This is a genomic window from Bacteroidota bacterium, assembly GCA_039111535.1.
Taxonomy (GTDB): Bacteria; Bacteroidota; Rhodothermia; order Rhodothermales; family JAHQVL01; genus JBCCIM01.
Genome location: JBCCIM010000015.1, coordinates 1 through 57,671, shown reverse-complemented (window position 1 = coordinate 57,671; position 57,671 = coordinate 1). Strand labels below are relative to the sequence as shown.

45 protein-coding genes (1 of these 45 running past the window's edge) are annotated in these 57,671 nt (G+C 50.8%); 10 read left to right on the top strand and 35 right to left on the bottom strand.

Features of this window, described 5'->3' with window-relative positions:
- From AAF564_04380 to clpB, 13 genes are all read right to left on the bottom strand, one after another.
- Positions 1–222, bottom strand: partial view of an MBL fold metallo-hydrolase gene (locus AAF564_04380; GenBank protein ID MEM8484758.1) — the 5' end (the start) only. It extends 648 nt beyond the left edge of the window; the window shows 222 of its 870 coding nt (coding positions 1–222); it begins with the start codon at positions 220–222; its stop codon lies off the left edge, out of view.
- A 195-nt stretch (positions 223–417) separates the two neighbouring features.
- A complete protein-coding gene (gene pgeF / locus AAF564_04375; protein MEM8484757.1) occupies positions 418–1,158 on the bottom strand; it encodes a peptidoglycan editing factor PgeF in 741 nt (246 codons plus the stop codon).
- 64 nt (positions 1,159–1,222) lie between these two features.
- A complete protein-coding gene (locus AAF564_04370; protein ID MEM8484756.1) occupies positions 1,223–2,155 on the bottom strand; it encodes an HDOD domain-containing protein in 933 nt (310 codons plus the stop codon).
- A gap of 128 nt (positions 2,156–2,283) precedes the next feature.
- On the bottom strand, positions 2,284–3,162 hold the full coding sequence (locus tag AAF564_04365; protein MEM8484755.1) for a shikimate dehydrogenase: 879 nt from the start codon (positions 3,160–3,162) through the stop codon (positions 2,284–2,286).
- A gap of 64 nt (positions 3,163–3,226) precedes the next feature.
- Positions 3,227–5,134 carry a sodium:proton antiporter gene (locus AAF564_04360; GenBank protein ID MEM8484754.1) on the bottom strand — a complete coding sequence of 636 codons (1,908 nt, stop codon included), beginning with the start codon at positions 5,132–5,134 and terminating at the stop codon, positions 3,227–3,229.
- A gap of 288 nt (positions 5,135–5,422) precedes the next feature.
- Positions 5,423–6,163: a LytTR family DNA-binding domain-containing protein gene (locus AAF564_04355; GenBank protein ID MEM8484753.1), complete on the bottom strand. Its 741-nt coding sequence runs from the start codon at positions 6,161–6,163 to the stop codon at positions 5,423–5,425.
- A 4-nt stretch (positions 6,164–6,167) separates the two neighbouring features.
- Positions 6,168–7,259, bottom strand: a complete 1,092-nt coding sequence (locus AAF564_04350) for a histidine kinase (protein MEM8484752.1) — start codon at positions 7,257–7,259, stop codon at positions 6,168–6,170.
- 138 nt (positions 7,260–7,397) lie between these two features.
- Complete coding sequence (locus AAF564_04345; GenBank protein ID MEM8484751.1) at positions 7,398–8,168, bottom strand: tetratricopeptide repeat protein; 771 nt, start codon at positions 8,166–8,168, stop codon at positions 7,398–7,400.
- A gap of 53 nt (positions 8,169–8,221) precedes the next feature.
- On the bottom strand, positions 8,222–8,458 hold the full coding sequence (locus AAF564_04340) for a hypothetical protein (protein ID MEM8484750.1): 237 nt from the start codon (positions 8,456–8,458) through the stop codon (positions 8,222–8,224).
- Complete coding sequence (locus AAF564_04335; GenBank protein ID MEM8484749.1) at positions 8,458–8,733, bottom strand: hypothetical protein; 276 nt, start codon at positions 8,731–8,733, stop codon at positions 8,458–8,460. The genes AAF564_04340 and AAF564_04335 overlap by 1 nt, the downstream gene beginning before the upstream one ends.
- Positions 8,734–8,810: 77 nt before the next feature.
- Positions 8,811–11,060: a TonB-dependent receptor gene (locus AAF564_04330; protein MEM8484748.1), complete on the bottom strand. Its 2,250-nt coding sequence runs from the start codon at positions 11,058–11,060 to the stop codon at positions 8,811–8,813.
- A 167-nt stretch (positions 11,061–11,227) separates the two neighbouring features.
- Positions 11,228–14,830, bottom strand: a complete 3,603-nt coding sequence (smc, locus tag AAF564_04325) for a chromosome segregation protein SMC (GenBank protein MEM8484747.1) — start codon at positions 14,828–14,830, stop codon at positions 11,228–11,230.
- A 370-nt stretch (positions 14,831–15,200) separates the two neighbouring features.
- Positions 15,201–17,834, bottom strand: a complete 2,634-nt coding sequence (clpB, locus tag AAF564_04320) for an ATP-dependent chaperone ClpB (GenBank protein ID MEM8484746.1) — start codon at positions 17,832–17,834, stop codon at positions 15,201–15,203.
- 337 nt (positions 17,835–18,171) lie between these two features.
- Here clpB and AAF564_04315 point away from each other — a divergent pair, with 337 nt between their 5' ends.
- A complete protein-coding gene (locus tag AAF564_04315) occupies positions 18,172–18,858 on the top strand; it encodes a hypothetical protein (protein MEM8484745.1) in 687 nt (228 codons plus the stop codon).
- On the opposite strand, the gene AAF564_04310 is transcribed toward AAF564_04315, so the two are convergent.
- The 6 genes from AAF564_04310 to AAF564_04285 all read right to left on the bottom strand — a co-directional run bounded on the left by AAF564_04310 (position 18,842) and on the right by AAF564_04285 (position 26,296).
- Positions 18,842–19,099, bottom strand: coding sequence for a hypothetical protein (locus AAF564_04310; GenBank protein ID MEM8484744.1), 258 nt, complete (start codon positions 19,097–19,099; stop codon positions 18,842–18,844). The two genes, AAF564_04315 and AAF564_04310, sit on opposite strands and share 17 nt — an antisense overlap.
- An 887-nt stretch (positions 19,100–19,986) precedes the next feature.
- Positions 19,987–20,502: a hypothetical protein gene (locus AAF564_04305; protein ID MEM8484743.1), complete on the bottom strand. Its 516-nt coding sequence runs from the start codon at positions 20,500–20,502 to the stop codon at positions 19,987–19,989.
- 191 nt (positions 20,503–20,693) lie between these two features.
- Positions 20,694–22,397: an FG-GAP-like repeat-containing protein gene (locus AAF564_04300; protein ID MEM8484742.1), complete on the bottom strand. Its 1,704-nt coding sequence runs from the start codon at positions 22,395–22,397 to the stop codon at positions 20,694–20,696.
- A gap of 543 nt (positions 22,398–22,940) precedes the next feature.
- The gene (recJ, locus tag AAF564_04295) at positions 22,941–24,686 is read right to left on the bottom strand and encodes a single-stranded-DNA-specific exonuclease RecJ (protein ID MEM8484741.1); all 1,746 of its coding nucleotides are present in this window, start codon (positions 24,684–24,686) and stop codon (positions 22,941–22,943) included.
- Positions 24,687–24,840: 154 nt separating this feature from the next.
- Positions 24,841–25,143, bottom strand: a complete 303-nt coding sequence (locus AAF564_04290) for a hypothetical protein (GenBank protein ID MEM8484740.1) — start codon at positions 25,141–25,143, stop codon at positions 24,841–24,843.
- A 367-nt stretch (positions 25,144–25,510) separates the two neighbouring features.
- Positions 25,511–26,296 carry an energy transducer TonB gene (locus tag AAF564_04285; protein MEM8484739.1) on the bottom strand — a complete coding sequence of 262 codons (786 nt, stop codon included), beginning with the start codon at positions 26,294–26,296 and terminating at the stop codon, positions 25,511–25,513.
- Between the two features lie 366 nt (positions 26,297–26,662).
- On the opposite strand from AAF564_04285, the gene AAF564_04280 reads away from it, so the two are divergent.
- Complete coding sequence (locus AAF564_04280) at positions 26,663–27,112, top strand: mobile mystery protein A (GenBank protein ID MEM8484738.1); 450 nt, start codon at positions 26,663–26,665, stop codon at positions 27,110–27,112.
- Between the two features lie 3 nt (positions 27,113–27,115).
- Positions 27,116–27,706 carry a mobile mystery protein B gene (locus AAF564_04275; protein MEM8484737.1) on the top strand — a complete coding sequence of 197 codons (591 nt, stop codon included), beginning with the start codon at positions 27,116–27,118 and terminating at the stop codon, positions 27,704–27,706.
- Positions 27,707–27,759: 53 nt separating this feature from the next.
- Here AAF564_04275 and AAF564_04270 read toward each other — a convergent pair whose 3' ends face one another.
- The 4 genes from AAF564_04270 to AAF564_04255 all read right to left on the bottom strand — a co-directional run bounded on the left by AAF564_04270 (position 27,760) and on the right by AAF564_04255 (position 34,961).
- Complete coding sequence (locus tag AAF564_04270) at positions 27,760–28,878, bottom strand: glycosyltransferase family protein (protein ID MEM8484736.1); 1,119 nt, start codon at positions 28,876–28,878, stop codon at positions 27,760–27,762.
- Positions 28,879–28,904: 26 nt separating this feature from the next.
- Entirely contained in the window at positions 28,905–29,792 is an 888-nt protein-coding gene (locus AAF564_04265) for a UDP-2,3-diacylglucosamine diphosphatase (GenBank protein MEM8484735.1), read from the bottom strand.
- A gap of 265 nt (positions 29,793–30,057) precedes the next feature.
- Positions 30,058–31,740, bottom strand: coding sequence for a T9SS type A sorting domain-containing protein (locus tag AAF564_04260; protein ID MEM8484734.1), 1,683 nt, complete (start codon positions 31,738–31,740; stop codon positions 30,058–30,060).
- Positions 31,741–32,072: 332 nt separating this feature from the next.
- Positions 32,073–34,961, bottom strand: a complete 2,889-nt coding sequence (locus AAF564_04255) for a TonB-dependent receptor (GenBank protein MEM8484733.1) — start codon at positions 34,959–34,961, stop codon at positions 32,073–32,075.
- A gap of 273 nt (positions 34,962–35,234) precedes the next feature.
- Between AAF564_04255 and AAF564_04250 the strand changes: the two genes are divergently transcribed.
- Positions 35,235–36,452 (top strand): MFS transporter, encoded by a 1,218-nt coding sequence (locus tag AAF564_04250; GenBank protein MEM8484732.1) that lies wholly within the window; start codon positions 35,235–35,237, stop codon positions 36,450–36,452.
- A gap of 4 nt (positions 36,453–36,456) precedes the next feature.
- Here AAF564_04250 and AAF564_04245 read toward each other — a convergent pair whose 3' ends face one another.
- The 5 genes from AAF564_04245 to AAF564_04225 all read right to left on the bottom strand — a co-directional run bounded on the left by AAF564_04245 (position 36,457) and on the right by AAF564_04225 (position 43,405).
- Positions 36,457–37,215, bottom strand: coding sequence for a TIGR01548 family HAD-type hydrolase (locus tag AAF564_04245; GenBank protein MEM8484731.1), 759 nt, complete (start codon positions 37,213–37,215; stop codon positions 36,457–36,459).
- Between the two features lie 111 nt (positions 37,216–37,326).
- Entirely contained in the window at positions 37,327–39,411 is a 2,085-nt protein-coding gene (gene rho / locus AAF564_04240) for a transcription termination factor Rho (protein MEM8484730.1), read from the bottom strand.
- Positions 39,412–40,065: 654 nt separating this feature from the next.
- On the bottom strand, positions 40,066–41,355 hold the full coding sequence (locus AAF564_04235) for a Mur ligase family protein (protein MEM8484729.1): 1,290 nt from the start codon (positions 41,353–41,355) through the stop codon (positions 40,066–40,068).
- Between the two features lie 36 nt (positions 41,356–41,391).
- Complete coding sequence (gene tsaE / locus AAF564_04230; GenBank protein ID MEM8484728.1) at positions 41,392–41,820, bottom strand: tRNA (adenosine(37)-N6)-threonylcarbamoyltransferase complex ATPase subunit type 1 TsaE; 429 nt, start codon at positions 41,818–41,820, stop codon at positions 41,392–41,394.
- Positions 41,821–41,842: 22 nt separating this feature from the next.
- Positions 41,843–43,405: a response regulator gene (locus AAF564_04225; protein MEM8484727.1), complete on the bottom strand. Its 1,563-nt coding sequence runs from the start codon at positions 43,403–43,405 to the stop codon at positions 41,843–41,845.
- Between the two features lie 268 nt (positions 43,406–43,673).
- On the opposite strand from AAF564_04225, the gene AAF564_04220 reads away from it, so the two are divergent.
- Complete coding sequence (locus AAF564_04220; GenBank protein ID MEM8484726.1) at positions 43,674–44,204, top strand: ferritin; 531 nt, start codon at positions 43,674–43,676, stop codon at positions 44,202–44,204.
- Between the two features lie 74 nt (positions 44,205–44,278).
- Here the strand turns inward: AAF564_04220 and AAF564_04215 are convergent, their stop codons facing one another.
- From AAF564_04215 to AAF564_04195, 5 genes are all read right to left on the bottom strand, one after another.
- Positions 44,279–47,488, bottom strand: a complete 3,210-nt coding sequence (locus tag AAF564_04215; protein MEM8484725.1) for an efflux RND transporter permease subunit — start codon at positions 47,486–47,488, stop codon at positions 44,279–44,281.
- Positions 47,489–47,522: 34 nt separating this feature from the next.
- Positions 47,523–48,827 carry an HlyD family efflux transporter periplasmic adaptor subunit gene (locus AAF564_04210; protein ID MEM8484724.1) on the bottom strand — a complete coding sequence of 435 codons (1,305 nt, stop codon included), beginning with the start codon at positions 48,825–48,827 and terminating at the stop codon, positions 47,523–47,525.
- Positions 48,828–48,904: 77 nt separating this feature from the next.
- Positions 48,905–50,464 (bottom strand): efflux transporter outer membrane subunit, encoded by a 1,560-nt coding sequence (locus AAF564_04205; protein ID MEM8484723.1) that lies wholly within the window; start codon positions 50,462–50,464, stop codon positions 48,905–48,907.
- Positions 50,464–51,156: a TetR/AcrR family transcriptional regulator gene (locus AAF564_04200; GenBank protein ID MEM8484722.1), complete on the bottom strand. Its 693-nt coding sequence runs from the start codon at positions 51,154–51,156 to the stop codon at positions 50,464–50,466. The genes AAF564_04205 and AAF564_04200 overlap by 1 nt, the downstream gene beginning before the upstream one ends.
- An 82-nt stretch (positions 51,157–51,238) precedes the next feature.
- Positions 51,239–51,505 (bottom strand): hypothetical protein, encoded by a 267-nt coding sequence (locus AAF564_04195; protein ID MEM8484721.1) that lies wholly within the window; start codon positions 51,503–51,505, stop codon positions 51,239–51,241.
- Between the two features lie 173 nt (positions 51,506–51,678).
- Here AAF564_04195 and AAF564_04190 point away from each other — a divergent pair, with 173 nt between their 5' ends.
- The 5 genes from AAF564_04190 (at position 51,679) to AAF564_04170 (ending at position 55,781) form a co-directional block, all read left to right on the top strand.
- The gene (locus AAF564_04190) at positions 51,679–52,590 is read left to right on the top strand and encodes a hypothetical protein (GenBank protein ID MEM8484720.1); all 912 of its coding nucleotides are present in this window, start codon (positions 51,679–51,681) and stop codon (positions 52,588–52,590) included.
- 104 nt (positions 52,591–52,694) lie between these two features.
- The gene (locus AAF564_04185) at positions 52,695–54,575 is read left to right on the top strand and encodes a DUF5060 domain-containing protein (protein ID MEM8484719.1); all 1,881 of its coding nucleotides are present in this window, start codon (positions 52,695–52,697) and stop codon (positions 54,573–54,575) included.
- Positions 54,576–54,692: 117 nt separating this feature from the next.
- Entirely contained in the window at positions 54,693–54,848 is a 156-nt protein-coding gene (locus AAF564_04180) for a hypothetical protein (protein MEM8484718.1), read from the top strand.
- 2 nt (positions 54,849–54,850) lie between these two features.
- The gene (locus tag AAF564_04175; GenBank protein ID MEM8484717.1) at positions 54,851–55,231 is read left to right on the top strand and encodes a TlpA disulfide reductase family protein; all 381 of its coding nucleotides are present in this window, start codon (positions 54,851–54,853) and stop codon (positions 55,229–55,231) included.
- Positions 55,232–55,265: 34 nt separating this feature from the next.
- A complete protein-coding gene (locus tag AAF564_04170; protein ID MEM8484716.1) occupies positions 55,266–55,781 on the top strand; it encodes a protein-disulfide reductase DsbD domain-containing protein in 516 nt (171 codons plus the stop codon).
- Positions 55,782–55,829: 48 nt separating this feature from the next.
- Here AAF564_04170 and AAF564_04165 read toward each other — a convergent pair whose 3' ends face one another.
- Together AAF564_04165 and AAF564_04160 are read right to left on the bottom strand one after the other, a co-directional pair.
- Positions 55,830–56,798 (bottom strand): substrate-binding domain-containing protein, encoded by a 969-nt coding sequence (locus AAF564_04165; protein MEM8484715.1) that lies wholly within the window; start codon positions 56,796–56,798, stop codon positions 55,830–55,832.
- A gap of 167 nt (positions 56,799–56,965) precedes the next feature.
- A complete protein-coding gene (locus tag AAF564_04160) occupies positions 56,966–57,439 on the bottom strand; it encodes a HEAT repeat domain-containing protein (protein ID MEM8484714.1) in 474 nt (157 codons plus the stop codon).
- Between the last annotated feature and the right edge of the window lie 232 nt (positions 57,440–57,671).

The window sequence follows — 57,671 nt, the reverse complement described above, 5'->3', positions numbered from 1 at the left end:
GAAATAGATATCGTTGTTGTTTTCCAGCAACGCTTGCCCAAGGTGTTTCGCGCCAGTGCCGGCATCAAGCATCACAGTCCACCACTGGTCATTTTGGTTCACGCCCTCTACACTAACACAAGGTGTGTTGCCACCATATCGGACTGTATTAGGACCAGGAGAAGGCAGTGAGCCTCGCACGCCCCAGAACTTTACAACAATATGTTCTCCAGATTCGCTCAACGGTTAGATTTGACTACGCCAACAAATGCAATTAGGTGCTGTCTCCTGTGGAATGGTTAGCACATACCCGGATATGCCAGGCGTATTTGCTCCGTTTTCCTTGCAACAACGCATTACAGGTCATGACATCTTGCTTTATATAATCGTTCCGTATAGATCGGCAGAAGATTTTTAACACACAGAATTGGTCGCAGATCAGGTTTTCAAACCAATAAATCCCATAAGGCGCCCTGTTTTACCGTGCTCTGCGCGATGAGAAAAGAAGCGGTCGGTTTCTGTAAAGGTACAATGGGGTGAAATCTCGATGGCATTTTCCTGAATCCCAACCTCGAGCAGTTGAAATTGCAGCGCTTTCTTCAGGTCTACATGCGGTTTTTCTTTGCCGGGTATGCTGCATACAAACGCCGGCGCAAATTGGCTGGCAACTTCAGGCCCTACCTCAAACTGAGACGCAGATATACACGGACTTACGTAAGCCTTTAAATTTTCCAATGCAGCACCATGTGCCAGCATACGCTCGACAGTTTTCACGGTGATGCGGCCAACGGTGCCGCGCCAGCCGGCATGACAGGCGCCAATCACACGATTCACCGGATCTGCAATCAGGACCGAAGCACAATCAGCAGCACTAAGACAAAGTAGCAAATTGGGTGCGCGCGTAACCATGCCATCATAGCCAACATATAATCCCGGCGCATCTACATCCAGTACCTCTGTTCCATGCACCTGTCCTGTAATAGCCAACTGATCTACAGAGAACCCAGCGCGCTCGAAGAGGCGTTTTCTGTTCTCGTGTACGTCATCGCTATGATCAGCAGTGCTAAGGCCCAGATTCAGGCTATGGAAAGGTGGACCACTTACGCCCCCTTGCCGGGTGCTAAAACCGGCTACCACATGGGGCTCTTCTGCAAAAGTGTTTGGCTGGATATACAGCATGCGCCAGGCTGTTAAATATACGTCGAATCCAAAAAGTGGGTACTCACCCCTGCCCTGCAGGTTCTCAAGTGACTTCGTTCAAATATTCATCGACAACCGGCTGCAGGGCCAGCGCTTCTTCAATAAGAATCACCTTGCTGCCCATGTCAAATACGCCCTCTTCTATAAGACGATCCAGCACGGGTTCTTCTGCAAACACCTGCTCGGTAATTTTATGGTTAAAATCGTATCCCATGGTGTTGGCCAGCCTGTTGCTCATTACGATGATATACAGTAGGGCCCGTATCGACATTGGCAATTCCGAGACATCTTCAAGATCGTGATGACGCTCAACTATCGCAGAGATTGCTGGCGGGAAGTTTAGCTGGTTCATCAAGAACCCACCCGTTTCAGCATGGCTAAAACCAAATACCTGACGTTCCTTTTCCAGTATCTCCTCATCACTGATCAAAGGATCCATTGGGCTCTCGTAAAGCACGGCTGCTTCATCGGGAAAGTTGTGTAGCAGCACTATTTTGCCAAAATCATGCAGCAAGCCGGCGGTGAACGCTTCATTGAGCAATTCCTGTTTGTCGCGGGCACTGCTTGTAGGTAAAGAGGCTTTGGAACTCAAGTGTCGCGCAATAAACCCGGTTGCAATACTATGACGTACGAGATTCAGGAAAGGCACTGCTGTTGTCACATTCAGATTGGAGCGCAAATCAACAAGACTCATGCTCATCACAATGCCCAGGACTGCTTCCGGCCCCAATACGACCACAGCACGACGGATGCTGTTGATTTCAGATCGTACACCATAATAAGCCGAGTTTACAACACGCAATATTCTGGTAACGGCACCGAGGTCGTTCTGAACCACTTTTACCACCTCATCCAGGTTGATGCTTTCTACATCCCGCGACAATTCCATCGCACGCAAAAAGGTATGCGGCAACGTTGGGAAGTTAAGCTGAAAATTCCCCAGAGACGTACCTTTGGCCGATGCGGCTAATTTCATTCGATCGGTCGAGTTTGCGTTATTGAAGTGATGTTACAGGCAACTACCGGGTGAATTCCCTGGCTCATTGCACATAGACTTGCGGCTCTCCGAAAGTATCGGCTATTTAAGCAAAGGGTTAAGCGAAATTATAACCCGAGCTTTGTGCGTACCGCATGGCGTACGGCATCGAGCGGCATTGATTTATGGGTCCACTGCTGGTACGAAGCAGCAGCCTGCTGGATGAGCATTTCGAGTCCACCGAGGGTTTGCGCGCCCTGCTGCGCGGCATCATTTAACAACCGCGTTTTTTCCGGATTGTAGACCAGGTCATAGACTACCTGATGGCGAGAGAAGTCTTTTGCTTCGGGCCAGGGCGTCTGATCTGCATCATGATGCATGCCAACCGGCGTTGCATTAACAAGAAGCCGGCCATTGCGCACGGCATTTGTTGCTTCCGAGAAGGAGACCACCTGCAATGCACGTTGATTGTCATATGCAGCAAGGTCTTTAGCCAGTTGCTCTGCTTTACCCGTATTTCGGGCAACAATGGTAAGTTGCGCCGGCTGATAGGCCTGAAGAATGCCATAGGCAACCGCGCGGGCTGCCCCTCCAGCCCCAAACACAACCATTTCACCGCCTTCCAATTTGCCAGCATACGGAGCAAGGGGTTCAAGGAATCCGCGCACGTCGGTGTTGTCACCGTGCAAACTTTCTATTTCCCCGTTTTCATCAAACTGGCTAACAATGGTATTCACAGCACCAACAGCACGTGCCTGTTCGGAAAGGGTGTCAACAAGCTTATGAATTGCCTGCTTATGGGGAATGGTAACATTAGAGCCGACAAAACGCGCTGCCCGAAAGCCATCGAGCGCTTGTTTCAACTGGTCCGGGTGCACTTCCATGCACAGATAGGCCATGTTGATCTGCTGTAACTGAAAGGCAGTATTGTGGATTTCCGGCGACAGAGAATGGCCGAGTGAATAACCCAACAAAGTTACCAGACGGGTGCGGGCGTCTATTTTCATGGTATGTGGCGAACGAAAGCGGGTCAGTTGTACATCTTTCGCAGTGTCAGCAATACGTTTATGTCTATGACCGCTCCGTGATTGTCACATCGCCCAGTGCCAACAAACCATCTGATTCTTCAGAAATTTTATCGACGCGGTTAATAAGCGCGATCAAGGTTTCGCCTGGTTCAGGTTCTACAGGATCATCAGCAGTAAATACGTGCAAATCACCATTATTCCTGATGAGGAAAAGGGGAATTGCGTTATTGCCATACCGCATATGAAAGTCTTCAAACGTAAAGTCTTCCGTTAGTTTGCCGGTTTTGATGGATGCTCCGCTAATAAAACGGGTATTCAGCGAGGCGTAGGTAACGTCTTCCCCAAATAAATGCCGGCCCTGTACGTGCTGCAATACCTCTTCCGGATTCTGCGGTTCGGTATGCCCGCGAACCGGCAGGTGATACACTTCTGAACCATCAAAATATTCGTGGAAATTCAGGGTAGCCAGTGCGTTGATTTCCTCATTGGGGGTCAGCACCAGCATGCGCCCGAACTCGCCCAACTCAAGATCATCAACCACTTCTTTGGTCAACACATGGGTAAGCTTTGCATCCAGACCGGCCTGTTCAGCGTGCGCGATGTTGCGCGGGTCGGAATCCACAAGCATGACCTTGTATCCTTGCTCCTGGATAACCTTCGCCATGCGACGCACCCACGACTGGGCTCCAATAAACAGGTTGCCCTGCGGATTGCGTTCAGCGAGCTTTAACAACTGCGCAAGCGGCGTAGCAGTAAGACCGCTGATTGCTACCGTACCGATAATGACAAGAAAAACTATCGGGACCAGGCCACCACTGTTCTCCGGAAACACTTCTTCGAGCCGGAAACTGAACAAAGCAACAAGGGCAGCAGCCACGATACCACGGGGCCCAAGCCAGGATAAAAACACGTATTCACGCCAGTTGAGCTTGGCACCAATCGACGAAAACAGTACAACAAGCGGGCGGATAACCAGCATCAGTACAACCAGAAAAATGAGGGTTTGCTGGTTGATAAACTCGAGCTCTGTAATTTCAAGCCGGGCACTGAAAAGGATAAACACAACAGCGTACAAAAATACCCGAAACTCCTCTTTAAACAGAAAGACGCGCCGCGCCGGCACATAAGGTTGATTGGCGATGATGATGCCAAGGAATAGTGTAGCAAGCAAGCCCGTTGCGAGCAATCCTGATTCCTGCCGGAGCATTTCGGTGATCGCAAAGACACCAACGACAACCATCAGGGCGACGGCATTTTTAAGGTGGTCAGGGATGAGCCGGCGCTTGAACAACGTCACCAGTAATCCCGCACTCAGCACACTCACGCCCAGGCTGACAAAAATGACCAGGCAAAGTCCTTCGATCGCATGAAAGACTGCTTCCCCCATACTGCTTACTTCAAGGCCTTCTACAATAGGCGCATTGAAGAAAATCACGGTTTCGAGCACAAGTACAGAGATAATTGCACCAATCGGATCGATCATGGTGCCTTCCCACTTGGCTATTGCGCCAATGCGGCCTGAGGAACGCACATGACGAAGCAGCGGAATAAGCACAGAGGGCCCGGTAACAACAAGAATAGCCCCCAAAAGCACGGCCATGCTCAGGTCGAGCCCAATAATGTAAAACGCGGCGGCGGATATCAAACCCAGCGATATGACCACCCCGTAGGTGGTCAGATTTCGCACAGCTTTTTCAGAAGCCCTAAAATCCGCCAGATTGAAACGGAGTCCGCTTTCAAACAGGATCAGGCCTACGCACAGCGAAAGGAATGGATAAAGCAGGCTGCCAAGCAACTCATCCGGATTCAGCAGCCCGGTTACAGGGCCGGCAAGAAAGCCGAAAATGAGCAGCAAAAGTATAGAAGGTATTTTAAACCGCCAGGATAGCCACTGGGCAATAATGCCCAATACAACAATGGCTGCTAATCCTAGAAGTAGATATTCGTTCAAAACGAACCCCCGGGTGATGATCTTCTATGCTATCGATTAATAAAAAACAAAAAAATTGCGTAAGCGTCCTTTAAATCTCTCCTTGTGAAATAAGAAATTCAACCGACAGATTCCCTTTTTGCCCGGCTTCACGGTAATTCCCTACTTAATTACCGGGCACTTTACACAATTTTACCACGATTTGTATGAAGTGGTTACTCCCATTACAAAAACCCTACCGAGCACAACGCATATCGCCGGCTATACACAAATTTCAGGTAGTTTTAGCCCTCAATTTGTAACCACAACCTAAACAATGCGGTCGCGGACACGGGCTGCATACGATCGGCTCACCCGCACCCGTTCCCTGTTTCTCAGGGTCACATGGTATCCACCTTCGCCATCGCTGACAATATGGGCAATTGCAGACAAGGCAACAATGGCAGAACGATGTACCCTGACAAACAATGCCGGATCAAGGCGCTTTTCGAGGGCGCCAATGCCCTGACCGCTTACAAACGTTTTTTTCGAGGTATGCAGGTTTGAATAATCGCCGGCAGCCTCGATCCACAACACGTCATTGGTGGCAACAGGAAAAATCTTCTCTGCAACACGCACAAACAGGTGGCTGGCAAAAGAAGCAGGCGCTTTGATGGAGGCAAGAAAATGACGCATCGTCTCCTGCTCAAGCTCTACATGCTGATGCTTGAGCACCCGTTGTACAGCTCTGTCAAATCGTGCCTTATTATAAGGCTTTAGCAGGTAATCTATTGCACCCGTTTCGAAAGCGTCTATGGCAAACGCATCATTGGCGGTAGAAAAGATGATCTGGGGCAAGTAGGTGAGTTGCTCGATGACATCAAAGCCTGTCAGGCCGGGCATCTGAATATCAAGAAAAAGTAGATCTGGTTTTTCGGCATCAATACACTTGAGTGCCTCGCGGCCATTTGCACACTCTGCTATAACTTCGATGTCTTCGTAGTCGTCAATGAACTCCTGGATGATAGACCTGGCCAGGGGTTCGTCATCTACAATAATTGCTTTTATCATCTACTCAAGCCACTTGTAGCGGAACGGAAAAAGATACGCGAAATCCCATTGGACCAAGGTGTTCAGTTTGCAGAGCAGCAGCTGGGCCCAGGCGTTTTTCGAGCCGGCTTGTTGTATTTGAAAGTCCGATGCCGCTTTTGCTCCCCACCTGGTGGAGCATTTCTCCCCGTCCTTCATCTTCCACAACAATCTGCACCTCCTCAGCGGTCGCTGTAACGCGAATGGTGATTTCACCGCCTTCTTCGCGGCGAGCTATATTATGTTTGATTGCATTTTCCACCAGCGGCTGCAATACCATCGGCGGAATCAATACACGCTCCAGGCCCGGGGCTACTTCAAACGCAACTGCCAGACGGTCAGCAAACCGGTGCGATTCCAGGTCCAGGTACGCTTTCGAAAAAGCCAGCTCTTCTTCGAGCATCACTAAATCTTTGCGCGAGCTATCGAGCGCATAGCGGAGCAAGTCGCCTAGTTGAATGATCATGTTGCGCGTTTCTTCCGGGTCGCGCATGACCATTGCATTCATTGAATTAAGGGTATTAAACAGAAAATGTGGATTGATCTGCGCCTTTAGTGCTGCCAACTCACTTTCTTTCGCGAGGGCCTGCAATTCAGCGGCCTGCTTTTCTTTTAATCGTAAGCGCTGCAAAATGCGCAATGCATGATATAATGCAAACGCAACCATGTAAGCGGTAAGGTTGCTACCAAACACAAAAGAATAAGCACTGCGAATAGAGACCTGCACATCAGGGCCCGTGGTGTACCCAATCAGCCATAAAAACAGCGTCAGGCTTAACCACGCAAACACCGGCGCGATCACGATATGGGCCGCAATTTTTGCCGGCCAACGGAAAGCGTCCATCTCACGCACAACAAGCAGCCAGGGGGGTATGGTAAGCACACCCATAATGCCTGCAGCAAACATCTGCCCGATAAATACACCAACAAATTCTGTTTGCTGCCCACTGGCTGTCACCATAAAGCTGTAGAAGAGCGCATATAAAATCCATCCACAAGCACTAAGCACAACCGCGCGGGTTGTCATACGCGGTTTGGGGATTGCAACAGATTCGGTCATATCCGACGTGTTAAGCATACTGTTTCAAATACGAGGTCTCGGGTCAAAGTAGGTATTTCCAAGATTGATATTATACGACCAAAGACGTACGCCTGGCCGCAGCAGCAATGCCGGCAACCAGACGCACCGTCTATACAACTGCCCGTCAAAAACTTGCTATTGCGAAGCATCAGCAACTTTGGGCAACAATACATGCTTCACCCATCCATAATCAGGATTCAGTTCGAGCGCTTTTTCAAAAGCGGCCCGGGCCTGCTCGCTGGCGCCATTTGCCATATGCCCCTGCCCAAGCCAGGCATACGCTTCCGCGTGCCCCCAATCGGGCATTACCGGATCCGCAACTTCTTCTTTGGCAAACAGGTCTGCTGCCTGCTGAAATCCAAGCATTCCTTGCGCTGGATCGCCCCCAAACATTTTGGGTGTGTTGTAGTCGCTGATAGCAGAGACTAGCCTGACCCGCGGATTGTCTGGCGCCAATGCATTCGCCCGGGCAACCAATTTTGTCGCCTTTGGCCCAAGGAACATGGCCTGCATGGGTTTGAGGCCAGACTTCCACCCAATAACACTCCCGAGCAGGGCAATGCCTTCAACAAAATCTTCGTCTATTTTTATGGCTTTCTCAAGCTGCTTGATGCTGGCGTTGAGGTGCTTGAGTTGTGCATCTTTCTCAGGGTTCATGCCGGCAAGCCGATACCCGGCCAGCCCCATGTAGTAGTGCGCCAATGCCCGGCGCCCTTCATCCGCAGTTGCCCGCTCAAACATGGCGCGTGCTTCCATGATCTGGTTCTGATCATTGCTATTTTCGCCGGCAACAAGCTTTTCTTTTGCCTCGAGCAGCAAGGCATCGACATCCTGTGCCAGCACGGGCAGCGTAAAGAGGCCCAGCAGCAATAGCGTAAAAACGGATACGGTATAATGTTTTTTCATGATCGTTCTATTTTAGATTTCGATGCGTGTATGGCCTCGTATCAGCCACTTCTTTATTCCTGTGCGTCTTCTGCTTTGTAAAACCCGATGTGGTCAATGTTGTAGGCAAAATCGAGCGGTTGGAAATTGCTCACCATGAGCGCGATGGCTACGACATCCGTGCCCGTCCATGGCACCGGTGCCGACCACATCTGGCGAAAACTGGAAAACGGTAACTGCAGCGTCTGCTTGCCTTCGGTTGGCATGATCAGCGTTGCGTGATAGTCGAAATTTGTAATCGAAGGGATCATCAGTTGCACCCCGGCATCAACCACTTGCCCTCCAGGTCAATAGCGGGTCCATTAAATGGCGATGAATGTACTTCCTCAATGCTGTAGATTTTGCCGGCCACAATGGTCACAACGCCCTCGGTAACGGTCTGGGTGGCAGGGTCGAGTATTTTGGCGTTTTCAATAAGCAGCTCTTGCGCCCAACACGTGCCTGGCAGTATAAACAGGGTAAATAGCCCCAGCAATCCTGCTTGCATCGATCGAATCGTTGTGTTCATGCGATTTATAGTGTTCATGGTGTTATACGGTTTACAAAGCTGGTTTATGTACCTGCGCATTAAGCAATTCAATGGCATCATTGCCCCCATATTCTTTACCCGACGATCCGGTTAAAATTGATAGACACGCCGAAGTAAAGAAACCTGCGGTAATTGGACCGCCGTGGTGTACGCGTACTGTAGTCCGGAGCATATTCATAGTCGAGCACATTTGTGCGATTTAGCAGGTTGCTCACGGCAAGGTAAAAGGTGGCATTGTGCCCGGTACCAAAAGGTAGATAGTAACTCACCGTTGCATCCAATCGCTGAAAGGAGGGGAGTCGCTCAGAACCTATGTCCCCTTCAATGGGCCAGTAAAATGCGCCGCTTTCATCCGGCACGGCGTCGATTACCGGCGTAATGGGCCGGCCTGTTGCGTAGCGATACGTTACCCCACCACTCAGAAAACCTATCAGGCGCATTTTGCCGACAACAGTAAGGTTGTGGGTGATGTCAAAACCGGAAGGGCCCGTTTGATGGACAACTTCACGTCCGACTTGCCGGGCCTGTTTGCGTGTTGATTCCAGGTAGCTGTATGAAATCCAGCCATTGGCGCGGGTCTGCAGGAATCCTCCGTACTTGATAAAGGCATCCAGGCCAAACGCATCGCCATTGCCTTCATTGGTGAAATTTTGTGTACCGTGCTCAATGACGAGATTGTCGTATGGTTTGTAATACCCTTCCAAACGCATCATGAGTTGTCCTTGCTCGTGGTTGAGGCCGGCAATAAAATGCTGCGCGCGTTGGGGCATAAGAGATGGACTGCCGGTTGTTTCGTTGAAGCTATAGGCAGATGATATCTGGTGATAAAGCCCCCACGCCAGGCGAAAATCTGTGGCTTTGTTGAATGCATACCGCAAAGAGATCCGTGGGTCGAGGGTAAAGGCATTCGGTAATCCAAAATAGTCGGCCCGTAGCCCAACGCGCGCCGCAATGTGCCGGGTCGCTTTAAACTCCATCTCAGCGTACGTACCAGCCCGGCTACCTCGGTATGATTCATCCAGTTGCGAAACGGCAGCTTCGGGATCCAGAATATCGGTGTACTGTGGCACGCTGCCCTCGATGTTATTATTCACCTGCTCATACTCAGCGCCGAGAAATATCCGGTAGTCGTCGCTTATTTCTTTTTCCAGATCGGTACGCAGTTTAGCAGAGACATCGCTTGGCTTGAGATCGAGCACGCCCAGTTGCTGGTGCGTATTGTATCGATTGACGGAGAAACTGGAAGAAACCAGCCAATCCGAAAAAATGTCTGACCATTGTACGTTGTGGAGCCAATTGGCCGTGTTGCCTTCGAATACCCCATCAAAAGATGGTTCATCTACAAAGACGCCAACGCGGTCGTGGTTGGTATAGTTAAAAAACTTGAGCCGGCCTGTAGTGGAGTAGTTATAGATCACGCTAAGGTTTACATCTGTGCCCCTCGGAGTAAGGGAGAATTCATCCGCAAACCCGTTGACCTCCATCATCATTTTTGTAAAACTCTGATTACCGCTCACCCGTACGCCAAGCTTGCCGGGGATAAGTGGTACATCGGCCCCAATGGATGCTGCTGCCAACCCCAGATTGGCTGTATACGATGCCTGCTGTGGCAAGTCCAGGCTTTCCATGGACAACACACCAGAAAGGGCATTGCCGTATTTGGCAGAAAAACCGCCTGAAGAAAAGAAAGTACCGCCAACCAGGAACGGCGGGATTGTCCCAAATACTCCACCGGTTGGCGTTTCGTGTTTATAGGGATGGGCGACCGTCGCTTGATCCAGCAGCAACACCGTTTCACTAACATCACCGCCCCGTACAAAGAGGCCGGCGCCTTCATCAACCATGGCTACGCCAGGAAACGTCTTGATTGCAAGGAAGATATCTGCCGCGGCACCGGGTGTGGTTACAACTTCTAGCGATTGCAAGGTAACGGCTTCAGCATCCCCCGTGGAAAATGCGCTGGCCGTCACAACGGCTTCTTCCAAAGAAATCAGCGTTTCTTTGAGGACCAGGTCAAGCGATACGGTATCACCAGGCGCAAGCGTGATTACTGCAAGGGCCGGCTCAAATCCTATCATGGAGGCTCGAACCGTCTGCGCGCCTGTTTTTTGTGTAGAGAAGGAAAACCTGCCATCGAGGTTGCTGGCAGCACCGTCGATTGTGCCTTGCAACTGCACGTTCACATAAGCCATGGCCTCACCCGAAGCTGAAACCACACGCCCTTCTACAATCGCAGGCTGTTGCGCAAACGCATCTAATGGTCCCAATAGCCCCAATAGCGCAAAAAGCCAGTATGTAATTCGATACCGTAGAAAGCTAAACATAACAGGTGCGGGTTAATTGACAAGATCAATTTTAAGAACCCGTACGGTGATATGATCAGGATAGATGTGCTTGTTTCGACGAGTGACGGGAGCAATCGATGAATGACGGTCACGCTGCGCCGGCGCTCGAAAAAATCCTAAAAAGCTATACAGCGCCCGGTATTTGTTTACGATACCAGATCAGCTGCTTCGTCGAACTTAACGCCGAGGAGCTTCGAAACGCCTTCTTCTTGCATGGTTACGCCGTAAAGGCGGTCCGCCAGCTCCATGGTCCGGCGGTTGTGGGTAACCATAATAAACTGCGTATTGTTGGAGAACTCGCGGATCAGTTGCATGAACCGCTCAACATTGGCTTCATCGAGCGGTGCGTCTACCTCATCCAAGATACAGAAAGGGCTTGGTTTAACGAGGTAAATTGCAAACAGCAAAGCCGTTGATGTCAGCGTTTTTTCTCCACCCGACAACTGGGTGATGGCGCTTGGGCGTTTGCCTTTGGGTTTGGCAATGATTTCGATGGGAGACTCGAGCGGATCTTCCGGATTGGAAAGCAGCAAGTCGGCTGTATCATCTTTACCAAACAGCGTCGAGAATAGCCGCGCAAAGTTGGTGCGTACTTCCTGGAAGGTTTTATCGAACCGTTCAGCGGCAGTTGTATTAATTTCGGTAATCGTATCCAGCAGGCTTTGCTCAGCGTCTTCGAGGTCTTTCTGCTGGGTGCTCATGAACTCAAAGCGCTCTTTCTCCTCTTCGTAGCTTTCGAGTGCCAGTTCGTTGATTGAGCCGAGGGTACGTACTTTGCGGCGAAGCTCTTTCACTTCCCGCTTGGACTCCCGCTCATCAAAGGCTTCAGGCACTTCTACAGGATTCTCGAGCAGCGCAATCTCAAAGTTTTCTTCGACGTTCCGGAGCAACTCAGAAATACGCGTCTGGACTTCAGCCAGTTGAACGGCGCGTTCATTTTCAGCCCGCATACCTTTTTCCCGCGTCTGCCGGATGGTTCTCAGTTTTGCTTCCAATTCGGAAACACGTGAGATGGCTTCCTGCCGTGCCTGCTCAGCTTTGTCTACGGCCTCTTCAAATCCCGGCCGATCTGCATACAGGTCATAGATCTGTTTTTCGAGATCAGCACGCGTAGCTTCGTGCGCAGAAATGCTCTTCTTGAGCGTCTGGATATGCTGTTCCCGCGTTTCGCGTTGGCCGGCCAGCGTTGCTGTGTCCAACTTATTACGATCAAGATCGCGGGTCAGGTTTTCAAAATGGTTTTTCGCCTGCAGCACCGCAATGCTTGCTTCATTAAACTGGTTGAGCGCACGGGTATTGTCCGCTTCTGCTGCACGGAACGCTTCCTCAGCTGCAATGCGCGAATTGCGCAAATCTTTCAGCAGCTCTTCTGAGGCTTCGACAGGCGCCTGAAGCTGGGAGATGTCTGCGTGAATCGTTGTAATCAGGTCTTTGTGCTCTGTAATCCGCTGCATCGCTTCCACGTGCCGTTGCTCGATAGCATTGTGCTCGTGAGATACGCGCATGTTTTCGCTTTCAGCAGCAGAAAAGAGGCGCTCAGCTTCAGCCAGGGTCCGCTTTATGTCATCAAACGGTACGTTGCCGAGCGCTTGTTTTAGCTGCGCGGTGGTCTCTTGCTTCTGCTGCAAGGCAGCTTCGAGTTTGCGCAGGTTCTGGATAGCTGTCTCGTACTGCTCGCGGCGTTGGAGCCGGCCAGTTTGGTTGAAGTCATTCTGCTTCTTGCTTCCACCACGCAAAATACCCCGCGCATCGAGCCACTCACCTGTTGGTGCGACATAGCGCATCGGTACACTGGAGCCGTACAGCATGTTGGCCATTTCATCGAGCGTGTCGATAAGGTCCTGCCCGTGCTCAAGGGACTTCACCAGGAAACTGTTGTGCAGCAATGCATCAGCAAGCTTCTGGTAGCCGGCTTTGCTCACACGAATTTTGTCGAGTAACGGAGAAGCTCCCCGGTCAGCAGCTTCTTCGATAAATTCTGCATAACGCGTTGGCGGACGCAATCGGTCGAGAACAATGATCTCAGTTTGACCTTTGTCCTCGGTTCGCAGCAAAGAAACAGCACTGCGTGCTTCTGCTTCGGTCTGAACAACTATACATGTGCCATATACGCCAAGTGCAGCGTCGAGCGCAAGCTGGTATTCTGGCTCACACCCCAAAATGTCCGCAACGGTTTCCATTGGGCCAGGCGTCCAGCCATCACTTTCAGCCAGGTAATGGAAAGCTTCCGATACGTCTTCATAAGAGCTGATGAGGCTTTCCAACAGCGATACTTCCGCCGCAATGGCATCATGCTGACGCTCAATTTGCCGCAGGGCTTCAGAGGATTTCTCCCACTTCTGCCGCAGCGTTTCGCGCTCGGTCTCTGCATTCTCCATCGCCGCGCGCGCTTTGCCTACGGTGACGCGGGCGCTTTCGAGGTTTGCGCCGGCATCTTTCATGCGCAGCGCCGTTTCAGCGATGCGTGAATCAAAGCCGGCAACCAACTGTTGCGACTTTTCAGATTCTGATTGGATCAACTCAAGCCGGTTTGCCAGGCGGTCCATTGTACGCCGGCGTTCGCCGCGTTCTTTCTCTACACGCTCCTCATCTGCACGAATGCTTTGCAAGTTCTCCCAGGCTTCTTTCGAAAGCCCGCTCATTTTCTCGCTCTCTGCTTTTGCATGATCCGCTACTTTACGGGCTTTATCCAGCAACGGTGTGGCCGCTTCAAGCTCTTTTTCAAGCGTAGAGAGGTGCGACTTCAATTGCTCAATACGCACAACCGCTTCCTGCTGCTCCTGCATTGAGCGCTCAATGCTCCGGTTGGCAGATTCATATCGCTCAAGGGTAAGCCGCTTTTCCGTCTCAAGCGTACGCACCTGCTCCAGATGCTCGTTCAGCACCAGTTGTTTTGCGCGCAGTTCTTTCTCATACCCAACCAGGTCAACACGCAGCGATTCAATTTCAGCCTCCTCTTTGCCCTGCTGTGCCGTATGGACCTCCAGTTGGTCCTTCAACGACTTGGCTTCATCATTCAGGTTTTTTTCGATTGCCTGAAGGTGATTAAGCTCACACTGGGCAAGGGCCATTTCGAGCGTATGCAACCGTGTATTCAGCTCTTTCGCCCGGGCAGCTTTCTCAGCCTGGCGCTTGAGCGAAACAACACGTTTCCCAATTTCTTCTGTAAGGTCGCGGATTCGGGTCAGGTTGGCCTGGGTATTGTCCAGTTTCCTCAGGGCTTGCGTGCGGCGCAGTTTGTATTTGGTAATGCCGGCTGCCTCTTCAAAAAGCCGGCGACGATCTGCCGTGTTTTCCGACAAGATCTCATCGATCATCTTTAGCTCGATGACAGAATAGGCGCCCGGGCCCATCCCGGTATCCATAAACAGATTCAGGATATCCTTGAGCCGGCACTGGGTACCATTGAGCAGATATTCAGACTCCCCTGATCGGTACAGCCGGCGGCCAATCGTTACTTCAGTATACTCCGTGGGCAGGATACCTTTTGTATTCTGGATGGTGAGGGTAACCTCAGACATCCCCAGCGCCTTCCGCTTCGCCGTGCCGTTGAAAATCACGCTATCCATTTTGTCGGACCGCAACACGCGCGCGCGCTGCTCACCGGTTACCCAACGGACGGCATCCACAATATTTGATTTGCCACACCCGTTCGGCCCCACAACAGCCGTCACCCCTGGATCAAAATTGAGGGAGGTTTGCTGGGCGAAGCTTTTAAAACCGTGCAGTGCGAGTTTACTCAGATACATAAATACGAGGGATCTCTGTCAGGACGCGGCGCCTTCAAAGGATGTGATTTTGTGATCAAAGCGTAGCAGCAATTTGTTAATAGCCAGTCTGCTGCGATACGGAAGCATTGGCGCGGGATGCCTGGTTAGTATAAATAAGTGCTTTTCACAGATTTATTTACCTAACGTTCGCCCCGAACCGAGTCAGCTCCGGAGTGTGCTAATTAGTAGCAATCGGATGCATGGCACCACAAAATTGCAGCCGCACAATTTAACGCCGTACCAGTAGCTAGTTCACCACAATTAATCCACACCTATCAACGCAAGTTTTCCACAGGTTGTGGACAAGTCCAGACGGGCACTATAATATGTCGATTTGCGCTACCAGCGGCTATGCTTCAACCAGTTTTTGCTGCTTGATTTGCTCAAATGTCAGGCCTGTGCCATCTTCACTGAGATCAATCTGCACCGTATCTCCATCCTGAATCCAGTTTGATAGCACCTGTTCTGCCAGTTTGTTCTCAACTTCACGCTGGATAACGCGCTTCAGCGGACGTGCACCAAACACGGGATCGAACCCTTTGTTCGCTATCCAGTCTTTTGCCGGATCCGTCAACTCTAGCGTGATATTGTGGCTTTTCTGGGCAATTCTGGAAACACGCATAAACTGCACTTCCACGATACTGCGAATTTCGCTCCGGCCCAGCGGCTTGAACATGACCACTTCATCGATACGATTCAGAAACTCGGGGCGCAGCTTTTTCTTGAGCATGCCCATAAGGTCATCATTGAGTTTCTGTTCAGCTTCATCAGAGAGCAGACCGTTCATGGCGTCCATCCTTTCCTGAATTAACTCAGAGCCCAGGTTACTGGTCATGATGATGATGGTATTCTTGAAATCAGCGGTTCGGCCCTTGTTGTCGGTGAGCCGGCCATCATCGAGTACCTGCAAGAGGATATTAAATACTTCCGGATGTGCCTTTTCAATTTCATCGAGCAGGATCACAGCATACGGCCGGCGGCGCACTGCTTCGGTAAGCTGTCCGCCTTCGTCGTGGCCCACATATCCTGGAGGCGCACCAATCAGCCGGCTTACGGCATGGCGTTCCTGGAACTCACTCATGTCGATGCGTACCATCGCCTGCTCATCATTAAACAGGAATTCTGCGAGGGCTTTGCCCAATTCGGTTTTACCAACACCGGTGCTACCGAGGAAAATAAAGGAGCCAATGGGCCGGGATGCTTCCTGCAATCCGGCACGGCCCCGGCGCACGGCGTGAGAAACAGCTTCCAACGCATCCCGCTGACCGATAACGCGCCGGCCAAGCTCATCTTCCATTTTAAGCAGCTTCTCCCTTTCACTTTCAAGCATTCGGGAAACAGGCACGCCAGTCCATCTCGACACAATGGCGGCAATGTCCTCTGCATCAATTTCTTCTTTCAGCAAAGCTCCCATCTGTTGGATATCGTCGAGCTTGCCTTTTGCAGATTCAACACCCTGCTCAAGCTGGGGAATCTGCCCGTAGCGAATTTCAGCCACTTTGCCGTAATTCCCCTGGCGTTCCAGGTTCTCTGCTTCTACACGCAGGTGTTCAATTTCTTCTTTGGCCTGCTGAATTTGCTGAATGAGTTCTTTTTCATTCTGCCAGCGTGCCTGCAGTTCTTTCCGGTCTTCATCGAGGTTTGCCCGCTGCTCAGCAATCAGCGTGAGTTTTCCTTTATCGCCATCACGTTTTACTGCTTCGCGCTCAATATCAAGCTGGCGGATCTGACGCTCCAGCGCATCAAGCTCCTCTGGCATCGAGTCAATTTCGATGCGCAGCTTGGCCGCTGATTCATCAATAAGGTCAATGGCTTTGTCGGGTAGAAAGCGGTCTGTGATATAGCGCTGACTTAGTTCAGCTGCTGCTACAAGGGCTCCGTCCATAATGCGTACACCATGATGGACCTCGTATTTGTCCTTGATCCCGCGCAGAATGGAAATGGTATCTTCCACAGACGGCTCATCTACAACGACGGTCTGAAACCGTCTTTCGAGGGCTTTGTCTTTTTCGAGATATTTGCGATACTCATCAAGGGTTGTTGCACCGATGGCACGCAGCTCTCCGCGGGCAAGCGCCGGCTTGAGAATATTGGCTGCATCAACCGCTCCTTCTGCCGCGCCGGCACCTACCAGCGTATGAATCTCATCGATAAACAAGACAAGCTCACCATCTGAATCCGTTACCTCTTTGACAACAGCCTTCAGGCGGTCCTCAAACTCTCCCCTGTACTTTGCGCCGGCAATCAACGCACCGATATCGAGCGCAAGAATACGTTTGGATTTAAGATTCTCCGGCACATCCCCGGATACAATGCGGATAGCGAGTCCCTCTGCAATGGCGGTCTTGCCTACACCTGGCTCACCGATTAACACCGGGTTGTTTTTGGTTCGGCGAGACAAAATCTGCAACACACGACGGATCTCCTCGTCGCGTCCAATAACCGGATCAATTTTCCCTTTCCTTGCCAGCGCATTCAGGTCGCGGGTATACCGTTTGAGTGCGTCATACCGTTCTTCAGCATGCGGATCACTCGCCCGCTGCCCACCACGAATGTCCTTCAATATGGCAAGAATGTTGTCTTTCGTCACGCCCTGCTCGCGGAGGAATTTGCCCAACTCGGACTTGTCCTCGGCAAACGCCATAAGCAGGTGTTCACTCGCTACATATTCGTCTTTTAACAACTCTGCTTCAGCGAGCGCCCTGTCAAATACTTTTTTCAATCCCTGGCCAACATACTGCCCGGAAACGCTTGCCCCGGTCACAACCGGCAGCTTGCCCATTAACTGGTCGAGCTTCGTATCGAGGAAACTACTCTTGACACCAAGCTTCTGTAGCATCGTCACAACAATCCCGGAAGAATCGCTCAGGAATGCTTTCAATACGTGAACAGATTCGACCCCCTGATGATTTTTCGAAGCCGCAATCTCCGTAGCTTTACGAACAGCTTCTTGCGCTTTGACAGTAAATTTTTGGAGATTCATTTATCTAACTGAATTTTTGGCAGGGGAAAATTAATTTCGGTTGCGCTTCTCCATTGTACGAAAAGTGTACCACAAAGGACGGGATGACAGGATGACATGTTATGAGACATTGGCGTCGTTTTAAGACAAGCAATTCTGTCACCTCTCCCCCCCCATACCTGTCATCAACAACCCATTAAACGTCAATTATATCAAGCAGTACGTCTTAATTGGTGAAACGTCTCTTTTTAGGCCCATTCGTGGCAATTCAGTGGCAACCAAAAACAGTAGAGATCGTACTTAATCATGACTCAATTCAACAGAATTTCATCAAATACGCCTGAGCACCTCCCGGGTTATGGAAGAAGTAAAAACACTAAGAGAATACATCTGGGACAAACATGGAGTGGATATCCGCAATCCAGCTCCTAGTGAAGAGGTATCTGTAAGCAGTACACTAACGTCAGATAATGTGTCTTTAAAGGATGAACTTATACTGCCGCCTAACTTCATACCCAACTTCGTAAATCTGCTCAAGGACTGTCAACAGGATTTCCAATCAAAACTATACGCCGCTCTCGACGCCATAGCTTCGGAATTAATTGAATTGGAAGACCATTACGAGGTCGCTCTCCGCAATCCCGCGGTTACAGAGTCAGGAGAAAAAGCGAGAATTCAATGGAACAGAGCAAGAGAGCTTTGGAAAAGAAATCGCAATTACGCCGGCGACAACGCTGCTCAACGAGCGATTAATCATAGTCTCGATAGCCTGATTGCAGCTTATCAACATACGGCAGCACATAAAATTGTGCGGGCCAGAAAGTATATCGAAGATATAGAGTGGCTGGTCTCACCTAAAACATTGATCTCTATACATGGAGAAGCGCGGTCATTCTATGATCTAGGGCGAAGTGCTCAGAGACGGCAAAATCACGATCAATCAAGAAAAGACTTCAAAACGGCCATACTGCTGGTGGGGCAGTTTTACCTTGAAGCAGAAAGCTCGAACCACTTAATGGATATGAATCCTAACCAACCAACGTGACAACGGGTTCTTTCATCACTATATCGTCATCGTAGTCGAAAGAGATCAAAGCATAGCCACGCTCATCCCGTTCTCCATCCTGCACATCATGTGATAGCGCACTTTGATCACGGTGGGAAACTTCGTCGATCAGACTCAATGCAGGCTGATTAGCGCTGAGAAGATATGACTGAGATGCTGTATATGCTGGAAGACGTTTTCCCGCTTTTCGTACCTGTACACCCGGCTGCCTTGCGTCCATACCTAAGCAATTGTGATTAGAAAAAAAGTGACATAGATCGTTAATACGGTTATATAAGAAAATTTGTTCTATAATAAAAGTACTTAATAGTACTAATATATAAGCCTTTCGTATAATTCATGGTTCTGGTTCAAGAATAAAAAAACCCGCCTGCATTAATGCCTGACGGGTTTTAAATACTGCTCACAAACTACTTTATTTCCAACTTGGAGTCTAAACCTGCTGTTTACCAGGATCAGACATTACATCATCGTCATCGTAGTCTGTATCTATAATATCGTCTTTAGCCATGAAAATTCAACGTTTAGGGAAATCTGTTATATAGAAAAGAATTCTCGGGGAGATGTAATTAAAAGTTGAGTCTCTTCTAACAGATCTCTAGTTAAGAAATGTGTCTATTCGTCAACTGATGCAGCACTCTAAATATCCAAGCTCTTGGCTTCCGATGCGGAATGAATACCAGCACTTAGGAGAACATCGACAAAACCTGGAGCATCTATAGCTTCCAGGCATCTTCAGAATTGCAATTTATTGAAAATGCGCTAAATATTATTAGTGCTATAGCACCAAGTCTATTCAGTTTTTAGAAAATTGGACATCAACTTTCAGCTCAGAATGTGCATTTAAGGTAAGCTATTCCGCTACAATAACCTTACTCACAACTACTTCGAAGAGACGAATACAATGAAATGCAAAAACGGTGACTTATACCAGAAATCGATATAAAGGATCCTACACTATCCCTATCCTCGAGATTATGGGTTGAATATACTATTTGCACGTTTTTTCGTATTCCCGTTGGACCTCACTTCCGTTCACAGGTCATGCTCAACTTCGTTAGATATGACGTGACGCCGTACACGATACTATTACAACCTCTAATGGCATTATTCAGGATTAATGCCTCTGCTCGCAGCTCCAAGCGCACGACAGAATTGAATAATACAATCATCAACGGCCCTGATGGACTCCTCCCCTAATACCCCTCCTATATCACTAGCTAATTCTAGAGCGGCTCGGTAGTGTTCACGTGCTATTTTGTGGTGTATGTATTGTGGAGATTCTTCGTCTATTTGCAAAGAAACTATTACATCGCGTAGCTTCAAAATACGATGGGCAGCCCCTGTTTTGTATGCAGCTATCAGGGTTTGAATACTTGCTAAAAGCGCCTGATTAGCAAGCGCAGAATCCCAATTCTCAAGCACTTGACCAAGTAACGCTTCACTGTACTCCGCAGGTGCCCTGACGGATGGATTGTTGAATGTAGATTCAATCCAGTCTTCAAGGTCTCTAACCTCGACCCACAAGTCCTCTATAAACCATTCCAGGTTTAGCTGAGGATTCGATTTATAACGCTCCCAACGAGGTAATACTTCCCCGCACTTAAACTGCAATTTAGTCATCAACTCAACTATCAACGAAAGACTAACTCACCTCCAACAATAAGGAGCAAATATTGGCAAGCTCTTTACTGTAAGTCAATGCAGTTTAAATAATGAAAAACTAATTCACAACCAAACACCTATTTCTGTTATGTATTAAACTTTTTATTCCCTAATTGGTGTGCGACATCTACTCACCCTAATGAGCCCAATCACTTCAAATACATCGCACGCTGGGTTGTTGAGAAGTTCTGCCCGGTTGCATTGATCAGGTAGAGTCCGCCCGGCAAACCGGAAGCTTCAAAGTCGAACGTGTGTACCTGATTTGCCTCCAATACGCCTCGAAAGAGCTGTGTCACCCGTTGCCCGAGCGCATTGTAGACCTCTATGTTTACCTCTTGCTGGCTCGCCAGCGTCAGGTAGAATTTTGCTGCCGGATTGAAGGGATTGGGATAAAGCGAAGACATCGTTTGTTTGCCAGATGCCGCAAGGACCACTTCAACAACCGGACTGTAGTCGAACGCACCGTCAAAGTCGATTTGCTTCAACCGAAACCGATGGTTTCCCGGTTGTAAGTCCGACAAAACGCGCTGGTATTTACGCCGCGTATTGTCTGTGCCGGCACCTTTCACGAAACCCATAATACCCCATTGCGCTTCTGCCTGTTGCCCGCGAGGCCCGGGTTTGTGCTGCAACTCGAAGCCGGCGTTGTTTAGCTCGGAGGCTGTTTCCCAGCGCAGTACCACTTCGCCGCGATTAACAACGGCATCAAAAGAAACCAGCTCAACAGGGAGTGCTGGCGGGTCTGTTTCCCACCAGACAATTTCACCGCCGAAGCTGCCGCCGATCACGTCGAGGTCACCGTCAGCGTCGAGGTCAGCAACATTGATAACCATGGGTGAATCAAATTCTTCATCGATGATATGATCGTCCCAGGAATTACCCAACCCGTTTTTATTTTCCCACCAGACCATCTGATTGGCTTCTGTGGCCGCACCGAGTACGTCTGTATCTCCATCCCCATCCATATCAGCCGGCATAATGGAGAAGGCGCCATCAAAGTTTTCAGCAATAGAGACCCGCTCCCAGGTCAAGCCATCCCCTTCTTCATTAAACCAGACCACAATGTCGTCAGCAACATCCGCAGCCCCCAACAGGTCCACGTCATTGTCACCGTCGATATCAACAGGCATAACGACATTTACGCCATCAAAGTCTTCGTCTACCGTATGTAATTCCCAGGTGGTTGCGTCGCCGGCTGTGTTCTCCCACCACTTCACGTCATCAGCAATGTAAGCTGAGCCGAGCAGGTCGAGGTCGCCATCGCCGTCCAGATCAACAGAACAAACGTGTCGGGCGCCATCAAATGCCTCGTCGATGATATGTTCAGTCCATACAGATCCATCGCCATCAGTATTTTCCCACCAGTGAATTGCATCACCTTTGAGTGCGGCGCCCATGAGATCCAGGTCGCCGTCAGCATCCAGGTCGGCCGCATGGAGATGCATGGCAAAATCGAAGTCAATGTCGACCGGATGCTGCGTCCATGCGCTGGCATCGCCGGAGGTATTCTCCCACCAGCTGACAAGGTCATCGCTGGCGGCAGCGCCAAAGAGGTCGAGATCGCCGTCACCATCCAGGTCGGCCGCATCTACAAAGCGGGCGCCGTTGAAGGTATCAGAGACGGTATGCGGCGTCCAGGTGAGCCCGTTGATCGGGTCGTTTTCCCACCAGGAAATGGCGTCGACCGTCAGGCCGGCGCCGATGATATCGAGGTCGCCGTCGTTATCGAGGTCATGAGACTGCAAGGCGTGCGCCCCGGCAAACCCGATGTCGATGTCGTGTCGCAAGAAGGTCTCTTGCGCGTGCATTTTGGCCGGCGGAAGCAGGCTGAGTACAGCGATGGCAGTTGCCATACGCAAGGACTGCCGGTAAGGGACAGTATGCGAGCGCTCTACATTCAAAAAAACACGTAAAAAGATACAGGTGGTGTTCCATGCACGTACCGGCGCCCGATTAGGGCGTCGAGCCAACGTAAATACCATGGCGATATCTCCCTTGTGTTGAAGGGGTTAAATAGCAAATAACGACGATTGGAGGCGCATATAAGTCAGATTGGACCTACATGAATCAAAGGGGGGCGAATGTACTTGCTGTCAGCCCTATACTATCGGATCGGCCAGAACCATCAGATAGATAACGACGGTTTGGATAGCGTTACGTACCTGGCGCGATGAGACTGTATACAAGCTGCAAGAGGGGGGCATTATCAACCACACTTAAAAACATCACGCTTAAAAATGATGTTCTTAAAAAAGCAGAGATAATTTTCGGGGGAAAATGTATTGAGCGAGTGGGGGGCTCGTAATGAGACTCAGAACAGCGTCTTTTTTTGGGCAACAGCGTACCCAAGATTATAAAGAATCGGGTTAAATACCGTAATCCTTTATCGCAATTCTTTAAGCAGTTGTAAGTTTTTGGAGACGCAAATCTCGTGCCTTTAACTGCAAGCTCGTACGCCCATTCCACGTGTTTTCTTCAACAGAGAACAGCAACTCGATAGGAATACCGGCATTTTCACTTTCCTGGAGGGTATCGAGGTGGGTATGCATCCCAAACCCAACCACTTCCATTGTGTTGATACCGCCGGATTTTTGGCGCACCCAAAACTTGAGGTGTGTTCCATCTTTACCCATGCGACGCGGCGGTTTTGCAAGTTCGAGGTCTTTTGCAAGGAAAACCGGCTTGCTGTTTGCCGGCCCGAACGGCGCAAATTGGCGCAATACGGCCCAGAACCGATCACCAACGTCATTCAGATCAACCGGAGCGTCCACTTTTATGACGGGTTTCAGCAACTCGGGTGTTATCATTTCACCTACAGCGGCATTGAACTTTTCCCGAAACGCAGTGACATTTTCTTCAGGCATGGCAAGGCCGGCTGCGTAATCGTGCCCGCCAAATGTTGTTAGCAGATCGCTGCACTGCTTAATGGCATTATAAACCGAAATGCCGTGTATGGATCGGGCGGATCCTTTCACAACGCCGTTGACGGTTGACAGCACAATTGCCGGCCGATAAAACTGCTCGACCAACCGGCTTGCAACAATCCCGATCACACCCGGATGCCAGTCTGCATCATGTACCACAATGCCGTGTTGCAACGAACCACTGAGTTGCCGTTCTGCCTTGACGATGGCAGCGCGCTTGGTCTCTTTGTCGAGGTCCCTTCGCTTTGTGTTGGCCTGCTCCAATTCAAGGGCCAGTTGCCTTGACTCCGCGGCATCTTCAGCAACCATGAGCGTAACCGCGCGCTCAGCGTCACCGAGACGGCCGGCCGCATTTATTCGCGGGCCAATACTAAAGACAATCTGACTGGTAGTACAATGTGCCAAATCTTGTCTTGTCAGTGCAGCAAGTGCTTTGATACCCACCCGCGGCGCTTCCCGGATACGATTCAGCCCTTCGACCATCAGCACCCGGTTTTCGCCTTCCAGGGGTACAATATCACTGGCAGTCGAAATGGCTACCAGGTCAAGGTAATCATAGGCATCGGATGCAGGTTTTTGCATTTTTTCCAGAACAGCCTGGATTACTTTAAAGCCAATACCACAACCCGACAATTCTTTGAACGGATAGGGACAGGTATCACGCTTGGGATCCAGCACAGCCACCGCATCCGGCAGGGTTTCAGCTGGTTTATGGTGGTCACAAATGATCAGGTCCAGCCCAATTTCCCGGGCATAGGCAGCCTCTTCAACAGCCGTTACCCCGCAATCGAGTGCAATAACAAGCGATGCACCCCGCTCACGCGCCACATCCAGGCCGGCGTTGCATAAGCCATAGCCATCCACAATACGGTCAGGAATCCAATAGGAGACATCAATGCCCAGTGAACGCAGAAACAGGGTCATCAACGCCGTCGACGTGGTGCCATCTACATCGTAATCACCATAAACAAGCACTTGCTCATTTTCTTCAGCGGCGCGAAGGATACGCGCAACCGCGGCATCCATATCCTGCATCAAAAAGGGGTCATGCAGGTGGGACATGTCGGGCCGAAAAAAAAGACGTGCTTTATCAAATGAAGCTACACCACGGGCAACCAATGCACGGGCAAGTGCTTCGGGCAAATTGTTGAGTACACGGGCCAGTTGATTGGTTTGCTCTGGATCGGGGTCCGGGTTTAAGATCCAGCGATATTCCATATTTCCCCTGCAAGAAATCGTACAGATTAAAAGAGACCGACTGATTTGCGGCGCGCATTAAATTACGCTGCACGCAAAATACGACGCAGGCAGAGAAGAACGAAGCAAAAACCTTGTGAATGAATTGATAACCAGGGCACTAAGAACAAACAGATCAGTCTTCCAGTAGAGCAAGCATTTGTCGCTTACCCAGGATGAGCTTAACCTCTTCAACACCGGGTGGAGAGCAAGGCCTTACGCGGTACGCTTTGAATATGCGGGAGAAGGCTTCGCACGCAGCTGGTGACAGGTACATGTAGATGTCGCCGTTTGACATCAATGGCGAACTAAATAGCGCAACTTCCGACGGTTTTCCCCTTTGGTTGTACAGGCGAAGAATGGTATTACGAAGTTGACGGTGTTTGCCCTGAGAGATCTCTCCGGGAAAGAAACGAATACGATGCCAGGTGGACTTCATACTTCAGAATGGGTGGCACTTTGGGTAACTTCACTTGGGGTAACTTCATGGCAACCTATGCGGCTGTGCGTGGCTAATTTATTACCAGCATGTTATGCGTTTATTAGCTCAATGTTAGAGGATTGTTAACGTATGCAGGAATTGCGCCTTCTAGTAATTCTATGGTAACATTTTAAAAACGATACGGTAGTTTGCCCAGGCTACACAGCACGTATTTTGATACGTGCAATTCCAAATGTTCATTTCCAATATCCTCATTTCAATACTTCCCTTACTTATGGTCAAAAAAAGCCCGGTGATGACAGACACCGGGCTTTTTATTTACACCAATTTTTGTTGCCGGCAATAAACCAGCTGGCTGGCGTGATCAGGAAGCGGTCAACCGAAACTTGACCGGAATCACAACTTCTACTTTCACCGCACGGCCCCGCTGTTTGCCGGGCTCAAATCGCTGCGCCATCACGGCTTTTACGGCAGCTTCTTCGAGCAATGGGCTAGGTGAACGAAGGATTACCGGACTACCCGGCTTTCCATCTGTGTCAACTACGATCTTGACAATCACGTTGCCTTCGATACCCTGCTTTCTTGCAATCACGGGGTATTTTACAGCCTGCGACAACTTCGCCATACCGCCAATCATTTTGGGCATGCTTTCCACCACCACAAATACTTCATCTGTGTCCTCTTCCTCCTCTTCTTCTGCGGGCGGTGGTCCAAGGTCTACCAGCATTTCATCCAACTCCAGCGCTGCGTCTAGCTCCAGGTCCTCGTCTACGATCAACTCATCATCTGGCACCATAACCGGGATGATAGGCCGAGGCGGCGGAGGAGGCTGAATCTGCTGCTTGGTCTGCTGGATCTCTTCCATCGTCACCAGTTCCTGCTCAACCTGAACGACTTCAAACTTGCTGTCTGGCGAAAAAGGAACGGTGAACGCCACCAACAAAAGCACCAGTCCAGCAGCCATACCGGTCTGTAGCCCAGTAATGTAGCCGGCACCTTTACGGTGCACACGCGCTGCACGTTCGCTAAATCGCTTGGACAAATCTTCCATCGAAAACGAAGGCGTACGGCTGGTGTTTTCGGGTTGTCTATATCTGAATACGGAGTTATATCCGCGTAAAAATGAGCCTGTTATAAATGTATTTTTCATGCTATTTATTTCCTCTAATAATCCAGGTTGTAACAACGCAGGATAAAGCAGCCTATACGGTGCACACGGCTGAGAGATACAGTGTTATTAATTTGATAACAGGATTTTTGTAGCGCAGGGGCTCACGCACTGTACAGAAAACAGCGGCCAATCAACTGGATTCACGTATTCTCGATCCTTTGAAAAAATGACGGGACCATCCACAAGCAACACCGGCGAGGCTACCAGGTACTATCTACAACAAGCCGTACCACCCAATAAGCCAAAAAAACAAATACGCACAATCTATGCATTGTGAAATAATTCTTTCATAACAATTTATAAATTGTTATTATGCATTCACATAACAACATATAGATTGTTAAAATGAACAATAAGTTTAGAAAGCTTCAATTAGAAACGCTCGACAAACAACTGGCTAAAGTACAGACCCCGGCGCGGCCGGCCAATGGTTGGGTGCGGGCGATCAGAGATGCTTTGTGCATGAGTGGTCGCCAGCTCGCTAGCCGGATGGGTGTCAGCCAACAAGCTTTATCGCAACTGGAAAACAAAGAAGTGAACGACGCAGTCACTTTGAAGCTATTGCGTCGGGCAGCAGAGGCGATGCATTGCAAAGTGGCATATGTACTGGTACCGGCAGAAGGGAGTCTTCAGGATATTATCACCGCGCAGGCGTACCAAAAAGCAACATCGCTTGTTACCGCCGTCGATCACACCATGAAGCTTGAAGCACAAGGTGTTGGTGATGTAGAAGAGAAAACGCGCCAGGTGGCCGAAGAGTTGGTTTTGAATCTGAATACGGATTTATGGGATTAGCCCATGGAAAATGAATACCTGGATGGCCAGACGCCGCTTGATGAGGAAGAGAAAATCGAGCTCATTCCTACAATTCTAACCCGGGCCGATCTGGATCGCTTCGAGCAGGAGAATATTATTGAGGCCAGAAAATGGGTTATGCAACAGTCCGTACTGGCAAGGCAGGGTATATTCACGGAGGGATTCCTCTTACATCTCCACAAACGTATGTTCGGCCAGGTCTGGAAATGGGCCGGCGCGTACCGCAAGACCAACAAGAATATCGGTGTAGATCACTTCCGAATCCCGACAGAGCTGTACAAGCTACTTGGCGACAGTCTGTACTGGCTAGAGCATCAAACGTATGATGCCACCGACCTCGCCATCATTTTCCACCATCGTCTGGTGCAAATCCACCTGTTCCCCAACGGCAATGGCCGGCACGCGCGCCTTTGTGCTGACGCCATATGTAATAAATACAAAGGTGAGGCTTTAACCTGGGGCGGCAGAGCAAAACTGATGACAGAGGGAGAAACCCGAAAAGCATACATCAGTGCCCTTAAAGAAGCTGACAATGGGGCATACAACCCGCTGCTCGCTTTCGCGAAATCATAAGGCGCTATATCCGAACGCCGAAGCGCAGGATACGTTACTATTTGCGCAAATCCCTAAACACTCGCCCAGCGCTGTACCTTTTTGTTTGCCGCTTTTTCGATGGTGCTCACAAACATGTGGGGCGCACGATCTACCCATTGCCGGAATTCTTTGGTAAGCTCCCGGTTGACCGGTTTGACTTCAAGCAGCCGCTCGATGTTGAACTCCGCGTCGTGCATCCCACCGCCGTACTGCATTAAATCGAGCGCGTTCCAATACTGCTCCACATGTCCTTTCACGGGCACTGCGAGAATTGACTTACCGAGGTACATGGCCTCACAAACAGATTCAAAGCCGGCGGTACAAATCAGGCCTTTGCATCGGGCCATCATATCGAGAAATTTGGTATCGTGTAGCTGATGAAACGTAAGCGTATCGTCGTACGCATACACTTCATCGTGCTTCGGGCTGTCCCAGAAACAATGCAGCTTGACGTCCGGGTACTTCTTGTGCCATTCGGTCACAGCAGTTGCATATCCCTGGTTGAGGAGATAGATCAAAAAGAAGTCCTCCTCCTGGTCAAGTGGCAGTTCAAACAACTCTTTGCGTAGCAGGGGCGGCATGACAGAAAGCCTGGGCCGATCCCAGGTATTATAAAAAGAGAGCGCAAGTTTGCGCCTGGCGCCAAATGCTGAGAGGCGGGTGAAATACTTGGCTCCCATGCGCTGCGCCCATTTCCCGGGCGAGAAAGGATAGACCGGGTGGTGATACATGTATTGATGCCCAATGCAGACCATCGGGACGGGAGATACATTGAACAGGTTGTAGATGCCGGCCAGTGGTTCAAAAAAATTGATAATTACATCTGGCTGATACGTGTCAATCGCCCCCCGAATCACGTCGAGACTTTCTTTGAACTCCGGGCTTCTACGCAGATTTTGTGTTACAGTAGGCCACACCTTAACAGACTTCTCGCTTGCATCGACAGCAAAATTGGGGCTATCGAAATATTCAACCGGCGCACCAATTTTGTTCAGAAAAAACGCCGGTACGCGCCGGTGCTCATTATGGCCAACCAGTACGGCTGATACGCTATGCCCTGCATCAACCAGCATGGTTTGTAAAGCAAGGGCCTGGGTCATGTGTCCACGACCTTCTCCCTGGATAATAAACAAGCAATTTAACCGTGACATAAGCGTGCTATGCGTAGCTTTATGATTTAGGATAATTTAACACCGGCCACTTTGCCGGCCGTGCTGTTCAATGACAACACAGGTTCTGCTATATTGCTGTTTGGCAGCATTGATGCGCCATGCAGTGGGACAACCTCCCGGTTTGTCGGTTTGGTTACCCGGGATTCAGGTTTGTTACCTGACCAGTTGATGATTTCCAACTTCCCATCCACGTGCTCAACCAGCGCAGTGCAGCTTTCAACCCAGTCGCCTGCATTGCAGTACAACACCCCATCGATGTTGCGAATTTCTGCGTGGTGGATATGACCGCAGACAACCCCTTCTACTTCGTACTTCAGCGCTTCTGTCGCCACAGCTTCTTCAAAATTGGCTACATGCTGAACGGCACGTTTTGCTTTTTGCTTGAGGTAAGCGGACAGCGACCAGTAAGGCAAATCAAACCATCCTCTGACTACATTATACCACCTGTTCATCGACAGCGTCAACTGATAAGCCTTTGCCCCCAACACGGAGAGCCACTGGGCATACTTGATGACGCCATCAAATTCGTCGCCATGTAAAACCAGTAATTGCCGGCCATCAAGCGTGGTATGAATGCTTCTCAGCTTCGTGTGAATACCGCCAAACTGAAGATCTATAAAACCCCGTGCAAAGTTATCGTGATTGCCCGGGATGTAAGTAACCCGGGTACCTTTTCTGGCTTTCCTCAAGATTTTCTGGATGACATCGTTGTGCTGCTGTGGCCAGTACCATGACTTGCCCAGCGCCCAGCCGTCGATCACATCACCAACGAGATACAGATACTCCGAGTCGTTGGCTTTCAGGAAATCGAGCAGAAAATCTGCCTTTGTATTTCGGGTACCCAGATGGAAATCCGAGATCCAGATTGCGCGGTGTTTATTCGGTCCGTTCATACTTCTAATACTGCCAGATCGATACAGAGCAACACAGACGCCATTGCACGTTTCACCCGCTCTGCAAATCTCTATTGATGCAATATTGCAACAATGATATATACGTCAAACGGAGAAAATGCGGATAATCAAAACGTTAGCAAATGCTTGTTTATAAATAACTTAAACCAAAAACGTGCTGACACCCGGAGGCATCAGCACGTTTTGAAAAGTCAGGCAATTGCCAGGTCAGGATGACCTTTTAACTACTTGCGTAACAGACAGCTTATTTGAGGAGCAACATGGTTTTTGTAACCGTTGTTGCTTCGCCATGCAGCTGGTAGAAGTACATACCAGAAGCCAGATCCTGTGCGTCAAACTGTACGCTGTAAACGCCGGCAGCTTTCAATCCTTGTTCAAGGACTTTCACTTCACGACCCAGTACGTCGTACACGCTCAGGCGGATTTCCTGAGACTGGTCGAGCGCAAATTCAATCGTTGTGACAGGATTGAACGGGTTCGGGAAGTTCTGCGAGAGCTGGAACGTACCAGGCACTGCATCTTCATCTTCGTTGCTAACCAGTACATGGTCGCCAAGGAATCCGTTGTCGCTCAGTGCGGTCCAGTCTTCGAGCCAGTTGTTATCTCCGTCGAAAGCACCCCAGTAATCGGTTGCTTCGAATGTGAAGTGGCCATCTGGATCGGTTACCTGGAAGGCACCTCCAGGAACGAGTACCGGAGAACCTGGATTGGGACGCGGATCAAGATTGCCATCTGCCGTGCGACTGATGCTGGCAAGCAGCGGATCAGCCAGCACATTGCCGGCGTCACCGAGAATCGTCACAGCAAAGTCAGGCACGAGATCAGAAAGCATGCTGCCAGCACCGTAGTTCCACCAGGCGTTGTCAGCGAAGGCCAGTGAGCCATCTTCCAAACGCTTGCGACTATCTTCAGCTGCTGCATCATCAAGATCTTCAATGTCCATGGCAACGCCCGGGTAGTCGGTGAAGACCGAGTACCAGTACTGACCACCTGCGTTGTCGCGGATGGCAAAGGTGCGGTCGTTGTTGTCGCCACCCGTTACCGTCGCGTCAGCACCTGAACCGATATAGGTTACGTTGGTGATGATCGGAGTAGAGAATGGTGTAGCGTCGTCGCCACCGGCGTCACCACCATCATGCTCACCACCACGGCCAGCAACGTCGTCGTCATGGATTGAGAACCAGAACTGACCGCGACCGCGGAAGCCCTGATCGTAATCGTACGTGTCGTCACCACAGAAGGCGCCTACGAGCCATTTTGTGTTAACCGTACCACCAAACCACTCGAAGCAATCATCGAAGTTAGCATACACTTCCACGTTTTCGATGGTGGTACCGCGGCCTACACCACCGAGGGTAAGACCGTTGATTTCGTCACCTTCAACACCTGAGATGGAGAAACCACCGTGGCGGATCGATACGAACTTCAGCGTACCTGAGTTGTCGTCGTCGTCCGTACCACCGTAGAGGGCATTTTCCGTTTCAGGAATACCTTCAATCTGGTTGTCGGTTGTTGGCTGGTTGGTTGTAGCGTTTCCGAGGATGATCACGCCGCCCCAGAGACCGCGATTACGCTGGTCCAGGTCGTCAGGAACGTTTACATCGTCGAGTTCACTTGTGAAAATGATGGGCGCATCGGCGTTACCCATGGCCATGATTTTCGCGCCACGGCGAACAATCAAAGCAGAGGCGCCATCGCCTGTTGAAATATTGGCCTGCTCGAGACCTTTGATGACTGTTCCTGGCTCAATGGTCAGCGTAACACCCGATTCGACGAAAATCAGGCCGTCGAGCGTGTATTCATTACCTGCTGTCCAGGTGGTATTGGCAGAAATATCATCTGTAACGTTGACCTGTGCATTCGCCGAGGAGAAAGCGAATACAAACAGCATCAACGCTGCTAGAAATTTGGTACCAGATGGATTCATGGATTGAACCTCGTAAGGCAAGGGTTGGGTTATAAAGTGGATATCTAAAAAGCAACCTATGCAGGGTCGCAGGGATTAATGCAGTCAGGTTCAGAAAATTGACTTTGGGTCGAAGTCAGCTTGCCGGCATGCCGGCACCGTGAGACAACATCGCTGTGAAACTAGCGGAGATTTAGATAACACCCTTAATCGCTGTGTTAAGGTTTTATTACCGCAATGTTAAGCCGTTAAGCTTCCTCCATATCCACACTAAAAGCGACCAAAACAAGACCTTAGAAACAGGCTTTGTTTTGGTCGCTCCGATCAATCTCAGTTTTCCTGACCCTTAAGAATCACGGAGAGAAGCTGAATCCGAGTGAAACAGTGCGGCCCGGATCGTAGAGCTGGTAGATAAAGTCCTGACCATTGAAGCGGTAGGTTTCTTTGTACTCAGATCCGAGGATGTTCTTCACAGCCAGCTTGATCCGCCAGTTCATTGGGAGACGCTGGGAGAACGTGAAGTCAAGCTGTGGGCTAGGGCGTTCGAACACATCAGGTGTACCGCCGAGCGATACATTGACGAGGCGCCGGCCAAACACGTTATAGTAGAAGCCGGCAACCGTTCCCGCATCGTAGTTCTCGTAGCTTAGGTCAGCATTGACAATAAATGGTGACTGCCCCTGCAATTCGCGTGTCGACGGCGCATCCGGGTTAACCCCTCTACGCGTTGCCAACTCAGTCTCGGGAATATCGATGGTTGAGTTAACAAAGGAGATGTTGGTGCCAAAGGCGATGTTCTTCAAGACCGGCGTAATAAAATCCAACCGCGTACGCGCTTCGATTTCCAGGCCAGTCACTGTGGCTTCGTCCACATTTTGGAACTGAATCTGTCCGTTTGTGCCACCAATGATGGTCCGCTCAATTGGATCAAGCAATTTCTTGTAAAACAGGCTGACAGCCACAATCTCACCCGGGCGTGTAAACCATTCCCAGCGTAAGTCATAGTTGGTGATCAGCGTGCGATCCAGATCCGGGTTGCCAATAAAGAAGTTGCCGTTGATGAACTCAAAGCTTTCAAACGGTGCAATTTCACGGAAGGTTGGGCGAGCCAGCGTGCGCGTTGCTGCAGCACGCAGGTTCATGTTGTCTGTCAGCTGGTAGACAACGTTGGCAGAAGGCAACAAGTCAATCTCATCAAGATCACCAATACCCTGCGTAGAATCGAGGCTCACCACGTCGATCACGGTAGACTCAATACGCGCACCACCGATAAATTTGAGCCTTGCTGAGATCGGCAACTCAATCATTCCGTAAGCAGCAGCAATGTCCCGTTCACCACGGTAACTGTTGCGCAACTTGGAGCGATCAACAAGCAAGTTGCCGAACGTGTAGCGCAGGTTGCCACTGGAAAGCGTATCTACGCCCACGATGCCCATATTTTCAGGCGAAAAATAGGAAGCTTCGTCGCCATCAAATGGCTGATTTGGCGTGATACTAAACGAGCGTTCGCCGAAGTCACGCTCTGCGCGCTGAATCAAGCCACCCACCTTCACTTTACCGCTCTGGCCATTTGCAAACTTGAAGGGCACAGAAATATCCATTTTTGCGCTCTGGCTTGTTTCATCCAGTTGGCGGAAGAGACGGGAAGGGTCGCGAAAGCCGGACGCTTTGGTTGTCAGTATGGGATCACCGGACCCGATCACACGCGAAGTGTGGGCAAAAAAGCGAAGGTCGGGCTGGTCCTGGCGGGTATCTGCCGAAGTAGCAGACCATTCAACGGTTGAACCCAGGAAGCCTGGCAGGTAATGCTTGCCACGGAGTTGCAGAGAAAGCAGTTCGCGTTCGCTATACTCCAGGGTCCTGTTGATAAACTTGGACGTTGTGTCGTTTGCACCAAACTCTTTTTGCCAGAGACCTTCCTGGAAGCGGGCAGAGCTTTCACCCGTGCGGGTGTACAGCGTATTAAATCCAACTTCGTGGTTTTTAGCAAACTGATACGTAAAGTTCGCCAGACCGCCAAGAGAAGATTCGGTAGACCCTTCATTGTCGTCGAGCAGCATATCGGGCGCCAGTTCGTTGGCACCGCTGCCGGCAAACGAATACCGTCCCGTCTGTCCGCCTTCATACTGCGAGGTCTTTCTGTCGTAGGTAGCGCTCAGCACATAACCCAGCGGTTTGCCAAACAACATGCTTTTGTTACCCAAAGAAAGCGAGTACCCCTGGTTCACCGGCGCAGTTTTCACGCCGGGTGCCATGATGTTGTTGAACGACTTGGACAATTCATCGAGCATCAGTGCAGGCTCGTTGTTGCCGCGAATCCGCGCATCGATGCCGGCGGATGATTCCGTCGGGATTTGCAGGTCAGCATCTAAAAGCTGCGAAGGAATATCGCGCGCGCCATCGTCGTACCCCAACCAATCAGTATCGCTGCCATTATAAAAGAGGTAGTCAGCGCCAAAGTTGGTTTCGCTGTTAAACGAGGTGGACGTTGAAAACTGGAAACTGAATTCTTCCGGGAAAGATTTGGTACCAATATCAACAAGACCGCCACTAAAGTTACCCGGCTTATCGGGCGTGAATGTCTTGAGGGTAACAATGTTGTCGAGCAGGTTTGCAGGAAACAGGTCAAACTGGATTGCTTTTTTGTCCGGATCAGAGCTGGGGAGTTCAGCACCATTCAGCTGCGTGTTTGAGTAGCGCTCTCCAAGACCGCGTACATAAACATATTTCCCGCCGACTACAGATGCGCCCGTCACTTTCTCCATGGCGTCTGCAGCATCAGATCCACCGGAGCGGCTGATGGCTTCAGCGCTGATCGCGTCGCTTACTGCAATGGCTTTCTGCCGGTCCCGCAGCAAAACAGCTTCAGAGTTTCTGATTGCACGGGCCTCTACAATTACCTCATCCAGACCGATGGCTTCGGAGGTCATCGTAAGATCCAACCGTACCGGCTCGTCTCCTATAACAACGTCAGTCACCGTCATGGTGTTGTAGCCGATGTAGGAAATTACGAGTGCGTAGGTACCGGGATCGAGATTTGCTATTTCGAATCGTCCATCAAGATCTGTTGTAGCGCCTTGCATGGTGCCATCCACGCGTACGTTGGCGCCAATTAAGGTTTCTCCACTTTCATTATCTACAATTACGCCAAATACAGATCCTTTTTGGGCCAATGCGGTGGATGCGGTGAGCGGCACTAAAACGACGAGTAAAAGCGCCGACAACAACCCTTTGAGGTTCATTTTTTTCTTTATTCAAGTTGGTAGAATGGGTGGGGGGCAAGTCGCTTCCCACCTGCTGCTGGTTATACAGTGGGATTTTACCGCAAAGAGGTTAAGCGTAGATTAAGCTAATGTTACGCAATCATTAAGGAATTCCGCCGCCATGCATCCAGGGGGCAAACAGACGCATTTCTTCACGAGAATATCTATCTTCCAGCAAGAGGAACAGCGTACCACCAGTTTGGTCACAGTTGTCTCGCTATCTATCCCCATCCTGTAGTACGTACCTGGCTTTTGAAATCGGATAATTCCAATCCTTACCTGATCATATTTGCCCTCTGGCTCATGATGTTTTCGGCCAGTAGCCAGGTAATCATCATTTCCCCCATCCTGCCGAACATCAGCGCTGAACTTGGTATTGCGGAAGCCCGACTCAGTTGGCTTGTCACCTCGTATGCGATCCTGCTCGGTATTTTTGCGCTCATCATTGGGCCGATATCCGACAAAATTGGCCGGCGACTCGTCCTGATGATTGGATGCAGTTCGCTTGGTGTTACTTTATTTCTGCACGGCCTGGCAGATTCTTTTTGGTCGTTGCTGGTGGTGCGTAGCCTGTCTGGCGCAGCTGCAGGAATGCTGAGTGGTGCAGCCGTGTCGTATGTGGGCGATTATTTCCCTTATGAACGCAGGGGCTGGGCCAATGGATGGGTTATGAGTGGCGTGGCAGCCGGACAAATTCTGGGCATCCCGATGGGTAAATTTCTCGCCGGCCTCTTTGGCTTCCGCCTGCCCTTTATCATGTTTGGGGTAACGATGGCTTTTGCCGTTGTGTTTATCTGGCGATTTGTGCCGCAACCCAATGTGGTGCGCAACACCGACCGCCTCACCATCAAGCGTGCGATCACAAACTATTTTACGCTGCTCAAAGAAACCAAAATTGTAGCCTCAGCAGCAGCTTACACCTTGATGTTTGCCAGTATTGGGCTTTACCTGGTATTCCTGCCCACATGGCTGGAGCGGGAGGTTGGTCTTGCCAACAACGACATTGTACTGCTGTTTTTGATGGGGGGCGTTCTGAACGTAATCATGGGCCCCATGGCCGGCCGCATATCCGACAAAACAGGGCGCAAACCGATTATCATTTATTCGTGCATCGGGCTGGCTATCGTAATGGCAGCTACGACCTATTTTGTCAACGGGCGATTGCTTGCCTTTATTTTCTTTGGATTGGCAATGCTGCTGATTTCCATGCGCATCAGTCCGTTTCAGGCCCTGATCACTGCACTCGTGGAAGCCGATCGGCGCGGCAGTCTGATGAGTCTTTCTATATCAATTGGACAAACGGGGATGGCATTGGGCAGTGCGGTGGCCGGACTGGCCTATACGCAATATGGCTACCTGAGCAATACAATCATGGGAGCCATTTCGATGTTGATCATGGCCGCAGTAGTTGGCCTTTTTATTCCAGAACCAACCGGACAACCGAAGGCAGCACCATCCGGTGATGCATAAAGGGCTACGCTTCCCCTTCTTCCTCTTCTTCCTGATTAGGCACCACAACCAGCTCTTCGAAATTGTCCACGAGATGTGGCAGGGTATTCGGATCTGTAATCACGTAGTGCGCGCCAACGGAGCGAAGCAGTTCGCCATGGGTTTCTTTATCGAGGTAAGGCGGTACCGTGCCAATTGCCCATAAGCCGGCAGCACGGGCAGCTTTAATGTCATCCACCGTATCGCCTACATAGAGGGCAGCTTCGGGCTCAACCCTGCGGCCTGCAGCATCAAGAATGGCCAATGCGTGCAGTAACGGAAAGGCATCAGGCTTTTCACGGCCTTCCTGTTTTTCTTTCGGGATGACGAGTGGGAAGTATTGCTTCCAACCGAGCCGATCGATGGTCCAGTTTGCTTCGGCGCCGGGCCGGCCTGTGACAATGCCGAGAATACGAGACTCGGTATTGAGTTCTTCAAGCGTGCGAAGACGAATCAGGGGTTCTTCTTCGGCAATAAAGCCGTCCCAGTTTTCCCCGCGGTACCTTTTCTGGAATTCATCTACAACGCGGCTGAAAGAAACCTGGATGCCGGCGTCGGAAACGATGGCATGGGTGAGTTTCCAGTCGTCGTTAAATCCACCAAGGTTTTTATACCGCTGAATCGTACCCGATTCAATCTCGCGTCCGGTGAAATGGGAAACCGTTTCTTCAATAGCGCGACGGTAGGAGCGTGAAACGTCCACCATTACGCCATCCATATCAAAGAGTAAAGCCTTTATCTCCACTATACCGAATCGGGGTTCTGAGGGTTGCCGGTTGCCGGGGCAGCCGGATGAACAGAGAGCCGGTTAAATTACTTCAACCGGCTCCTGTTAAACAACAACTCAAGTTATCAACTATGAATTCATCACGATGAGGAATTCGTCGTTGTCGCGGGTGCCGCGCATCTTGTCGAGCAGGAACGTCATGGCCTGTGTGGAATCCATGTCGGCCAACAGTTTACGTAAAATCCAGACACGACTCAACTTCGCTTCGCTAAGAAGCAATTCTTCACGACGGGTACCGGACTTAATGGTATCCATTGCCGGGAAGATACGGCGGTCAGCCATTTCGCGGGAAAGGACAAGCTCCATGTTACCCGTGCCTTTGAATTCCTCAAAGATCACTTCGTCCATGCGGCTACCAGTGTCGATCAACGCGGTACCAATGATGGTAAGTGATCCGCCTTCTTCAACGTTACGGGCAGCACCGAAGAACCGCTTGGGTCCACGGAGTGCGCCGGCTTCCATACCACCGGAAAGTGTTTTACCAGTGTTTGGTGTTACCGAGTTGTGCGCGCGGGCAAGGCGGGTAATAGAGTCGAGCAGGATTACAACATCCTGGCCGGCTTCTACAAGACGCTTCGCTTTTTCAAGCACAATATCAGCAACTTCAACGTGTCGCTCGGGCTCCTGATCGAAGGTTGAAGAAATAACTTCAGCCTGCACATTCCGCTGGGTGTCCGTAACCTCTTCAGGGCGTTCGTCCACCAGCAGGATGATCAGATAAACTTCAGGATGGTTGGTGGTGATTGCATTGGCAATTTTCTGCAGCAATACCGTTTTACCGGTTTTAGGCTGCGCCACAATCAGGCCACGCTGTCCTTTACCGATTGGCGCAAACATGTCCATGTTGCGCATGCTGTAATCGGTAGGATGATGCTCAAGCACCAGCTGTTCTTCAGGATACAGTGGCGTGAGGTAATCAAAACTTGCCCGCTCTTCCAGTTCAGCCGGCTTGCGGCCATTGATGCTGTTTACCTGGATGAGTGCGAAGAAGCGTTCTCCTTCTTTAGGCGGACGAACTTCGCCGTCAACCGTATCGCCCAAACGCAAGCTAAAACGCTTGATCTGGGATGGAGATACATAAATATCGTCCGGGCTCGGCAGGTAATTGTATTCGCTTGAACGAAGGAATCCGTACCCGTCTGGCAGTACTTCGAGTACGCCAACTTTGTTGATCATGCCTTCGAGTTCCGTTTTGTTCGGATCGTAGGCAGACATGTACTCAGGGCGTCCTTCGTAAACTCTTCTGCGGTGCTCTTCGCGGTTCATACCGCTGTTACGGCGCCGGCGATTATCCTGTCCGCCTCTTCCGGAATCATTGCGACGGTTGTCGCGATCACGGTCGCGCGAAGATCCAGAAGACCTGCGGTTATCTCTGTCGGAACGGCCGCGAGAATCACCACGAGCGTCGCGGCGGTCATTGCGTCCGTTGTTTTTGCGGTCGTAGCGAGCGTCAGAACCTCTTGACTGCTGGCCACGATCGTTGGCTTTGCGGGAATCCATCCGGTCGTTCGATTTCCGGTTTGAACGGCCCGCTTTTGAATCATTGCGATCAGAACGTCCGCGACCGCGGTCGCGGTTATCGCGACTATCACGGCGATCATCGCCTCGGCCTCGGCCTCGGCGGTCGTCGGATCTGCTGTCGCGCCGTCTGTCGTCGCGGCCGCCCTGGCGGTCGTTTCTATAGTCAGATCGATCGTCGTTGCGGGAATCGCGATAGTCGTCTCGTCGATCATCCCGGCGATCGTCTCGTCGGTCATCTCTACGATCGTCTCTGCGGTCGTATTGATCGTCGTCTGTATAATCGTACATGTCGTCACCACCCTCCTTGTGGTCCTTGGTTTCATGACGTGCTTCCTGTTCTTTTCGAACAGGACCGCTAGCGCTTGAGCCGTTGTCATCGCCCGGGGCAGGTCGCTGAGATGAGGCCTGGCCTTTGCCAGTAGCCGTGCGACGTGCTCTTTTAGGTGGTGAAGCGACGGCAGCGCTCTGTGGAGCTGCTGCGGTTGTGTGTGTTGCTGCTACTTCAGCTTCCGTTTCCAGAATTAGGTAAATCAGGTCCTGCTTCCTCAATCCAGAGTAACCCGTCAGGCCGAGGCCGCGGGCAATGTCTCTAAGGTCAGCAAGTTTTTTGCTTTTTAAATCAGAAATATTCATAACGCGTGATTTGTCTTTCTCTCACGCAACGATTGTTGCTTTGTCAAGTGGGTTAATTTGATGATTGCCTCTTTTTCCTTACCAACTGCTCGTTGTCATCTGCTACACCAGACGGCTCTACTGAATGCCAGAGAGAGGCCTAACATGGGATAGATTCCAAGTAACGGAACGAAGGAATGCTTTAAAAAAGGAGGTAGGCAGGATTTTCGTTGAATTGGGTGGTATCCTCAGGTGTCGATCAGGAGGGGACACATTCACCCCAAAGCTTTCTTTCGAAATGCTGTGTCAATTAAGATAGGGCTTATCGCCTTAATATCAACGTATCATGCATTACTTCTGCTTTTTTTAACAGCATCAGGAAAATCTCATACGCAAAGTATCCTCAGCAAAGAGGGCTATATCTGTTAATTTTAACGATTCACTGGTTTCTATGTGAACTGCGTAGCATTTTTCAAGAGTTCTAGAATTTATCCAAAACCTACAAATTGAACGGTTTGCTACTATCGTTTAAGTGAATCCAGGTTTTCTTCTTCCTCTGCAACAGCGCAAAAAATGGATTGCCTGTTGCCGCCGCCTTCAAAGGAGATAGTTTACTACTATCAATCGGATTTATCTAAATATACAACAAGGATTTTTAAGGAATCACCTATTTACTCAATTATACTGAGCAACAAGAAAGTGTGAGCCCACGATCAACAGACCGTCCTTGCTGGTAGCTACTTCATAGAACCGTGAAAGCCCTTTTTCAACGCTCTCAACGCATGTGCATGCGATATCATGGGAACGGAGAATTTGAGCCAATTCAGTTGGGGGCAATGCCCTGTCGGAGTGTATCGGAGGTGTAAAAACAAATGCCCCGATAGCTGCAAGTTGCTTGGCCATCTGCACAGTATCCTTATCACGCATCGTGCCAAACATCACAAATAGCTGTCCTTCATTCTCAATTACGGCGTTTGACATGTGTTTTAGCGCCGCAGCGAGACCTTCTGCATTATGGCCTACGTCGAGAACCACAAGGGGTTCCTTGTTCACTACCTCCATGCGTCCACGCAAACCGGACAAAAGCGCCGTTTCTGCCAATCCACGCGTGATGGCGGCATGCCGTCGGGATCCAGCCGGCAACATATATTCTGTAGCCATAAGCGCTAAAAGCGCGTTTCTGGCCTGATGCTCACCGCGCAGACCAAGCTGCAGGTCGCTGTACTGGTCTTCATTCGTAATAGCATTGATGCGCGTCCCATCCAATGAATCCTGAACCGGCGCCCAGGTCACAACATCCTCTATGGCATAAACTGGAGCAGCGCGCTGTGCTGCAATTTGCTGAATCTCTGCGCTTGCATCCGGCTGCGTTACACCGGTAAACACGGGAATCCCATCTTTAATTATGCCGGCCTTCTCCCTTGCAATGTCTCGAATTGAGTTTCCCAAAATCTGTGTATGATCCAAACCAATCGAGGTAATTATCGCCAGTTCGGGGGAAACAATGTTGGTTGCATCAAGCCGCCCGCCCAGGCCCACTTCCACAACTGCCACCTCCGCCCCTTCTTCTGCAAAATACAGCAAACTCAGCGCTACCATCGCCTCAAAAAAGCTGACATGGTACAGACTAAACACAGCATTGTACTTTGCTATGCGGGAGGCAATCCATGTTTCAGGCGCCGGCTGCCCATCGATGCGTAAGCGTTCCGCAAGGTGATGCAGGTGGGGCGATGTGTGCAATCCTGTCCGTTTTCCATACGCTGTAAAGATCGCCGCCAAAAAAGAGGCCGTTGAACCTTTGCCATTTGTGCCGGCAATATGAACCAGCGGACAGGCGGCTTGCGGGCGCCCCATCGCTTCCAGTACGCCTTCGATTCGCTGCAAGCCAGGCGCATACGCCGCACTGCCTTCCACCGCGAAGCGCGGGCGTTCCAACAGGTAGTTAGCTGCTTCAGGATAGGTCATGGCTCAATGGGCGAAATAGCGCGGGGCACAAAGATTTCAGAGCAGCACTATTTCACGCCGATCGTCACCCATATGGGTAAAACGCAGGCGGATCGTATCATCTGGCAACAGGGCCTCAACCCGATCGGGCCATTCAACCAGACAAATACCATCTCCATAAAAATAGTCTTCATACCCCAGCTCAAAAAACTCGCTCACCTGCTCAATGCGGTATGCATCAAAGTGGTAAATGGGGCCAACCGATGACGCATACTCGTTAACCAGGGTAAACGTCGGACTGCTCACCAGCGAATCCGGAATCTCCCAGTACGCGCATACACCTTTGGTAAACCGGGTTTTGCCGGCGCCAAGCGTGCCATACAACGCAACCACCTGACCAGGCGCCAGGGTTTCAGCAAACGCCTTCCCCAATGCATGGGTCTGGTCAGCAGATGTTGATATAACGGGACCATCTATCAGATTCATGGCGGGGCAAGCAGCGTCCTTTCTACCGCTTCGGGTTCATCGTTATAACAGGCAGGATAACTTCTTCCATGGTAACACCCCCATGCTGCATGGTATCACGATACATGTTGACGTAATGATTATAATTTGTCGGGTAGACAAAATAGTAATCTTCTTTCGCGATAATATAGTTGGTGTTGATGCCACGGCTTGGCAAGCCAAAATCAAGCGGGTCCTTTACAAAAATCGCGTGCTTTTCGTCGCATTTCAGATTCCGGCCGTACTTATACCGCAAAGCTGTAGACGTTTCCCTGTCTCCTATCACCTTGGTAGGATGCAAGCTTCTCACAGCGCCATGGTCACTGGTGATCACAACCGTGCAGTCTTGCTCAGCGAGGCTCTGAAAGGCCTGGAACAGCCAGGAATGCTCAAACCAGGTGCGCGTAAGGGCGCGGTATGCTTTTTCGTCGGGCGCAATTTCTTTGAGTACGGCAGAGTCCGACCGGGTGTGGGCGAGGATATCCACAAAGTTCACCACAATGGCGCTCAGGTCGCTCTGAAAAAACTCATTGATGTTCTGTGCGAATTCCCGGCCATGCTGCGTTGTAACCAGCTTTTCGTACCGCATACGGGTGCTGGGTGCTTTACGCTCAAGCAGCTTCGACAGAAACGCTTCTTCATTCCTGTTGCGGCTGTGCTCATCTTCTTCCCCCTTTGACCAGAGCGAAGGAAATTGCCGCTCCAGGTCGTGCGGCAGCAAACCGCTAAAAATAGCATTTCGGGAGTATGGTGTCGCCGTCGGCAAAATCGAATAATGATACGCCTTGCTGAAGTTGAACAATGGATATAACAGTTTTTCAAACTGCAGCCATTGGTCATGCCGCATACAGTCGATTACCATAAAGATAACCGGCTTTTTCCGGCCCAGGTGGGGCAACACAAATTTGTTAACCACCTCATGGGACAACACCGGACGATGCTCACCTGCCGGCTCGGATACGCTGGCGATCCAGTCGCGATAACTTTTCTCTACAAAGCGACCAAATTCTCTGTTGGCCTCCCGATACTGATCATCCAGCACTTGCCGCGCACCATCATCACCTTCCAGCGAAAGGTCGTAGTTAACCAGCTTTAAGTAAAGCTCAACCCACTCCTGGTGCGAGAGCGGATTCATCAGCGACGCACTGATCTGATTGAACGATTGGAGGTAGGTTTGGGATGCCTTTTCGCTACGCAGCCGCGTGCGCTCCAGGATACGCTTGCACGTCAGGAGAATTTGGCTGGGATTGACGGGTTTGGTCAGGTAGTCACTGATTTGCTGCCCCAGCGCCTCTTCCATCAGGTATTCTTCTTCACTTTTGGTCACAATCACAACGGGCATGTCAGGGTCGATCTCCTTGATGCCGGCCAGTGTTTCCAATCCACCCATTCCCGGCATCTGCTCATCGAGCAATACCATATCAAACCGGGTTTGCCGCACACGCTCCACGGCATCAGAACCGTTTGAAACGCTTGTTACTGTGTAGCCCTTGCTTTCTAGAAAAAGAATATGCGGCTTTAATAAATCAATCTCGTCGTCCGCCCACAAAATCTGAGGTACTGCCATATAAACTGGAATATGAAAGGTGAAAGATAATAACGGAATTACACACGCCAATGCCGCATCAAGGGGTAAGCACGCTTTCCAGGCGGATGCTGCGACACGCGGGGTCTGTACGTTGTATCAATACCTCATATTCACCTTTTTCTATAGATAAGATATGCTGTAGTAGAAGTCGAACGATCTGTTTGTTCCTACGGATGAAAAGGAACTAGAATTCCCTTCATCTGATTATAGCCCTACAAACCCTGAACTTACCAGCCATAAAAGATATATGAGTAGCTCTCCCGCCTCCGGCAAAAGTGTAAACAAAACTGTTGAAGCCGCAATTAATTCGCAGATTCAAGCTGAATTTCAATCAGCGTATCTGTACCTCGCGATGTCTGCCCGGTTCAACGAAATGGGATTCAGTGGCTTTGCCCACTGGCTCCGCCTGCAATGGGAAGAAGAAACAGAGCACGCCCTCAAATTCTACGAGTTTCTGCTCTCGCGCGATGGTACCATTGAACTCGGGGGACTGGATAAACCCGTTATCCAGTTCGAAACACCACTCGAAGCCTTTGAACAAGTGCTGGGCCATGAGCAGTACATTACCGGTCGTATCCATGAACTGTACGACCTTGCAACAAAAAACAAAGACTACCCGCTGCAAACCTTGCTCAACTGGTTTGTTGATGAACAGGTCGAAGAAGAGGACTCTGTTCGGGCAGTTATCGACACCCTGCGCCTGATTGGTGATTCTGGCTCCAACCTTTTCCTGCTAGACCGCGAACTCGGTGCGCGCCAGCCTGAAGAAGAAGAGTAGGTTTTATACATCATTAAAAAGCCCCAACGTGCAATGTACAGGTTGGGGCTTTTTTATTGAGAATACGAGTTGCCTTAGGCCGCCGGCTCAGGGCTTACCTGCATCTGCGCGGCATCGCTGCCGAACTTACGAGCGAACCACGTGGTCACTTTATACTGAATCATGGCCATCGCCGGCACGAGCAGCATGAGAATCACGGTTGCGAACAGAATACCAAACCCGAGACTAACGGCCATCGGAATCAGGAACTGCGCCTGCAGACTTTTCTCGAAAATAATCGGCGCGATACCCAGGAATGTAGTTATTGAGGTCAGTAATATCGGCCGGAAACGCGTCATCGCTCCTTCGATGATGGCCTCTTTCATCGGCATTCCTTTTTTGTGCAATTCGTTCACAAAGTCAATCATCACCAGGCCGTCATTCACAACCACGCCGCTCAGGCCGATGATGCCAAACATGCTGAGTAGCCCAACGGGAATACCGAGGAAGAAATGCCCCAGAAAAGCACCAATGATCCCAAACGGGATGGCTGACATGATAATCAAAGGCTGTGTATACGACCGGAAAGGAATGGCAAGCAGCGCATAAATAGCAAGCAACGCCAACAAGAAACCACGTCCAAGCGCACCCATTGATTCAGCCTGTTCTTCCTGCTCTCCACCAAACGAATATTGCATTTGCGGATAATCTTGCTGGAGTGCCGGCAAGTTAACCTCCTGCAACTGGGCCGTAATTTCCTGTCCCGTCACAATGGACTCGTTCACCTCTGCGCTGAGGGTCACAACCCGTTTTCCTTCTTTTCTGTTGATGGAAGCTGGCGCAGAACCAAAAGAAACGGCAGCAACGCTTCCCAAAGGCACTTCACTACCATTTGCAAGTGGCACGCGGAAGGCCTCAAGATCAGCAATGGCATTTCGCTCATCCTGAGGCAAGCGAACATACACCCTTACATCTTCCCGGCCACGCTGTACACGCAAGGCTTCTTCCCCAAAGAAACCTGCACGCACTTCTCGGGCAAGTCCATCGAGGGTCAGGCCGAGACTGCGGGCCGCCGGCTTCAGCTCCAGTTGCACCTCGCGCGTCCCTTCCGACTGATCACTTTCGATGTCGTAGACCCCTTCATACAATGCGAGTTCATCCATAATGCGGTTCGTGATCACCTTCAATGTAGTCGGATTAGGATGTGATACTTCAACCGCCACAGGCGCACCAAAATTCATCAACTCCGATTTAAAGTTGAGTACCTTTGCTTCCGTCACCTGGCCCACACGGTCTCGCCATTCATTTGCAAACCGCTCAGCTGCAATCGTCCGTTGTTCGCCCGGGAGTAGCCGAATCTGAACATTCGCAACGTTTGCCTGCAGCCCGCTGGATCCGCCGCCATCCGGTCCCCCTTGCTGGGCGCGTTGTCCCACAACGGTATAAACTGCCGTCATCAATTCTGGAGCATCGTCTGTTAACGTATTCTGAATTGCCAAACTGGTTGCACGTCCGCCTTCTTCAATGCGGTCGGCAATGCGGCGCGTTTCTGTGATCGAAGTGCCTTCTGGCATTTCCAGCGTAGCTGTTACCACATCCGCCTCAATGGCAGGGAAAAACGTGATGCGTAAATACCCGCCGGCAATAAGGCCAACCGACAAAATGACCATCGCGAAAGCACCGGCCACCACTACGCCCGGGTTCGTTGTAGAGAACCGCAGCGCGCGCCTGAGCGGACCATTGCTGAACCGCTTGAGGCCACGATCTACGTAACCCTGAATTGTCTCGAACGCGCGCATAACCGGGTTTTTCGTTTTTTCGCCAGGGGCCGGCAAATGCGACAGGTGATAGGGCAGAATCAACAACGACTCAATCAGCGATAACCCAAGCACTGCGATCACGACAATAGGAATGGCAGTAAAGATTTTACCCATCATGCCCGGCACAAACAGTAGCGGGATAAACGCAACCACCGTGGTACATACCGCAAAAATGACCGGGCGTGTAATGCGCTTTGCCCCAAGTATCGCTGCCTCACTCGCCGATGCACCTTTCTCACGGGCAGCGTAGATATTTTCGCCAACCACGATGGCATCATCCACCACAATTCCAATTGCAAGAATGAAGGCAAACAGGGACATCAGGTTCAGGGTAACACCAAAGAACTGCATCACAGAAAAGGCAGCTATAAAGGAAATCCCAATCCCGACCGCCGTCCAGAATGCCAGTCTGATATTCAGGAAAAAGGCCAGTGCAATAATTACAAGCAGCAACCCGATCATGGCATTTTTTGCGAGCAACGACATGCGGTCGCGCAAATTCTGGGCATTGTCTTCCCAAATTTCGATCGAGACGCCTTCGGGTAAATTTGCCCGGATTTTGTTGTCGATGTGCTCCGAAGCTGCCGCAACAACTTCAAGCACGCGTTCATCGGAAGTCCGGAAGACCTCCACAAAAGCGGCGCGTTGTCCGTTGTAGCGCGTCACAAGCTGTGTTTCCTCAAACCCGTCGGACACCTTGGCAATCTGGCTCAACTTAACCTTTGTGCCATCCAGTGCGCTCAGCACGACAATGTCTTCGAAGTCTTGCTGGCTGTAGTTTTGGCCGAGGGTACGGACGCGTACTTCCTGCGCGCTTGTCCGGATGTTGCCGGCCGGTAAATCGAGGCTGCCCTGGCGCACCGCCTGGGCGATGTCACGCAGCGTCAACCCGTACGCCTGCAATACTTCGTTGGGTACATTGATAGAAATCTCGTAATTCCGTACCCCACTTGTTTCTACGTAGGTGATTTCAGGTAATGCAGCGAGCTCTTCTTCAACCTGGTAGGCAACTTCTTTCAACGCGCGTTCACTGACTGAACCATAAAGCGCAATACGCAGTGCACTCTGCCGGTTTGTGACTTCGCGTACTTCCGGGCGTTCCGTTTCATCGGGGAACGTAATGATGCGGTCCACTTCTGCCTTGATATCATCCAGCACACGGCTAACATCAGCATCAATGGTAACTTCTGCAGAAACAGAGCCGACGCTTTCGGAAGCAACAGCCGTGATCTCTTTCACGCCCTCAACCGACTTAATGCGCTCTTCGATACGCTGGACAATCGATTCTTCTATTTCTACTGGTGTAGCGCCCGGATACTGTACGCTAATCTGGATCGTATCCAGGCTGAATTCAGGAAAAACTTCCTGCACAATGGTGCTCAGCGAGAACAGGCCACCCACCAGCAAAAAGATCATCAGCAAGTTTGCTGCGACACCATTTTGCGCCATCCAGGCAACGGGTCCTTGTGGTTTTATATCACTCATCTTTCTCTTGATTCAATTCGGTTTTTAGCCTGTCTCAGTTTCTGTTCGGGCGGACCCGCATCCCTTCTGTTACAGCTACCATGTCGCTAATGACTACATCCGTGTTTTCATCCATGTCTCCAAGGACGTACACTTCTTCGTCAATCTTCTGAATCACCTGTACCGGAGCGATGTGAATCAGCGAGTCATTTTTGATCGTCCAAATTTCGTTGTCGACACGCAAGGCCCGGCGGGGAATTACAAAATAGTCTTGCAGTGCAACACCTTTGATTTCAACAGAGGTGTACTGTCCGACAAGCAACGGCGGGGCATGGCTTGAAAGCAGGTTCACTTCGCCCGGCAGTTCAACCAGTTCTCCTCCGTCATATGGTTTGGGAACGCGCAGCACAACGTCTACTGTTCTTGTGGCAGCATCCAGCGCAGCTTCTGCCCGGTGCACATAGCCATCCCATCGATATTCCTGTCCGCCATACTCCATAAAAACACTGGCAGGAATTGTCAGATCATTTCGATCCGCCCGCTTCACCCATAAGTCAGGAATCAGCGAAGCTTCATCTGTCGAAAGCGGCACAACCACTTCAACTTCGTCAGCAGCGTGAATTTCGCCAACGGTTTGTCCCATCGCTACAAACTGCCCTAAATCGATAGACTCAGAGCGGATGTACCCATCAAAAGGGGCAACAATATTGGTTCTGGACAGCGACAGTTGTGCATCTTCGAGAATGGCTTCCGCCCGGGCCAACGCAGCTTCTGCTGCCAGGCGCTGGGGCTCACGCAACACAAGGCTGCTCGGACCTTCAGCACCATCATCACCGCCGGCAGTAGCAGGTTTCCCCTCGCTACCAATCAACCGCGCTGCATAATCATTGGCATCCACACTGGCATAAGGGCTGATGATTTGCCGCGTATTTTCGCGGAGCTGAAACCGATCGTACTCTTCTTTCGCAATCTGCGACTCTTCTTCTGCCTGCAACAACCCGACTTCCTGCTGCGCAACATCAGCCTGGGCCTGACGCAATCTGTTTTGAAAGTCAGCCTGCTCGATACGGGCAAGCACCTGCCCTTTCCGTACGCGCCCGCCACTTACCATGGCCGGACTCACGTAGACAACTTTGCCGGCAACCTGCGGCGCCAGATTAACCTGTGCCCGCGGACGTACTGTTCCGTTACCCGCAACTTGCAAGGCGCCGGTTCTAACCTCAGCCAAAACCGTTTGCACCAGTGGCGCTTGTACATCAGGCGCACGGCGCGGAGGTTCGGGCTTCAGCGCAATCATAAGAAAGAAGGCAGCAAAGGCGATTAATAGAATGCCCGCAGCAATTAGCGTATTTCTGAGCATGGGAGTTCTTTATTTTTTAGCGTCTTAATCTTTTTGGTCGGAACTGCAAGGTGACTGGTTGGGCACCTCATAATGGATCACTCAATGCCTGTGAGTGGGGCATCCACCATTTGCAGGGCAGGGTTAATGTCAGTTTCAATCCATCCACCTCCCAATGCACGATGTACACCCAGCCTTGCAAGGGCAAGGTCGCGGGCAGCGGCGGAAAGGTTGGTTTCTACGTTGTAGTAGGTCCGTAAAGCGTCCAGGTAATCCAGGTATTCACCTACACCACTTTCAAACCGACTTGCCTGGAGATCAACTGCTGCTTGCGCTTCTTCGCGCTGGCCACGCAAGAACGCAAACCGTTGCCGTTCTTCTTCCATGCCCGCAAGGGCACTCTCAGCTTCCTGCAAGGCCGTAATCACGGTGCGGGTGTAGCCGGCTGCCAATTGGATATAGCGTGCCTCCGCGGCATCCACATTGGCCCGGAGCCGACCGCCCTGAAACAGGGGTGCGGTTATGTTGCCGACGAGGTTCACATACCATTGGTTGAGGTCAAACAACTTGTCGAAGTTGCTGCTTTGCAATCCGATCGTACCCGATGGCGCAATAGTGGGGTACAGTTCTGCTTTGCGGGCGCCAATGCGGTAGCGCGCTGCCTCGAGGCGCTCAGCAGCGGCACGTACATCCGGGCGCTGGGTAAGCAAGTCTGCAGGCAGACCAACGGGAATGGCCGATGTATCCAGCCGTGGTGCCAGGGTATCTCCGAGCACTGCATCAATCTGGCCGGCATATTTCCCCATCACGACTGCCAGCCGGCCCTGCGCGTCTACCAACTGGCGCTCAAGCACGGGCAGGTTGGCCTGCGTATTTCTGTAATCCTGCAATGTGGCATACAGCTCAAACGAAGAAACCAGCCCGCGGTCATACCGCTCCTGTGTGCGAGACACGCGCTCGGTGAGGATGTCGATGGTTTCGACACTGAATGCGATGCGCTGGCGTAAGTCTACCACCTCGAAATACGTCAGGATGGCCTGGTTGACTACCGCGAGATAGGCCGCTTGCAAATCAGCTTCAGATGCAAAATATTCGCTCAGGGCAGCGCGGCTTGAGTTGCGAATGCGCCCCCAGAAATCGAGCTCATAAGACAGCGTGGCCCCTGCGGAGTAATTCTCAAAAGAGATCCGATCCGGGCCGGCTGGCTGTTGGGTAATTTCTTCGCCGCCTTCTCCTTCAGTACCCTCGCCACCTAACGCAGCAAATTGGGCACCAAAGCCCGAATTAGACGGCTGGTCATTAAAAGAGCCGCTTGCTGTGGCCTGAATGCTGGGAAAAAGAGCCGACTGCTCAATACGGTATTGCGCACGGATTTCTGCAACGCGGGCTACCGCCTCCACCAAGTCCAGGTTCGCGTGAAGTGTTGAATCAATCACGCGGTTCAGCACGGGATCATCAAACGACAACCACCAACTTGCCGGCGCATACGAAGATGCCTCAGCTGTGGTATCCATGTGCACAAAATCTGCCGGCATTGCTGTCACAGGCTCGGGCGTCTGTATACGCGGCGCAAAAGAGCATGCACTTAGGCCCAGCAAACCAGTAAGCACAACCAGGTGCAATATCCGACTGACGGGCTGTTTGACTAAACTGTTCATCAAGCAGGGGTTTTGATATTGTTTTCTTGTCGATCAAGCACACCGTCACCCGTTGAGAGTCCGTAATAAATCATCTCAAAAATGTGTTTCTTGCGCGCTTCTACAAAAGCATCCCAGTTTTCCGAAGCACCGGGCATTTTTATTTGGATGGTTGGCGTCCAAATCATAAAAAACACACAACTGGAAATGACGGTGAGCAACATGTGATGGGGATCAACGGGACGAATTTCGCCCCGCTCTATCGCCTTGATGGTTTCACGAATCAGAATGGATGGCGGGGAAGCATAGTCGTCTTTACGTGCGAGTATTTTGCCCATCGTTGTCCCACCAGCAAGGTTCTCGTTTGTCATTAAACGAATAACAGCCTGGTCCTGGTGATGCGCATCCACAAATCCATTTATAAAAGCACGAAGTGTGTCTTTATAGGTTTTTGCGTGTTCTAACGTCGACTGCAGCAATTCGAAACGCTTAAAGACGTAATCGAACACTGCCTCATACAGCTTCTCTTTGCTTCTGAAATAATAGTGAAGCATAGATTTATTGATGCCAGCCGTATCAGCAATTTCCTGCATGCGGGCGCCACTTTTCCCTTTGGCTGCAAATACTTGCAATGCAGCCTGGAAAATCCGCTCTTCTGTTTCTTCTTTTTCTATTTGCTCCCGCATCTGGGGTAAATCTGGACGTTTAACCATTTGATTCAACCATTTGGTTGATATAACGGCACAAAGATTTACAAAGTTACCTCGCGAATGTTAAATGGATGTTAACTAAATGCTACGGGTTGGTAAGGCCTGGTAGGGCTACGGCGATAGAATCTGTAGCCGGCTCTGCTGTCGTCAGATCGTCAGGTAGCAGCATGGGGCGTTGTATTTGCGCGACAATTGGCACTTCACCACGGCGTATCTGGGGGGTATTTTGTTTTGCAGCTTGCACTTGCTGCTGCACTTTATTGTATGTGAGGTGCGATTTACCCAACTGCAGTGTGCTTACCACAAGAAAAAGGCTAAACAAAAACAGGCCGTAGTAAATGCTGGATTTCATGTAGCATCAGAGGATGATTGGACAAGAGGACGTGACCCTTCTCAACCATTATCGGCGCAGTGGAGCATTATTTAATGGATTCCTAATTTTAGAAGACGCGGCACCTTTCCAGACTTTTGGCTAAGTTTGCTGTTGCGTGCAATCCCACCAGTCCTCTATCTCACCTTACTACCATGCAGATACGCTCCAAAATCTCCCTACTCGCGGGTAGTGTCATCCTGTTGTTCGGATGCACCACACCGCAACAACCCGAATCCGCCGAGGCCACCGCAGAGGTAGTCGCCCCAACCCTACAGGAAGCGTGGCGGCTCGAAACAGGGCTCGACCGCCCGGAATCGGCCATATACGATGCTGAAAGAGCCGTCATCTATGTGACCAACCTCGTAGGCGCCGGCGATGCAATGGATGGCATTGGCTATATCGCCAAAGTATCACCTACAGGGGAAATGCTTGTGCAGGATTGGATCACAGGGCTCAACGCCCCCAAAGGCATTGCCCTCGGCGAGGATCGCCTGTGGGCCTCAGACATCAATGCGCTTGTTGAAATTGACCTCAATGCTGGCGAAATAGTCCAGCGCCACGAAGTGTCCGGCGATGCCTACCTGAACGATGTGACCGTACACCCGGACGGGTCTATTTTTGTAACTGACTCACGGTTCAGCAAAATTTATCGTTTTGCAAATGGCACACTATCCGTCTGGCTCGAAAACGACCAGATTCAGATGCCCAATGGCGCCCATGTCATTGGGGAAGAACTTGTGGTGGCTGCGGGCGATGGCACAACCGACAACCCAGGAACGGCCCGCTACTTCCAGGCAATATCCTTTGCAGATCAAGCGATACGCACCCTCGATGCCAGTGCACCAGACGGCGCACTTGATGCTGTTGAGCCGGACGAAAAAGGCGGGGTATTCACAACAGACTGGGCAAGTGGCCGGCTCATGTATTTCCACGAAGGCTCAGGATCCACCCTGCTGCAACAACTGGGACAAGGCGCTGCTGATGTTGACTACATCGCAGCAGATCGCATGCTTTACGTACCCGTCATGCAGGAAGGCCAATTGATCGCATACCACGTTGAATAGCCCCATTCAAAATGCCAGCAGCCATTTACCCACGCCTTTTGTGGGTGGTTGCGAAATTGATTAACATCAGCCTCCACCGTTCTATCACCCTAAAGTTTAATACCATGCTGCACGCCCATAATTGCCGCAGAAATCACTTTTTGACTACAACCCGCTTTCTTTTCCCACTTTTGATCGCCCTGGTTCTGGTAGCCTGCAACAATACAAGCACCGGGACTTTGTCAGGTGAAACCAGCCTCACCGGCGAGTTGAAAAAGTGGCACCCCATCACACTTACGTTCGATGGACCTGAAGCGGCCGAATCTGGTACGCCAAATCCCTTTCGAGACTACCGCCTTTCGGTCACCTTTACCCATGCCGGCTCCGGTGCATCCATGGTTGTGCCCGGGTTCTTTGCCGCAGATGGCAACGCCGGCGAAACAGGTGCTATCTCAGGTAACAAGTGGCGCGTGCATTTCACGCCACACGAAACTGGCACCTGGCAATACAGCGCCTCTTTCCGTTCCGGCAGCGATGTAGCCATCAGCCTCGACGAAAACGCTGGAACAGCAACAGGATTCGACGGCGCAGCTGGTAGTTTTGACATCGCTGAAACCGACAAAACCGGACGCGACCACCGCGGCAAAGGCATGCTGCGGTACGTTGGCGAACGGTATCTCCGATTCGACGACGGTACCTACTTCGTTAAAGCCGGTGCAGACAGCCCGGAAAACCTCTTCGGCTACGTCGACTTTGATGACACCTACTCGCAACTGGCGCAGGGCCAGGAACGCGAAGGCGAAGTACCCACGGCACCGCTGCACCACTACGAGCCACATCTGGCCGACTGGAACGAAGGCGATCCTTCCTGGAAAGGCGGCAAAGGCAAAGCATTGATCGGCGCCATTAACTACCTGGCGGCACAGGGGCCCAACGTATTCTCTTTCCTCACCATGAATGTGATTGGTGATGGACAAGACGTATGGCCCTGGATCTCGCCCGATGTGCACGACAGATATGATGTATCCAAACTAGACCAATGGGAAATTGTGCTTTCACATGGCGATTCGCTGGGCATGTTTTTGCATTTCAAAACCCAGGAAACGGAAAACGATCTCCTGCTAAACAATGGCGACCTGGGACCTGAACGCAAACTCTACTATCGCGAGCTGATCGCGCGGTTTGGACATCATCACGCCTCGAACTGGAACCTCGGGGAAGAGAATGATATTTGGGAAGAACGGGAAGATCCGACACAAACACGCGTCAAATCATACATCGAATACATTCATGCACTCGACCCCTATGATCATCCGGTTGTAATCCATACATATCCTGAGCAACATGAAGAGGTATACCGGCCGCTGTTGGGTGATGCATCGGACCTTGATGGATTGTCTGTCCAAACCATGTTTGACAATGTGCACAATGCGACCCTGAAGTGGGTCAAGGCATCCGGCGAAACGTCAAAAATCTGGGTCGTCTCGAACGATGAGCAAGGACGCCATACCGTGGGCGTCAAACCTGACGGGCCGGGCAGTAACCGCGATGACATTCGTAAGCTTACCCTTTGGGGCAACCTGATGGCAGGTGGCGCCGGCGTAGAATATTATTTCGGCTACGAATTCCCACACACCGACCTGAATTCAGAAGACTGGCGGCAGCGCCAGACCGTTTGGGATGATGCACGGCATGCGCTGACCCTCTTCCAGGATCACGTACCTTTCTGGACCATGCAACCCGATGACGCGCTTGCTACGTCGGGCAATGCACACGTGCTTGCCAACCCGGGCGAAGTGTATCTGGTTTACCTGCCTGCAGGTGGCGCAGCATCGCTCGACCTGGCCGTGGGCAACTACAGTGTCCAATGGTACAATCCACGTGCCGGCGGCGATTTCCAGGCTGGCTCTGTCACCAGTGTAACCGGCGGCGGCGAAGTAAGCCTCGGCAGTGCGCCGGCTGATGCAAATATGGACTGGGCTGTATTGGTCAGCAAATCGTCTTAAAGCATGTGCATTGGGTGATTTGAAAAGAAACTGCGTCTTAATTAAAGAGGCCGGCAACCCTGAAAGGCTGCCGGCCTCTTTCTTTTTGCTTGTTTCACGTTTCAATTCCAGAACATCATGCGTACGTATTGCATTCTTCTTTTCATCAGCCTCTTCTTTTGGAGTTGCGGCACAAAAGACACCTCGCTCACCCATTTTGAAGCGCCAGACTTTACACTAACAAGCCTGACAGACCTCGAAGTCTCTTTAGAACAACTACAGGGGACGTGGTAGTGGTGCACTTTGGGACAAGTTGGTGCCCCTTTTGCCGGGCAGAAGATCCACACCTGCAAGCGCTGCACGAACAGTATAAAGACCGCGGCGTCCAAACCCTGGTTGTGAATGTAGGAGAGGACGACGCCATTGCGTCTGCATGGAAAAAAGAAGCCGGCTTCAGCTTCCCTATGTTGATGGACCGAGAAGGTAATGTAACTGCGCGCTATGCGCCTGCAGATGTGCACCCCGACTTGCCCCGGCACGAAGTAATGATTGCTTCAAACCTCATCATCGACCGACAAGGCAATGTCAGGTTTATGTCGTTGCTCGACACCAATAATTTTGATGCCCGTCTGGTTGCCTTACGTTCTGAACTCGACCGGATTCTTGCTGGGTCGTGAACGCTCTTGCACCGGCACAAACTGACATTAGCTAATGAAAAACGTACGCCCTGTCTGGATGCTATTTGCCGGCGCGCTTTGGGTAGGCTGCAATGCACCGCACTCACCAGAAACGCCGCAGCCTCTGGTCAAACCTGCAACCATAACCCGGTTGGTACATGAGCCAGCTGAAACACGCACCATACAAGCCGGCGCAGCAGATACGCTGGCCTTTACGTTCACCGTTGGCCCGCGCTTTCACGCACAGGCAAATCCAGTACCCCACGCATACTTGATCCCGGCGACCATTAAACCCGACAGCTCCAACTACCTGACACCAGGCACGCCGTTATACCCACCTGGCCATGCCTACACCCTTGCCGGCAGCACCGATACGTTATCGGTTTACGACGGGACCTTCCATATTGCCGTGCCCCTGCAAACCGATGCCGCTACGCCGGCAGGTGACTATACCGTCTCGGGCAGCTTCCGCTATCAAACGTGCGATGACACAACCTGCTTTCCGCCTAAAACCATTCCCGTTGAACACAGCATCCGGATAACCAATTAGCCGTACCTGAAACAACTGCCTACAGTTTTTCCGTTTGGTTTCAGTTGCCTAGTCGAGCCAACGCGCAAGGTCGGGCTTCAGCAAATCCTGTGCTTCAGCGGTATCCATATTCTCAGGCGTGATCATCATGACCCGTGTATTGATCCGCGCTTCAACCGTTTCCCCCTGCACAACAGCAACCGCCGTATTTACACCGGTGTAAGCCATGATAAACGGGTCCTGTACGGCAAGGCCATCGATATGACCCTCGCGCATGCCGGCAATGAGCGTTTCGTTGGCATCAAAGCCAACCAGCTTGACCTCGCCAGCGCGGCCAGCCGTTTGCAGTGCACGCAGCATACCCTGCAGTGATGACTCGTTGGGACAGAAAATGCCGTCAACTTCCGGATACCGGTTGAGCAAATTTTGCGCAGTTTGCAATGCTTTTTCGATGGTGGCGCCCGCATACTGGTTGTCTGACAAAATATTCAGCCCGGGCGCAACTTCTTTGATCCGCTCAAGGAAACCGGCCTCCCGGTTGGCGGTGCTTGCAGAGCCCTCCTGATAGCGCATCATCAGGATATTCCCTTCGCCACCCAGCACATCATTGAGCCTTTCGGCTGCAAGCACACCGCCCTGATAATTATCCGTCGCCACAAAGCTGGTGTGGGCCTCCGACTCCAACCCCGAGTCGATAATAATAACCGGAATGCCTCGTTTTACAGCAGCCTCAACAGGCTGTGCAAGGCTCCGCGCATCCAGAGGGGCCAGCACAATGGCATCGATGCCCCTGCTAATGAAATTCTGGACTACCTGGATTTGCAATTGTCGATCATCTTCTTTCTGCGGGCCCTGCCAAATTATTTCTACGCCCTTTTCTTCACCGGCTTTGTTGGCGCCGGCGTGAATGCTTTTCCAAAACTGATGGGTTGTCCCTTTCGGGATCACGGCAATCTGAACAGTATCATCCGCGGACTTGTCGGATGCACAGCCAGTTAACAAACAAAGAACAAGCAGAAGCAGCACAGGGCGTTGCATAGGGATTACTTTTCTGTTGGATAGCAATAGCGTATATGCCAAGCTCAGAAATCCATCACAAAAAAGAAAGCAATAAAAAAGGCATCCGGCTAGGCGACCGGATGCCTTTGTATTTACCTCTAGTAACTACGCTACATAACCATGGCGCCAGATGAACGCCGCCAGGATTACTTAATAGCGAAGTATTTGTTGACCGCAACCATCGCAACACGCTTTACCAGCGGCGATGCTTCGTTGTCAGCTGCACGCTTCATTGCAATCATGGCGCTGCGCTGGCCAATGGCATTGATTGCTGATACAGCCATCAAACGGTACTGCGGATCAGGATGGTTGTTGAGTACGTCAAGCAAGGGTGCATTTGCATCGTTCAGCTTCACTTTGTTTTTGTAGTTCGATGCAAAAAAAATGATGTTTTGCATCTCAGCAACAGAAACTTCTGTGTAAGGCTTGTCGATTGAGTGGGTGAGTTGACGACCCAGCAGGTTCCACCATGACTTCTTCTCTGTCACGGCGTCATTTTCGACATACTGACTGATTAGCGGCTGCTGCGAAACTGTAGCCACCTGTGCAGCGGCACCTGCCGGCGCAATCATCAGGATAAAAAGACCAAGAACTGTATATTTTGCAATTTGATTTTTCATAGCTAAAACCTCTTCTAAGGTTGAATTTTTGATACCCAACTACCGCTGTACTGCAGCAGCCGGCTTACCAAGAAGCACCCATGTACCAGACATCTGACACTTTTCAGGTTGCGGTTCTAGATACGCACAAATTCAGAATTGTTTAAAAAAGAAGGGCTTCCGTAACAATAACTTAATACAGAAAGGGCTTTTTATTTTTAAACCTAAAATTAAAACAAAACAGAAAGGGCTT

What these genes read in the sequence shown, in the direction of transcription:
- pgeF (MEM8484757.1), bottom strand. Translation starts at nt 1,158, where the DNA reads ATGCTGTATATCCAGCCAAACACTTTTGCAGAAGAGCCCCATGTGGTA.
- AAF564_04370 (MEM8484756.1), bottom strand. Translation starts at nt 2,155, where the DNA reads ATGAAATTAGCCGCATCGGCCAAAGGTACGTCTCTGGGGAATTTTCAG.
- AAF564_04365 (MEM8484755.1), bottom strand. Translation starts at nt 3,162, where the DNA reads ATGAAAATAGACGCCCGCACCCGTCTGGTAACTTTGTTGGGTTATTCA.
- AAF564_04355 (MEM8484753.1), bottom strand. Translation starts at nt 6,163, where the DNA reads ATGATAAAAGCAATTATTGTAGATGACGAACCCCTGGCCAGGTCTATC.
- AAF564_04350 (MEM8484752.1), bottom strand. Translation starts at nt 7,259, where the DNA reads ATGCTTAACACGTCGGATATGACCGAATCTGTTGCAATCCCCAAACCG.
- AAF564_04345 (MEM8484751.1), bottom strand. Translation starts at nt 8,168, where the DNA reads ATGAAAAAACATTATACCGTATCCGTTTTTACGCTATTGCTGCTGGGC.
- AAF564_04340 (MEM8484750.1), bottom strand. Translation starts at nt 8,458, where the DNA reads ATGATCCCTTCGATTACAAATTTCGACTATCACGCAACGCTGATCATG.
- AAF564_04335 (MEM8484749.1), bottom strand. Translation starts at nt 8,733, where the DNA reads ATGAACACTATAAATCGCATGAACACAACGATTCGATCGATGCAAGCA.
- AAF564_04330 (MEM8484748.1), bottom strand. Translation starts at nt 11,060, where the DNA reads ATGTTTAGCTTTCTACGGTATCGAATTACATACTGGCTTTTTGCGCTA.
- smc (MEM8484747.1), bottom strand. Translation starts at nt 14,830, where the DNA reads ATGTATCTGAGTAAACTCGCACTGCACGGTTTTAAAAGCTTCGCCCAG.
- clpB (MEM8484746.1), bottom strand. Translation starts at nt 17,834, where the DNA reads ATGAATCTCCAAAAATTTACTGTCAAAGCGCAAGAAGCTGTTCGTAAA.
- AAF564_04315 (MEM8484745.1), top strand. Translation starts at nt 18,172, where the DNA reads ATGGAAGAAGTAAAAACACTAAGAGAATACATCTGGGACAAACATGGA.
- AAF564_04310 (MEM8484744.1), bottom strand. Translation starts at nt 19,099, where the DNA reads ATGGACGCAAGGCAGCCGGGTGTACAGGTACGAAAAGCGGGAAAACGT.
- AAF564_04305 (MEM8484743.1), bottom strand. Translation starts at nt 20,502, where the DNA reads ATGACTAAATTGCAGTTTAAGTGCGGGGAAGTATTACCTCGTTGGGAG.
- AAF564_04300 (MEM8484742.1), bottom strand. Translation starts at nt 22,397, where the DNA reads ATGGCAACTGCCATCGCTGTACTCAGCCTGCTTCCGCCGGCCAAAATG.
- recJ (MEM8484741.1), bottom strand. Translation starts at nt 24,686, where the DNA reads ATGGAATATCGCTGGATCTTAAACCCGGACCCCGATCCAGAGCAAACC.
- AAF564_04290 (MEM8484740.1), bottom strand. Translation starts at nt 25,143, where the DNA reads ATGAAGTCCACCTGGCATCGTATTCGTTTCTTTCCCGGAGAGATCTCT.
- AAF564_04285 (MEM8484739.1), bottom strand. Translation starts at nt 26,296, where the DNA reads ATGAAAAATACATTTATAACAGGCTCATTTTTACGCGGATATAACTCC.
- AAF564_04280 (MEM8484738.1), top strand. Translation starts at nt 26,663, where the DNA reads ATGAACAATAAGTTTAGAAAGCTTCAATTAGAAACGCTCGACAAACAA.
- AAF564_04275 (MEM8484737.1), top strand. Translation starts at nt 27,116, where the DNA reads ATGGAAAATGAATACCTGGATGGCCAGACGCCGCTTGATGAGGAAGAG.
- AAF564_04270 (MEM8484736.1), bottom strand. Translation starts at nt 28,878, where the DNA reads ATGTCACGGTTAAATTGCTTGTTTATTATCCAGGGAGAAGGTCGTGGA.
- AAF564_04265 (MEM8484735.1), bottom strand. Translation starts at nt 29,792, where the DNA reads ATGAACGGACCGAATAAACACCGCGCAATCTGGATCTCGGATTTCCAT.
- AAF564_04260 (MEM8484734.1), bottom strand. Translation starts at nt 31,740, where the DNA reads ATGAATCCATCTGGTACCAAATTTCTAGCAGCGTTGATGCTGTTTGTA.
- AAF564_04255 (MEM8484733.1), bottom strand. Translation starts at nt 34,961, where the DNA reads ATGAACCTCAAAGGGTTGTTGTCGGCGCTTTTACTCGTCGTTTTAGTG.
- rho (MEM8484730.1), bottom strand. Translation starts at nt 39,411, where the DNA reads ATGAATATTTCTGATTTAAAAAGCAAAAAACTTGCTGACCTTAGAGAC.
- AAF564_04235 (MEM8484729.1), bottom strand. Translation starts at nt 41,355, where the DNA reads ATGACCTATCCTGAAGCAGCTAACTACCTGTTGGAACGCCCGCGCTTC.
- tsaE (MEM8484728.1), bottom strand. Translation starts at nt 41,820, where the DNA reads ATGAATCTGATAGATGGTCCCGTTATATCAACATCTGCTGACCAGACC.
- AAF564_04225 (MEM8484727.1), bottom strand. Translation starts at nt 43,405, where the DNA reads ATGGCAGTACCTCAGATTTTGTGGGCGGACGACGAGATTGATTTATTA.
- AAF564_04220 (MEM8484726.1), top strand. Translation starts at nt 43,674, where the DNA reads ATGAGTAGCTCTCCCGCCTCCGGCAAAAGTGTAAACAAAACTGTTGAA.
- AAF564_04215 (MEM8484725.1), bottom strand. Translation starts at nt 47,488, where the DNA reads ATGAGTGATATAAAACCACAAGGACCCGTTGCCTGGATGGCGCAAAAT.
- AAF564_04210 (MEM8484724.1), bottom strand. Translation starts at nt 48,827, where the DNA reads ATGCTCAGAAATACGCTAATTGCTGCGGGCATTCTATTAATCGCCTTT.
- AAF564_04205 (MEM8484723.1), bottom strand. Translation starts at nt 50,464, where the DNA reads ATGAACAGTTTAGTCAAACAGCCCGTCAGTCGGATATTGCACCTGGTT.
- AAF564_04200 (MEM8484722.1), bottom strand. Translation starts at nt 51,156, where the DNA reads ATGGTTAAACGTCCAGATTTACCCCAGATGCGGGAGCAAATAGAAAAA.
- AAF564_04195 (MEM8484721.1), bottom strand. Translation starts at nt 51,505, where the DNA reads ATGAAATCCAGCATTTACTACGGCCTGTTTTTGTTTAGCCTTTTTCTT.
- AAF564_04190 (MEM8484720.1), top strand. Translation starts at nt 51,679, where the DNA reads ATGCAGATACGCTCCAAAATCTCCCTACTCGCGGGTAGTGTCATCCTG.
- AAF564_04185 (MEM8484719.1), top strand. Translation starts at nt 52,695, where the DNA reads ATGCTGCACGCCCATAATTGCCGCAGAAATCACTTTTTGACTACAACC.
- AAF564_04180 (MEM8484718.1), top strand. Translation starts at nt 54,693, where the DNA reads ATGCGTACGTATTGCATTCTTCTTTTCATCAGCCTCTTCTTTTGGAGT.
- AAF564_04170 (MEM8484716.1), top strand. Translation starts at nt 55,266, where the DNA reads ATGAAAAACGTACGCCCTGTCTGGATGCTATTTGCCGGCGCGCTTTGG.
- AAF564_04165 (MEM8484715.1), bottom strand. Translation starts at nt 56,798, where the DNA reads ATGCAACGCCCTGTGCTGCTTCTGCTTGTTCTTTGTTTGTTAACTGGC.
- AAF564_04160 (MEM8484714.1), bottom strand. Translation starts at nt 57,439, where the DNA reads ATGAAAAATCAAATTGCAAAATATACAGTTCTTGGTCTTTTTATCCTG.